This is a genomic window from Pseudomonas urmiensis (assembly GCF_014268815.2).
GTDB lineage: Bacteria > Pseudomonadota > Gammaproteobacteria > Pseudomonadales > Pseudomonadaceae > Aquipseudomonas > Aquipseudomonas urmiensis.
This window is the reverse complement of sequence record NZ_JABWRE020000001.1, coordinates 4,439,560-4,496,266: the sequence shown is the minus strand read 5'-3', so window position 1 is coordinate 4,496,266 and position 56,707 is coordinate 4,439,560. Positions and strand designations below refer to the sequence as shown.

The window sequence follows — 56,707 nt, the reverse complement described above, 5'->3', positions numbered from 1 at the left end:
CAGTGCCTGCGCCTGGACTTGAGCTTCGCCTGGGATAACCGCCCAGCCGCGGCCGGTGACGACCTGAGCCTGGCGCTGGACTACGCCAGTGTGTCGGCGCGGGTTCAGGCGTTTGCCGAGCAGGCGCGCTTCGAGTTGGTCGAGACCTTCGCCGAGCGGCTGGTCGCGGTGCTGATGGACGAGTTCCACATTCCCTGGGTGCGACTGAAGCTGACCAAGCCGGGCGCCGTCCCGGCAGCCCGTGGCGGTGTTGGCGTGGAGATCGAGCGCGGATGTCTGTGAGCACGGTTTACCTAGGGCTGGGCAGTAACATCGAGCGTGAGAAGCACCTGTGCGCTGGGCTCGATGCCTTGGCGGGCTTTCTGCGTGACATGCGCTGCTCGCCGGTATTCGAAAGCCAGGCAGTCGGGATCAAGAGCGGCCCGTTCTTCAACCTGGTGGTGACTGGCCAAACTGACCTGCCGCTGCTGGAGCTGGATCGCCGGCTCAAGTTCATCGAGGCGGAAAATGGCCGCTATGCGCCGGATCGCAAGGGCTTGCCGTTGGATATCGATGTGCTGATGTATGACGATCTGCATGGCACATTCGATGGCCTGGTATTGCCGCGGGCGGAGATTCTGAAGAATGCGTTCGTGCTGTGGCCGTTGTCGCTGATCGCGCCGACATTGCTGCATCCGGGGGCGGGCAAGCGCATGGCGCAGCTGTGGCAGGAGGCGAGCATCGACCAGGTATTGGCGCCAGTGCCGTTTGAATGGCGTGGGTTGCAGCTGACCCGTCCGTGAGCTGAGCTGGAGTTGTTCTGGGCTTGTACTGGCGCTATCGCGGGGCAAGCCCGCTCCCACGTAGTTGCTCCTGCGCAGCCGCTTCCTGCTTATGCTTCAGCGATGACACTAGCGCGGGCGCTTCCTGCGTATGCTTCAGCGATAAGTTGGCGTTGGAGGGGGCGGCGTGGGATCGGGCTTGCCCCGCGATTGCATTCTCAAGCCTGGGTCAAGCGCTCTAGCGCCGCCAGCCGCTCAGCCTTGAGCGCCTCGCCTAACGCCTGCCCGGTCAGGCCTCGTTCCACCAAACTTTTCACATCCACCGCCTTGGCTTCTTGCGCTGCTGCACGTAGGTAGGCGCCCTGTGGATAACCTTGTTCCTGCAGCTGTTGCCGCCCACGAGCAATCATCTCGCACGCCGCGATATAGTCTTCGAAGCGCTGCGGCCTTCGATACACATCAAACTTCTGCAGCAACTCCAGTAGCTTCGATGCGCTGAGCGTGTAGTCCTGTTGGCAATAGCCGTGGCATTCACCCACGAGCAAGGCCAGCTCCTGGCATTCTCGCGGCGCTTTGAAGCGTTGGTTGATGGCTTTGATCGCTCCACCCAGGTCATGCGTCAAACACGCCCAGCGCACATGCAGGGGCTGCTGATGCAGGGCGGCCTGTTCGAGCACAGCCAAGGTTCGCTGGTCGCTATCCAACAGGGTATCTAGCTCGGGCATCAGCTGTTTTAGCGCAGCACAATCACGCAGCACCTGAATGAATACCTGCGGCTGATCTTCCATCAAGGCGCGCTCGATCTCTTTCCAGCTGCGCTCGGCAGTCAAAGCCTGCAATTCACCCGAATCGCTGATCTGTCGCATCAACTCAAGGGTTTCTTCAGCCACCCTGAAACCCAGCGGGGCATAGCGAGCGGCGAAGCGGGCGACGCGCAGAACCCTGAGGGGATCTTCTGCAAACGCGGGGGAAACGTGGCGCAGTACGCGCTTATCCAGATCGGTCTTGCCGTGGTAGGGATCGCACAGGCTGCCGTGCTCATCCTCGGCCATGGCATTGATGGTCAGGTCGCGGCGGATCAGGTCTTGTTCCAGGGTGACCTCAGGGCTGGCATGGAAGGTAAAACCGCCATAGCCACGCCCGCTCTTGCGCTCGGTGCGCGCCAGCGCATATTCCTCGCCAGTCTTGGGATGAATGAAGACCGGGAAGTCGGCCCCGACCGGGCGATAGCCCAAGGCTTGCATCTGTTCAACAGTGGCACCCACCACCAGCCAGTCGACATCGCTGACAGGACGCCCGAGCAGGCGGTCACGCACCGCGCCGCCAACTTTATAAATCTGCATGTTAAATCTCCCTTGCTGCCCACAGGATAACCTGTCGACAGCAAGGGAGGGGCTTGGCTAGAGGTGATGAACCACGGCCAGGTCCATGCGTCCGTAGTCGCCGGCCTCGCCATGCTCGCCGCGTGGCGGCATGTGATGGGTCTTCATGATCTGGTCGCCCTGTACGGTTTCCAGGTGGATGTCGAAGCCCCACAAACGGTGCAGGTGCTTGAGCACCTCGTCGGTGGAGTCGCCCAGCGGTTTGCGGTTGTGCTGCTGGTGGCGCAGGGTCAGCGAGCGGTCGCCTCGGCGGTCGATGCTCCAGATCTGCACGTTAGGTTCGCGGTTGCCCAAATTGTATTGCGCAGCCAGCTGTTCGCGGATGACCCGATAACCGGATTCGTCGTGAATCGCAGGCACCAGCAAGTCGTCGCGCTGATCGTCATCGAGGATGCTGAACAGCTTCAGATCGCGGATCACCTTGGGTGACAGGTACTGCAGGATGAAGCTCTCGTCCTTGAAGCTGCTCATGGCGAACTTGATGGTAGAAAGCCAATCACTGCCGGCAATGTCGGGGAACCAGCGGCGATCTTCCTCGGTTGGATGTTCGCAGATGCGGCGAATGTCAGTGTACATGGCAAAGCCCAGGGCATAGGGGTTGATGCCGCTGTAGTACGGGCTGTCGAAGCCGGGTTGGAACACCACGCTGGTATGCGACTGGAGGAACTCCATCATGAAGCCTTCGGTTACCAGGCCCTCGTCGTAGAGGTCGTTCATCAGCGTGTAGTGCCAGAAGGTGGCCCAGCCTTCGTTCATCACCTGGGTCTGGCGCTGTGGATAGAAGTATTGGGCGATCTTGCGCACGATGCGCACTACCTCGCGCTGCCAGGGCTCGAGCAGCGGAGCGTGTTTTTCAATGAAGTAGAGGATGTTCTCCTGTGGTTCGGCGGGGAAGCGCGCATCGTCGCGGTCGCTGCCCTTCTCCGCCCCTTTGGGGATGGTTCGCCACAGGTCGTTGATCTGTTTCTGCAGGTGTTCTTCACGCTCTTTCTGCCGGCGCCGTTCCTCTTCGGCGGAAATCGGGTAAGGCCGCTTGTAGCGGTCTACGCCGTAATTCATCAGGGCATGGCAAGAGTCGATCAGGTCTTCCACGGCATCGATACCGTGGCGCTCTTCGCACTGGGCAATGTACTGCTTGGCGAACACCAGGTAGTCGATGATCGAACTGGCGTCAGTCCAGGTGCGGAACAGGTAGTTGCCCTTGAAGAAACTGTTGTGGCCATAGCAGGCATGGGCAATCACCAGTGCCTGCATGCACATGGTGTTCTCTTCCATCAGGTAGGCGATGCACGGATCGGAGTTGATCACGATCTCGTAGGCCAGGCCCATCTGGCCGCGGCTATAGGACTTTTCGGTACTGAGGAACTGCTTGCCGTAGGACCAGTGGTGATAACCCAATGGCATGCCGACGGAGGCGTAGGCATCCATCATCTGCTCGGCGGTAATCACTTCGATCTGGTTGGGGTAGGTGTCCAGCGCGTAACGCTCGGCCAGCCGGCTGATTTCCCGATCGTAGGTCTGGATCAGGTCGAACGTCCACTCGGACCCGGTGGATATGGGTTGGCGTCTCTGTGCTCTGGCGGTCATGTGGCTAACCTGCGCTGGAAGAGTTCACGGAAGACCGGATAGATATCGCCGGCCGAAACCAACTGCTGCTGGGCGAAGGTGTCAGGGAAAGACTCGCCGATGCGCTCGTACTCGTACCACAGCGCTTGGTGTTCGCGTGGGGTAATCTCCACGTAAGTGTAGTACTGCACATGCGGCATGATCTGTTTGGAGAGGATCTCGCGGCAGATCGGTGAGTCGTCGTTCCAGTTATCACCGTCCGATGCTTGCGCCGCGTAGATGTTCCAATCGTTGGTCGGGTAGCGCTCGGCCATGATCTCCTGCATCAATTTCAGCGCGCTGGAGACGATGGTGCCGCCGGTCTCGCGGGAATAGAAGAATTCCTCCTCGTCGACCTCGCGGGCGCTGGTGTGGTGGCGAATGAACACCACTTCGATGCGGTCGTAATTGCGCTTGAGGAACAGGTACAAGAGGATGAAGAAGCGCTTGGCAATGTCCTTGGTGGCTTGGGTCATCGAGCCGGACACGTCCATCAGGCAGAACATCACCGCCTTGGAGCTGGGATTGGGTTGTTTGACCAACAGGTTGTACTTGAGGTCGAAGGTGTCGAGGAACGGCAGGCGGTTGATGCGGGCGCTGAGGCGCTCGATCTCGGCCTCTACGGCTTGAATGTCGGTGAAATTATCAGGCTCTTCGACCTTCAGCCGTGCCAGCTCGGCCTTGGCCTCGCGCAGCAGTGCGCGGCTACTGCCGGTCAGCGCGATGCGCCGGGCATGGGCCGAGCGCAGGGTGCGGATGATATTGATGCGCGAAGGGTTGCCTTCGTTGGCAATCCCGGCGCGCACGGTCTTGAAGGTGTCGGTGCCGGCCAGGTGACGCTTGACCAGGTTGGGCAGCTCCAGGTCTTCGAACATGAATTCGAGGAATTCTTCCTGGGTGATCTGGAAAACGAAGTCGTCCATGCCCTCGCCGGAATTACCGGCCTTGCCACGGCCACCTCCGCCGCCCGCGCCACCTTGAGGGCGGGCGATGTGTTCGCCGGCGGTGAATTCCTTGTTGCCTGGGTGAACGATGGTCTGCTTACCGCCGCGACCATGGTGCAACACCGGCTCGTCTATATCGCGGCCGGGAATGCTGATCTGTTCGCCGTGTTCCATGTCCATGATGGAGCGGCGACTTACGGCCTCTTCGACGGCCTTTTTGATGTGGTCACGGTACCGGCGCAAAAAGCGCTGGCGGTTGACCGTGCTCTTGTTCTTGCCGTTCAGGCGTCGGTCGATAACGTAGCTCATGGTCTCTCCGCTAAAAACAGCTGCAAGCGTCAAGCATCAAGCTGCAAGAAACAGCAGCCCCCACGGCCGCAAGCTGTGGCGCATCGTCTTAACGTTGCGCTGGACAGCCCGCGGCTTGCGGCGTGCAGCTTGCCGCTTTATTGCGATTTCCTGACTCGCAGGTACCATTCCGACAGCAAGCGCACCTGCTTGTCGGTATAGCCACGTTCCACCATCCGGGTAACGAAGTCGTTGTGCTTCTGTTGATCCTCCTTGCTGGCCTTGGCGTTGAAGCTGATGACCGGCAGCAGGTCTTCGGTGTTGGAGAACATTTTCTTCTCGATCACCACCCGCAGCTTCTCGTAGCTCAGCCAGGTCGGGTTCTTGCCATTGTTATTGGCGCGGGCACGCAGGACGAAGTTGACGATCTCGTTGCGGAAATCTTTCGGGTTGCTGATGCCGGCAGGCTTCTCGATCTTCTCCAGCTCCTCGTTGAGGGCGATGCGGTTGAGGATCTCGCCGGTTTCCGGGTCGCGGTATTCCTGGTCCTGGATCCAGAAGTCGGCGTACAGCACGTAGCGGTCGAAGATGTTCTGGCCGTATTCGCTGTAGGACTCCAGGTAAGCGGTCTGGATCTCCTTGCCGATGAACTCGATGTAGCGCGGTGCCAGGTATTCCTTGAGGAAGCGCAGGTAGCGTTCGCGCACCTCGGCCGGGAATTGCTCCTGCTCGATCTGCTGTTCCAGCACATACAGCAGGTGCACCGGGTTGGCGGCCACTTCATGGGGGTCGAAGTTGAACACCTTGGAGAGGATCTTGAAGGCGAAGCGAGTCGACAGGCCGGTCATGCCCTCATCGACGCCGGCTGAGTCGCGGTATTCCTGGATCGACTTGGCCTTGGGATCGGTGTCCTTGAGGTTTTCCCCGTCATACACGCGCATTTTCGAATAGATATTCGAGTTTTCCGGCTCCTTGAGGCGCGACAGCACAGTGAACTGGGCAAGCATCTTCAAGGTGTCAGGCGCGCAATGGGCCTTGGCCAGGGAGCTATTGAACAGCAGCTTGTCGTAGATCTTGATCTCGTCACTGACGCGCAGGCAGTACGGCACCTTGACGATGTAGATCCGGTCGATGAACGCCTCGTTGTTCTTGTTGTTGCGGAAGGTGTGCCACTCCGATTCGTTGGAGTGGGCCAGCAGGATCCCGGAGTAGGGGATCGCACCGAGGCCTTCGGTACTGTTGTAGTTGCCTTCCTGGGTGGCGGTCAGCAGTGGGTGGAGCACCTTGATCGGCGCCTTGAACATCTCGACGAATTCCATCAGGCCCTGGTTGGCCCGGCACAGCGCGCCCGAATAGCTGTAGGCGTCGGCGTCGTTCTGCGGGAATTCCTCAAGCTTGCGAATATCCACCTTGCCCACCAGCGCGGAGATATCCTGGTTGTTCTCATCGCCCGGCTCGGTCTTGGCCACGGCAATCTGGTTGAGGATCGAAGGGTACAGCTTGACCACTTTGAACTGGCTGATATCGCCCCCGAATTCGGCCAGTCGTTTGGTCGCCCAAGGCGACATGATGGTATTGAGGTAGCGCCGCGGGATGCCGAAATCTTCTTCGAGAATGGCCCCATCTTCGGTGGCGTTGAACAGCCCCAATGGCGACTCGAAGACCGGCGAGCCCTTGATCGCGTAGAAAGGCACTTTCTCCATCAGTTGCTTGAGTTTTTCCGCCAGCGACGATTTACCGCCACCCACCGGGCCCAGCAAATAGAGGATCTGTTTCTTCTCTTCCAGGCCCTGCGCGGCATGCCGGAAGTACGAGACGATCTGGTCGATGCATTCTTCCATGCCATGGAAGTCTTCGAACGCGGGATAGCGGCGGATCACTTTGTTGGAGAAGATTCGCGACAGTCGGGAGTTGCTCGAGGTGTCGATCAGTTCCGGCTCACCGATGGCCATCAACAGCCGTTCGGCCGCCGAAGCGTAGGCGCTGCGATCCTGTTTGCACAGCTCGAGGTACTCCTGCAGCGAGAGTTCTTCCTGGCGGGTTGACTCGAAACGTTGTTGGAAGTGGCTAAAGATACTCATGACGTCACCTCGCTCGATACGTGGAGCCGACGCCGGATCAGTCAGCTGATGCTGGCATGCAACCGGGTTCGCCGATTGCTGTATACCCCCCAGAACACCCTTGAAACGCTACCGATGACCCGCACGCCGGTGTACCGGCTCTCCCCTTTTTGGATGGCCTGGGCTTAAGGATAGTTGGTTCTACGAGAGGTCAAGGGCGCAAGGCCCAGAAGTTTGCCACGACCGTTCGTCAGGTCTGGCGCGAGCCCGCACGGGACGCGGGCTGCGAGGGAAATGAAAAAATTATTCGGTGCTGCCTTGGGCGATCTCGGCCGGATAAGTACCACGCCACAGCTCAAAGCCGCCATCGAGGCTATAGACCTCGGAGAAGCCCTGGCCGACCAGGTAGGCGGCTGCGCTCTGGCTGGAATTGCCGTGATAGCAGACCACCACGGTGGGTTTGTCGAGGTCGGCATTGCGGATGAAATCGGCGACCGAGTGGTTGTCCAGATGCGTGGCACCACTGATATGGCCAGCGGCAAAGGCTTGCGGGTCGCGAATGTCGACGACCACCGCACCTTGCTCACGCAGGGTCTGGGCCTGCTCGGGAGGGATGCGCTTGAATTCGCTCATGGGGGCGGTTTCCTTCAGGACTGATCGTTCATTCTAGTGGGTTGTGCTGGCTGACGTGGAGTGCCGTCGTCGGCGCAGTCACAGCGGTGCAGTTCGCCGCTGTCGACGTTGTACAAGGTCAAGGCACCGCCCCATACGCAGCCGGTGTCCAGGGCTACCACGCCGGGCGCATGAACGCGCCCTTCGAGGGCCGCCCAGTGACCGAAGATGATCTTCACGTGGCGCGAACGGCGGTCTTTGTGGGCGAACCAGGGCTTGTAACCTTTGGGCGCGGTGTCCAGGCCTTCCTTGCTCTTGAGGTCGAGCTTGCCTTCGGCGGTACAGAAGCGCATGCGGGTGAAGTAATTGGTGATTACCCGCAGGCGCTCGACGCCGGTCAGCTTGTTGCTCCACTTGTTCGGCTCGTTGCCGTACATGCCATCCAGGTAGAGCTTCAGGCGGGCATCGTCACGCAGCACCTCTTCAACTTCTGCGGCCAGCTCCAAGGCTTTACCCAGGGTCCATTGCGGCGGAATGCCAGCATGCACCAGGGCAACGCCGCGCGGCTCGTCGTAATGCAACAGCTTCTGCTGGCGCAACCAGTCGAGCAGTTGGTCGGCGTCGGGCGCTTCGATGATTTCGCGCAGGGTATCGCTTTTCTTCAGGCGTTCGATGTTGTGCCAGGCGGCCAGCAGATGCAGGTCGTGATTACCCAGCACGCATACCAGCGATTGGCGGATCGAATACAAAAAGCGCAGGGTTTCCAGCGACTCAGGGCCGCGATTGACCAGGTCGCCGACCAGCCACAGGCGGTCGACGGCAGGGTTGAAGTGCACACGTTCGAGCAGGCATTTAAGCGGTTGCAGGCAGCCTTGCAGGTCACCGACAGCGTACACAGCCATCAGTGCAGGGCCCCGGGTACGGCCAGGCGGAACGGCGCGATGGCGGCGTCGAAGCGTTTGCCGTCTTCGGCGAACATCTGGTAGCTGCCCTGCATGGCACCGACGCGGGTGCTGATCACAGCGCCACTGCTGTAGGTATGGCTCTGGCCCGGCTCGATCAGCGGCTGCTGGCCAACTACGCCTGCGCCGCGAACCTCTTCGACTTCACCATCACCATTGGTAATCAGCCAGTGCCGGGACATCAGCTTGGCGGATACCGTGCCGTTGTTCTGTACGGTAATGGTGTAGGCGAAGGCGAAACGCTCGTTGTCGGGATCGGATTGTTCTTTGAGATAGCGGGTGACGACGCTGACGTCGATCTGATAGCGGGGGTCGGACATGCAAGGGCCTTGAGCAAACACGCAATTGCGGCAATGGATGCAGTCTAGGCCATTGGAGGGGCTGGAAGCCAGTTGTGGAACTATTGCCCTTGGGCAGTCGATCGCGGGGCAGGGGCTGCCCCGCGATCAGTCGCGGTCAGTTGCTCGGCTGTTGCTCAGCCAGCTTGTCGGCCAGGCGCACGAACGCGGCCAGGTCGAGCTGCTCGGGACGCAGGCTGCCGTCTACGCCAGCGGCTTCGATGGCCTGGCTGTCGAGCAGGCCCTTGAGGGTGTTGCGCAGGGTCTTGCGGCGCTGGTTGAAGGCTTCGCGCACCACCCGCTCAAGCAGCAGCGGATCCTTGGCGGGGAACGGCAGCACTTCATGCGGGACCAGGCGCACGATGGCCGAGTCGACTTTCGGCGGCGGGTTGAACGCCCCTGGGCCGACGTTGAACAGGTGTTCGACCCGGCAGTGGTACTGCACCATGATCGACAGGCGGCCCCAATCACCGCCGCCTGGGCCTGCGGCCATGCGCTCGACCACTTCCTTTTGCAGCATGAAGTGCATGTCGCGAATCAGCCCAGCGTGGCTGAGCAGGTGGAAGATCAATGGCGTGGAGATGTTGTAGGGCAGGTTGCCGACGACTTTCAAGCTGCGCTGCGGCACGCCCAGTTGGTTGAAGTCGAACTTCAGCGCGTCACCCTGGTGCAGGCGGAAGTTGTCGCGACCGGCGAACTTGTGCTGAAGAATCGGCACCAGGTCTTTGTCCAGCTCGACCACGTCCAGCTGCGCACCGCTGCCTAGCAGGCCTTCAGTGAGTGCGCCCTGGCCCGGGCCGATTTCCAGCAGGTGCTCACCGGGCTTGGCGTGAATGGCGCGCAGGATGCGGTCGATGATGCCGGCGTCGTGCAGGAAGTTCTGGCCGAAGCGCTTGCGCGCCCGGTGTTGGTAGTGCTCGTTCATGGTCGGTTCTCGGCCATCTGGTAGGCGGTGTGCAACGCGACGCGCAGGCTGCCGGTGTCGACCTTGCCAGTGCCGGCAAGGTCCAGAGCCGTGCCGTGGTCAACCGAGGTACGGATGATCGGCAGGCCCAGGGTGACGTTGACGGCCGCGCCGAAACCTTTGTACTTGAGTACCGGCAGGCCTTGGTCGTGGTACATCGCCAGCACCGCGTCGCAGTGCTCCAGATATTTGGGGGTAAACAGGGTATCGGCTGGCAGTGGGCCGCGCAGGTCCATTCCTTCATTGCGCAGGCGTTGCAGTGCAGGCTCGATGATGTCGATTTCTTCGCGGCCCAGATGGCCGCCTTCACCGGCGTGCGGATTGAGCCCGCACACCAGGATGCGTGGCGTGGCAATACCGAATTTGTCGCGCAGATCAGCGTGCAGAATGCGCGTGACCCGCTCCAGGCGCTCGCCAGTGATGGCATCGGCGATATCGCGCAGGGGCAGGTGAGTGGTCACCAGCGCCACGCGCAGGCCGTGGGTGGCAAGCATCATCACCACTTGGCTGGTGTGGGTCAGTTCGGCGAGAAACTCGGTATGCCCGGAGAAGGCAATCCCGCTTTCATTGATCACGCCCTTGTGTACTGGGGCGGTGATCATACCCGCGAAGTGTCCGTCCAGGCAGCCTTGGCCAGCCCGGGTCAGGGTCTGCAGTACGAACGCCGCGTTGGCTTTGTCCAGCTGCCCTGGCACCACGCTTGCGGCCAGTGGCGTATCCCAGACGTACAGGCTCCCGGCAGGCGCTGCCTGGTCGGGCCATGTGTCGGGGGTAACCGGCAGCAGACTGACCGCCAGCCCCAGCTGCGCGGCCCGCTCGGCGAGCAGGTCACGGCTGGTGATGGCAATCAGGGGATGAGGCTGGGCCTCGGTGGCGAGCAGCAGGCACAGGTCAGGACCTATGCCAGCAGGCTCGCCGGGCGTGACGGCGAAGCGCAGGGGCTTCACTGGGCGGCCTGGTCAGCGCCAGGCAGCTTGATCTCAACGTAGGCTTCGTCGCGGATCTGGCGCAGCCAGGTCTGCAGCTCTTCGTCGTATTTGCGGTTACGCAGGACGGTCAGGGCTTGTTGCTCGCGAGCCTGTTCAGTGCTGTCGGTGGCGCGACGGCCCAGCACTTCCAGCACATGCCAGCCGTACTGGGTACGGAATGGCTTGGTGACTTGGCCTTGCTGGGCATTGGCCATTTGCTCGCGGAACTCTGGCACCAGGCTGTTCGGATCGACCCAGTTGAGGTCGCCGCCGTTGAGCGCCGAACCTGGATCTTCCGAGAAGCTTTTCGCCAGGGTGGCGAAGTCTTCACCGTTCTGGATGCGGTCGTAGAGTTTCTCGGCCAGTTGTTCGGTGGCCGCTTCGCTACGGATTTCGCTCGGCTTGATCAGGATGTGGCGCACGTGCACTTCGTCACGCAGCACGCTTTCGCTGCCGCCGCGCTTCTCCTCGAGCTTGATGATGAGGAAGCCGCTAGGTATGCGCAGAGGCTGGGAGATGTCGCCAACGGCCATGCTGCTGAGCAGCTTGGCAAACTCTGGCGGCAGCTGGGCGGCTTTACGCCAGCCCATTTCGCCGCCTTCCAGGGCGTTCTCGCTGGCCGAATGCTCGATGGCCATCTGGCCAAAGTCCTTGCCTTGCTTGAGCTGCTGGTAAATATCGCCAACCCGGCCAGCGGCCGCCTGGATGGCTTGCGAGTTGGCGCCGTCCGGGGTTGGGATAAGGATATTGGCCAGGCGGTACTCTTCCGACATCTGCATCTTGCCCAGGTCCGAGGCGAGGAAGTTCTTTACTTCCTGCTCGGAAACCTGAATGCGCTCAGCTACCCGACGCTGGCGCACACGGCTGATGATCATCTCGCGCTTGACCTGCTCGCGAGCGTCTTCGAACGACAAGCCGTCACGGGCCAGGGCGGCGCGGAACTGATCCAGCGACATGCCGTTGCGCTGGGCAATGGTGGCGATGGCCTGGTTCAGTTCTTCATCGGTGATGCGGATGCCCGAGCGTTCGCCAATCTGCAGTTGCAGGTTTTCGACGATCAGGCGTTCCAGGACCTGTTGATCCAGTGCGCCCGGAGGTGGAGTGCCGCCGCCGCGCTTGGCGATGGTTTGCTCGACCTCACGGACCCGCTGGTCCAGCTGGCTCTTCATGACCACGTCGTTATCGACGATGGCCACGACACTGTCCAAAGGTTGTACCGCGGCATGCACCGCGCCACTCAGCATTACAGCGCCCAGCATCAGCGGGCGCAGGCGATCAATAAGCTTGGTCTTCACGTGTACGGTAACCTTGAATGCCTTTGTCGAGGAAGGTCTCGACCTTGTTGCCCACCACGCCACCGAGGCCTTTCAGCACGATCTGCAGGAAGACACCGTGGTCGCCTTTTTCGTTCTGTGGAACGGCCTGGCTGAAGTCGTCGTAGTCGATCCAGTAACGGTTGATCAGGCGCAGTTTCCAGCAGCAGTTGTCGTACTCGAAACCGCCCATGGCTTCCAGGGTGCGGTTGCGGTTGTAGTCATGCTGCCAACGTGCGATGACGCTCCACTGCGGCACGATCGGCCAGATGACCGAGAAGTCGTGCTGCTGGATCTTGTAGTAGTCCTTGATGTAGTTCGGGTCGCCAGGCGTACCGTAGTCGCTGGCGCCCACCTGCCAGCGGCCAGTCGCCGAATCGTAGCGCACCAAGTCGTTGCGGTAGCGATAGCCGAGGTTGACGATCTTGTTCGGCTCGTCTTCTGGCTGGTAGTGGAACATCGCGCTACCCGAACGTGGGCTGCGGCTGTCCGGATCCCAGTTGTAGTCGGAGTTGAAGCGCCAGTCGCGGTTGAAGGCGAATTGGTACTCGAGCGCGATAGGCGATACGTCGGACTGAGCATCCTCGCGGCCGCGCCAGTCAATACCTGGCAGCTGGACCTTGCGGTCTTTGAAGTACAGCGCCTGGCCGATGCTGAAGCGTTGACGCTCGAAGCCGTTTTCCTCGATCCAGCGGTTGGTTACACCCAGCGACAGCTTGTTCTCGTCACCGATCCGGTCAGAGCCGCTGAAGCGGTTGTCGCGGAACAGCGAGGTATAGTTGAAGTAGGTTTCACCGGTATCGAAGACTGGAATGTCCTTCTGATCTTCGTATGGAACGTAGAGATAGTACAGGCGCGGCTCAAGGGTCTGGCGGTAGTTCTTGCCGAACCATTGGGTGCTGCGGTCGAAGTACAGGCCGCTGTCGACGCTGAGGACCGGCACGCTGCGGCTTTGCGAACTCGAGAAGTTGCCCTGCAGATCACGTACGGCATCGGAAGCGTTGGCGAGATCATTTTTGCCTTTGCCATCGAGGTCGAGGTCGTAATGGGTGTAGACGTACTTCAGCGTTGGCTTGATGTAGCCGTAACTGGCCTCAAGTGGCAGGCTGATCGCTGGCGCAGCATTCAGGCGGGTACCGTTGGCGCGGGCCAGGCCGAAGACGTTCTGGTCGATGCGACCACCATCTCGACGAACGCTGGTATCGAGCTCGCCATCTTCATTGAAGACGCTACCGCTCTTGAGATCACGTTCGAAGCGCACGGCTTCAGTCTTGTAGCTGAAGTCCAGACCGCCCGGGTGGTACGGCAGCATGCCGTTCAGGGTGATCTGAGGCAGCTTGTCGTATGGCGTGATACGAGAAATGGTGGCCATTTCGTAGGCGTGTGCATTCAAGCGTGCGGTGTAACCTTCGCCACGATAGGTCAGGGCGCCTTGCTGGTTGACCACCTCACGGCTTTCCACGCCGATCTGATCTGTCTCCAGATCCTGGAAGTAGAACGGATCACTGATGTCGGTGTAGTCGACTTCAGTCATCAGGCGCTCATCGAGGCCGCCTTTGTGCTGCCAGTTGATCATCCAGCGCCGATCTTTGTAGTCGGTCTGGTCTTTACGATCGTCGTTCTTGTCGTTCAGGTAGCCGCCACCGAACTGACCTTCGCTCGATTTGGTCAGGTAGCGGAACTCGCCTTCCATCAGCAAGCCGCGCTTGGTCATGTAGCGCGGGTACAACGTAGCGTCGTAGTTCGGCGCCAGGTTGAAGTAGTACGGCGTGACCAGCATGAAGCCGGTGTCGCTGCTGGTGCTGAACGAAGGTGGCAGGAAGCCGGACTGGCGACGGTCGTCGATCGGGAAGTAGATGTACGGTGTGTAGAACACCGGGAAATCCTTGACCCGCAGGGTGACGTTGGTCGCGGTACCGAAGCCGGTAGCCGGGTTCAGGGTGATGTTGTTGCCCTTGAGCTGCCAGGCGTTGCTGCCAGGCTCACAGGTGGTGTAGGTACCATCCTTGAGGCGGATGATGGCGTTCTCGCCACGCTTGGCGTACAGCGCGTTACCGCGGATGCGCGACTTGTGCATCACGTATTCGGCGTTGTCGACCTGGGCTTCACCGGTGTCGAGCTGGATCTGCGCCTCGTCGCCAACTACCAGCGAGCCGTTGTCACGGATCTTGACGTTGCCCTTGAGCTCGCCACGGTTCTCGGTCTGGTAGAGGTTGGCCTCGTCGGCTTCGACCTGCATGCTGCCCTGGCGCATGACCACGTCACCGGCCAGAGTAGCGATCTGCTGCTCTTGCTGGTACTTGGAGACCTTGGCATTGATGTAGGTCGGCGACTCGTCCTTGGGCGTGGTGTCGTCCATGCCAGGGCGGATCGGCTCGACATAGGCGCCAGCGCAGTACGGGCCAGTCTCGGCCAGCTGGGCAGCGGTGAGCTTCTCGCGCGGGACCCAGTCCAGATGGCTGTAGTCTTCGCTGCGGGTTTTCAGGCCACGGCCTTTGGCCTCGGTGACCAGCATCGGCTTGGGCTCGCCATCGGCGCCGACTTCAGTGGTCTCGGCTTCGGTGCCGGAACTGAGCGCAGCGCCATCGTGCACAGGGCGCGGCGGCAAGTTGCTGACAGAGGTTTTGGGCTTGCAGTCCCAACCACCGGAGGCGGACACTTGGCAGTCAAACTGCTCGGCAGCCACCACGTACGAGGTGGCCAGTGGTTGCAGTACCAGCAAACCGCCAGTGACCAACAACGGAAACTTTCTACGAAACGCGGGGGATTTCAATGCCATCTTATTAGTCCGGGCTTCCTGCGTGCCATCTGCCCGCGTGTGGGGCCGCACGCCTCTCGATGGTCTGAAAAAGATGCTGGATAATAAAGCATGACCCGCTTGACGGCTAGGGCCGTCGGAGACCCTTGTAATGCCCGATCATGATCTACGCCTTGAACTACTCAAAGACTGGCTCAAACAGCAACTGCTCGCCCTGTTCCAGATAAACGGCTGGGGCGAGCTGCCCGAAGGTACTCTAACCGCCGCCAGCAGTGACGCGAGCTTCCGTCGTTATTTCCGCTGGCAGGGCGCCAATCGCAGCTTTGTGGTCATGGATGCACCGCCACCGCAGGAAAACTGCCGTCCCTTCGTCGAGATCGATCACTTGTTGGCCAGCGCCGATGTGCATGTGCCGCTGATTCATGCCCAGGACCTGGAGCGCGGCTTCCTGTTGCTCGGCGATCTCGGCCACCAGACATACCTGGACATTATTAACTCTGAGAATGCCGATGGCCTGTTCGCCGATGCCATCGACGCCCTGTTGGCCTTGCAGCGCCTGCCCATGACCGCGCCGCTGCCCAGCTATGACGATGCCTTGCTGCGCCGTGAGCTGGAGCTGTTCCCAGAGTGGTACGTCGGCCGCGAGCTCGGTGTCGCCCTGACTGCAACGCAGCTAGCTACCTGGCAGCGCGTCAGCCAGTTGTTGATCGACAGCGCGTTGGCCCAGCCCAAGGTGCTGGTGCACCGCGACTACATGCCGCGCAACCTGATGCACAGCGAGCCCAATCCTGGCGTGCTGGACTTCCAGGATGCGGTCTACGGCCCAGTCACCTACGACATTACCTGCCTGTTCAAGGATGCTTTCCTCAGCTGGCCGCAGGCGCGGGTAGAGGGTTGGTTGGGTGATTACTGGGAGAAGGCGCGGGTCGCTGGCATTCCAGTGCAATCCGATTTCGAGGCATTTCACCGCGCCAGCGACCTGATGGGCGTGCAGCGTCACCTCAAGGTGATCGGTATCTTCGCGCGCATCTGCCACCGCGACGGCAAGCCGCGTTACCTCGGCGACGTTCCGCGTTTCTTCGCCTATATAGATGAAGTGATCGGCCGCCGGCCGGAATTGGCTGAGCTGGGTGCACTGATCGCTGAACTGAAGGCAGCTCGTCCATGAAGGCAATGATCCTGGCGGCGGGCAAGGGTGAGCGCATGCGCCCGCTGACCCTGCACACTCCAAAACCACTGGTGCCGGTGGCTGGACAGCCGCTGATCGAGTATCACCTGCGCGCCCTGGCTGCAGCCGGTGTCAGCGAAGTGGTGATCAACCACGCCTGGCTGGGGCAGCAGATCGAAGATCACCTGGGCGATGGCAGCCGCTTTGGCTTGACCATCCGCTATTCGGCCGAAGGCGAGCCGCTGGAGACCGGTGGCGGAATCTTCAAGGCGCTGCCAATGCTGGGCGAGGCGCCGTTTCTGTTGGTCAACGGCGATGTCTGGAGCGACTACGATTTTCGCCAGTTGAATAAACCGCTCGAGGGTTTGGCTCATCTGGTGCTGGTCGACAACCCAGGGCACCACGGCCGGGGCGACTTCCGTTTGCAGGGCGCGCAGGTGGTCGATGGCGACGATGCCCCGGGGACGCTGACCTTCAGCGGCATCTCGGTGCTGGATCCGGCGTTGTTCGCAGGTTGCCAGCCTGGTGCTTTCAAACTGGCGCCGTTGCTTCGTCAAGCGATGGCCCAGGGCAAGGTAACCGGTGAACGTCATGGCGGCCTCTGGGTCGACGTTGGCACCCTGGAGCGCTTGGCCGAGGTTGAGCGCTTGATTGGCGAGCGCGCCTGACATGTGGTGGCCGAGCACAGTGATTGGTGCTGGAGCGGGCTTTGCAGTGGCCAGTATCCCTGGCGCATTGCTGGGCGCCTTGCTAGGTCAGGCCATGGACCGACGCCTGCGGCTGCGCGGTTGGGAGGATGTGCGCGAGCGCCTGGGCGGGCGCCCGGCGCTGCGCGATGAAGAGCTGTTGTTCGTGCTGCTCGGGCGGCTGGCCAAGAGCGATGGCCGGGTAGCGGACGGGCATATCCAGCAGGCGCGTCAGGAGATGGCGCGGCTGGACATGGCCGAGCCAGCCCGATTGCGGGCGATTGCCGCATTCAATCGTGGCAAGTCCGGCAAGGACCGGCTAGGCCGCTATCTGCACCGCATCAAGCAGCAGCCACATGCCGCAGAAGGTACGCTGCGTGCGTGCTGGCGGATGGTGTGGGCCGATGGCAAGGCCGGGCGCCAGGAGCGTGATCTGGTCTTGACTTGGGGGCAACAGCTGGGGCTGAGTCGGCGCCAGGCGCAAGCGCTGTCGCTGGAGTACGAACCGCGCAAGACCACCGCCGAGGGCGCGACCTTGACCTATGCGGCGGCGTTGCGCCTGCTCGGGGTTGAGGCGGATACCGCGGGGGACAAGGTCAAACAGGCTTATCGGCGCCTGCTGAGCCGGCACCATCCTGACAAGTTGGTGGGCAATGGCGCCAGTGAGGCGCAGGTGCGTGAGGCGACCGAGAAAACCCGGGAGCTGCATCAGGCCTATGCGTTGATTCGCAAGCGTCGAGGGTTGTAGGGCCTGGGTGTGAGGTGGTCGCTGCTGGCCTTATCGCGGGGCAAGCTCGCTCCCACGCCCCCCCGTATAGAAAATTCGGCGTGGGAGCGGGCTTGCCCCGCGATGAGGCCATTGAATCCGCCAGGTTACTCCTGCGGCGACAGCCATCCTCGAACCCGCCGGAACAGCTGCTCTTGCTCTGCGGTCTTGTTGCCTGGCATGGCAATCAGCGACAACTGCCGATATTGACTGTCCTTCTGCCGCTTGCTGGCTTGCAAGCGCAATTGGGCTGCGTGCCGATCGCCAGTACGGGTGGCGTAATAGAGATCGGCGGCTGGCACCTTGAGCGTCGGCGTCAGGCTCTCCAGGTCATGCTCCACCCGGGCCGGGGTCTGCGCCGCGACCATCACCAGCTTCTGCACCTGCGGCGGTTGCTTTTCGCTCAGGTAGCGCGCCGCCCAATAGGCGCCGCTGCCATTACCTAACAGCACGATGCTGCGGGCTTTCTGCTCCTGGGCATAGGCCACGGCCGCGTCCAGCCGGGCAAAGATCCGCTCGGCGTCGGCCTGATCGTTGTGTTCGCTGGCCTCGACGGCATCGGTGCTCTGCGCGGTATCGGCCTCGGGCGCGGTGGCCTGGGCGACATTGGCATTGGCATCTGCAGGGGTGTCCTTGGCTGGAGCGCTTTCGCCAGTGCCTTTCTCAGGCTGCGGCGCAGGCGTGCTCTCGACGCGCGCCTGGGGGCTGTCAGCGAGCAAGTCCGGCAGACTCACGCTCAGGGTGTGCCAGCCCGCATCAGGGAATTTGCTTCGCAGAGGGCCGACCGTGGTTGGCCAATCGGCATTTTCTCCAGCGCCCGGCACGATGATCAGCGCACCTTTAGGGTCGCTGTCGTTGGCCGGTTTCCACAATGCCAGGAAGCTCTCGTTACCGGCCTGCAACGTTTGTTGCTCAGCTTTGGCCACCCGGCGTTCGAGCGCCTGGGCATCTTCCTGGCTACGTTCGAGCAGCGCAGCGCGCGGGCTGGGGGCGGCAGCTTCAGCGGCCGGTGCGGCCTTCTCGGCGTCTTCGGCCTGTGCGCCCAGCGGTAGGATCGAGGCCAGGCAGAACATTGCCAGCGTCGTGCGATAAAGTGTCAACATGAATCAACCCAAGGCCAGAATGATACCGGCAGCCTAATAGTATTTGTCCGCGACGGCCACGAGTGATGGCCGCGCTTGCCAAGACGAGCGTAGAGATGAAGCGAATGCGTCGCCTGTTGGTTATCGGCTGCTTGTGCCTGCCCTTGATCGCTTTGGCCAGGCCCACGCCTGCGCCGACGGTGGCGCTGGAACCGGACCAGCAGCAATGGCTGGAAGAGCATCGCAGCCTACGTGTTGGCCTGGTGCTGCAAGCGCCGTACGCGCAGTTCGACCGGCGCCTGCAGCAGCTATATGGGGCCAATGTCGAGTTGGTCAACTGGCTGGCCCAGGCGCTGCGCCTGGATCTGACCTGGCGCAACTTCGCCGACCAAGCGGCGCTGGAGCATGCGCTGCAGGCCGGTGAGATCGATTTCGCCCCAGGCCTTACGCAAACCCCAGCCAGTCTGCGCTTGTGGTTGTTCAGCGATCCCTACATGCGCGTCCCGCAATTGATGGTCGGCCCGCGTACCGGCGCGGTGGCGGTCGAGCTTGAAAAACTTGGCGCGGGTGAGCGGGTTGCGGTGCGCATGCCCAGCGCCCTGGCCGATTACCTGCGGGGCAACTACGCCAACCTCAACCTGCAGGGTGTACCTAACGAACGCCAGGCCCTGCAGTTGCTGCTGGGCGGGCAGGCGAGCTATGCCGTGTTGGACGAGGCCCAGCTCAGCCGGTTGTCGCGCGAGAGTGAGTTCAGTGATCTGGCGGTGGTCGGCGATATCGGCCTGCCACAGTTGCTGCGGGTTGGCTCCAGGCGTGATTGGCCGTTACTGGCCGATGTGCTGGAGCGCGGTCTACAGGCCATGCCAGCCAAAGAGCTGGAGCAGTTGCACCAGCGCTGGCTGCAACCGAAGTATCCGCGCCTGAGTGACAGCACAGGCTTCTGGCAGAATTTGGCGCTGCTGTTCGGCATGCTGCTGCTGTGCGCCATCGCCACGCTGGTCTGGCAGCGTCGCCAGCAGCGGCAGTTGGAGCGCAGCCTGCTGGCGGCCAGGGATAACCTGCATGAACGCCAGGCGCGGGAAGAAGCGCTGCGTTTGAGCCAGTTCTCCATCGACCAGAGCACCGTGGGCATTCTCTGGGTCAATTGGGACAGTCATGTGCGCTACGCCAACCATGCCGCAGAACGCATGCTGGGGTATGGCGAAGGCGAACTGCTCGAGCGGCCGTTGATCGATTTCGAGCCGAATCTGCAAATGGATCGCTGGCTTGAACTGTGGAAGCGTGCCCGCACCGGTGATGGCGGCGCCCAGCAGTTCGAAAGCCAGTGCCTGCGCGCCGACGGCAGCCTGCTGCCGGTCGACCTGTCGCTGAGCTTTCTGCGTTTTCGCGATGCCGAGTACCTGGTGGTGTTCCTCACCGATGTTACCGAGCGCCGCCGTGCCCTGGCCGCCCTGCGCGAAAGCGAGGCGCGGCTCAAGGGCATCGCTGGCAACGTGCCGGGGCTGGTGTTCCGCCTGGAGCGTGATCCGGCCGAGGGCGATTTGGAGTTTCCCTACATCAGTGAAGGCAGCGAGGCGTTGGTGGGCTACGCGCCGGCGGCGATCCAGCACCCTGAGATGGGCCTGCGCAACTTGGTCCATCCGCAGGACCGCGCCGACTATCACCGCGTCCAGGACCTGGCCCTGGCCAATAATCAGGACTGGTCCTGGCAGGGGCGCATCCTCACCCGCCAGGGCGAGCAGCGCTGGGCCGATATCAAGGCCAGTACCCGGCGCCTGGCCGATGGCCGGGTGGTGTGGGACGGCGTGGTCTGGGACATCACCCAGAGCAAGCGGGCCGAGCTGGCCCTGGCGCAATCTCAAGGGCAGCTGCGCGAGTTGTCGGCGCACCTGGAAAGCGTGCGCGAGGAAGAGAAAGCGCGTATCGCCCGAGAGGTACACGATGAGCTGGGGCAGATGCTCACCGTGCTAAAGCTTGAGGTGTCGATGTGCGAGCTGGCCTATGCCGAACTCGACCCTGGGCTCAACGAACGCCTGACCAGCATGAAGCGCCTGATCGCCCAGCTGTTCCAACTGGTGCGTGACGTGGCCACCGCGCTGCGTCCGCCGATCCTGGATGCGGGCATCGCTTCGGCCATTGAATGGCAGGCGCGGCGTTTCGAGGCGCGCACGCAGATTCCTTGCCTGGTGCAAGTGCCGGAGCATCTGCCTGCATTGAGTGACGCCAAGGCCACGGGGTTATTTCGCATCCTTCAGGAGGCATTGACCAACGTGATGCGCCACGCTCAGGCTCATACCGTGCAGATCGAACTGGTGCACGAGCATGACGTACTGCGCATGAGCGTCATCGATGATGGGGTGGGTTTTTGCACCGATCAGGCCAGGCCGACGTCCTTTGGCCTGGTGGGGATGCGCGAGCGGGTCCTGATGCTTGGCGGCAGCATGACTCTGGACAGTGAGCCGGGTGAAGGCAGTAGCCTGAGTGTGAGCATTCCTCTGGATTAGGAGAGTAAGCGTGATTCGAGTGCTGGTGGCCGAAGACCACACCATAGTTCGTGAAGGCATCAAGCAGCTGATCGGCCTGGCCAAGGACATGCAGGTGGCGGGGGAGGCCGGCAATGGCGAGCAACTGCTCGAGACCCTGCGCCACACCCCTTGTGAAGTGGTATTGCTGGATATCTCCATGCCTGGGGTTAATGGCTTGGAGGCGATCCCGCGGATTCGCGCGTTGAACAACCCGCCAGCGATCCTGATGTTGTCGATGCATGATGAAGCGCAGATGGCCGCCCGCGCCTTGAAAGCGGGCGCCGCTGGCTATGCCACCAAGGACAGCGATCCGGCGCTGTTGCTCACCGCTATTCGCCGGGTAGCCGGAGGCGCGCGCTATATCGACCCATCGCTGGCCGACCGGATGGTCTTCGAGGTTGGCCTGACCGAGACCCGGCCGCTGCATACCTTGCTTTCGGAACGTGAGTTCTCGGTCTTCGAGCGCCTCGCCCAAGGCGCCAACGTCAACGACATCGCCCAGCAACTGGCGCTGTCGAGCAAGACCATCAGCACCCACAAGGCGCGACTGATGCAGAAGCTCAAGGTCAACTCGCTGGCCGAGCTGGTCAAGTACGCCATGGAGCACAAGTTGGTGTGAGTGTTCTGCTTGCGACATGGCCAGGTTCCCGGCTCGCCCCATACCCGTAGGAGCGGGCTTGCCCCGTGATGGCGCAAAGCCAGGCAATAGAGGAGGCTGCGCCGGCGTTATCGCAGGGCAAGCCCGCTCCCACTTAGCGATTGATTTATCTGTGGGCGTCAGCCTTGTAGGGCAATCCCTACACGCAATCTTCCAACTGGATGATGGCATTCTCTCAGCACCCCCGATTTGCGGGCACTTGCGCCTTCTCTAACCTTCACTCACGCAGTCATCCAACAAGAAGGTGCAGGCATGAGCGAGGCGAATTCGAACGCTGCCACCAGCGAGACGCTGGTCAGTTTCCGTGGTGTGCAGAAGAGCTACGACGGCGAATCGCTGATCGTCAAAGACCTCAACCTGGACATCCGCAAGGGCGAGTTCCTCACCTTGCTGGGCCCTTCCGGTTCGGGCAAGACCACCAGCCTGATGATGCTGGCCGGCTTCGAAACGCCCACCGCTGGCGAGATCCAGCTGGCGGGTCGCTCGATCAACAACGTGCCGCCGCACAAGCGCGACATTGGCATGGTGTTCCAGAACTACGCGCTGTTCCCGCATATGACCGTGGCCGAGAACCTGGCCTTCCCCTTGAGCGTGCGCAACCTGAGCAAGACCGACATCAGCGAGCGGGTCAAGCGCGTGCTCGGCATGGTCCAGCTCGATGCCTTCGCCAAGCGCTACCCAGGCCAGCTCTCCGGTGGCCAGCAACAGCGGGTGGCCCTGGCCCGTGCGCTGGTGTTCGAGCCGCAGCTGGTGCTGATGGACGAGCCACTCGGCGCCCTCGACAAGCAGCTGCGCGAACACATGCAGATGGAGATCAAGCACATCCACCAGCGCCTTGGCGTAACCGTGGTGTACGTGACCCACGACCAGGGCGAAGCGTTGACCATGTCCGACCGTGTGGCGGTGTTCCATCAAGGTGAAATCCAGCAGATCGCCGACCCGCGCACCCTCTATGAAGAGCCGCGCAACACCTTCGTCGCCAACTTCATCGGCGAGAACAACCGCCTCAACGGCACCCTGCTGGCGCGCAATGGCGAGCGTTGCCAGGTGCAGCTGGCGCGTGGCGAGCGGGTCGAGGCGCTGGCGGTCAACGTTGGCGAGGCGGGCGATCCGGTGACCTTGTCGATCCGCCCCGAGCGCGTACGGCTCAATGGCCACAGTGAAAGCTGCGTCAACCGTTTCTCCGGGCGGGTGGCCGAGTTCATCTACCTGGGCGACCACGTACGGGTGCGCCTGGAAGTCTGCGGCAAAGGCGACTTCTTCGTGAAGCAGCCGATTGCCGAACTCGACCCGGCCCTGGCCGTGGGCGATGTGGTACCGCTTGGCTGGGAGGTCGAGCACGCTCGCGCGCTCGACCCGATTGCCGAAGCCCACTGATGGTTCGCTTAACCAACCCTGTACTGTGGAGAGAATAATAATGCGCAAGCAGTTGAAACTGACCGCCCTGGCCCTCGGCCTGTTCGCCGCAGGCCATGCCCTGGCCGCGGACTTGACCGTGGTGTCGTTCGGCGGGGCCAACAAGGCCGCCCAGGTCAAGGCGTTCTACGAGCCGTGGGAGAAGGCTGGCAAGGGCAAGATCGTCGCTGGCGAGTACAACGGCGAGATGGCCAAGGTCAAAGCCATGGTCGACACCAAGAGCGTGTCGTGGAACCTGGTCGAGGTCGAGTCGCCGGAGCTGGCCCGTGGTTGCGACGAGGGCATGTTCGAAGAGCTCGACCCGGCGCTGTTCGGTGACGAGGCCGACTACGTGCCAGGCGCCATCCAGCCATGCGGCGTGGGCTTCTTCGTCTGGTCCACGGTCCTGGCGTACAACGCCGACAAGCTCAAGACCGCACCTACCAGCTGGGCCGATTTCTGGGACACCAAGCAGTTCCCGGGCAAGCGTGGCCTGCGCAAGGGCGCCAAATACACCCTGGAATTCGCCCTGATGGCTGACGGCGTCGCGCCCAAGGACGTGTACAAGGTGCTCGCGACCAAAGAGGGTGTAGACCGCGCCTTCAAGAAACTCGACGAGCTCAAGCCGAGCATTCAGTGGTGGGAAGCCGGCGCCCAGCCGCCACAGTACCTGGCCTCGGGTGACGTGGTCATGAGCTCGGCCTACAACGGCCGGATCGCCGCGGTACAGAAAGAGAGCAACCTCAAAGTGGTGTGGAACGGCGGCATCTACGACTTCGACGCCTGGGCCATCCCCAAAGGCGCCAAGGACGTGGAAGAGGCGAAGAAGTTCATCGCCTACACCGTGCAGCCCGAGCAGCAGAAGACCTATTCGGAAAACATCGCCTACGGCCCGGCCAACTCCAAGGCCGTACCGCTGCTGGCCGATGCCGTGAAGAAAGACATGCCGACCACGCCTGAGAACATCGCCAACCAGGTGCAGATCGACGTGGCCTTCTGGGCCGACAACAGCGAGCAACTGGAGCAACGCTTCAACGCTTGGGCTGCGAAGAAGTAACTGCGCCATCGGAGCGCCGGGCATCTCCGGCGCTCCCTGTTTCCCAGATTTTCGGAGTTCGCCATGGCCATTGCAGTGCCCCTTAAAGAAGGCGCAGGTCCAAACCTGAAACAGCGCCTCAAGCATGCCGAGCGGGTCAACCGCTGGAAGGCCCAGGCGTTGATCGCGCCGCTGGCGCTGTTCCTGCTGCTGGTGTTCCTGGTGCCGATCGCGGCGCTGTTGTACAAAAGCGTCGGCAACCCCGAGGTGGTCGCCGGCCTGCCGCGGACCGTCGAGGCGATCGAGCAGTGGGATGGCAAAAGCCTACCGGGCGAAGAGGTCTACAAGGCGCTGAGCCTGGACCTGCCCGAGGCGCGCAAGAACCAGACCCTGGGCGATCTGTCCAAACGCTTGAACATGGAGCTGGCCGGTTATCGCAGCCTGCTGTCGAAGACTGCGCGGGCGCTGCCGTTGAAGACTGAACCTGGCTCTTATAAAGAAGCACTGCAAACCCTCGATGAGCGTTGGGGCGATCCGGCCTATTGGCAGGCGATCCGCCGCAATACCAGCACCGTCACCCCGTATTACTTGCTGGCCTCGGTCGACCATCGTATCGATGACCTGGGTGAGCTGGCCAAGGCCACGCCAGACCAGGCGATCTACCTGGATATTTTCGCCCGCACCCTGTGGATGGGTGTGGTGATCACTGTTATCTGCTTGTTGTTGGCCTACCCGTTGGCTTATCTGCTAGCCAACCTGCCAACCCGGCAGAGCAACTTGTTGATGATCCTGGTGCTGTTGCCGTTCTGGACCTCGATCCTGGTGCGGGTCGCGGCCTGGATCGTGCTGTTGCAGTCGGGTGGATTGATCAACAGTGCGCTGATGGCCATGGGCATCATCGATGAGCCGCTGGAGTTGGTGTTCAACCGCACAGGTGTGTACATCTCGATGGTGCACATCCTGCTGCCGTTCATGATCCTGCCGCTGTACAGCGTGATGAAGGGCATCTCGCCGAGCTATATGCGCGCCGCAATCTCGCTGGGTTGCCATCCGTTCGCCAGTTTCTGGCGGGTGTACTTCCCGCAGACCTACGCTGGCGTGGGCGCTGGCTGCTTGTTGGTGTTCATCCTGGCCATCGGCTACTACATCACCCCGGCGTTGCTGGGCAGCCCGAACGACCAGATGGTCAGCTATTTCGTCGCCTTCTATACCAACACCAGCATCAACTGGGGCATGGCCACTGCGTTGGGCGGGCTGTTGCTGCTGGCGACCGTGCTGTTGTACCTGATCTATAGCTGGCTGGTGGGCGCTAGCCGCCTGCGCTTGAGCTGAGGAGCCTTGTCATGCTGAGTCCATACATGTCGCCCGTGGAGCGGGTCTGGTTCTACAGCCTGCGGATTCTCTGCGGCTTGATCCTGTTGTTCCTGGTGCTGCCGGTGTTGGTGATCATCCCGCTGTCATTCAACAGCGGCAGTTTCCTGGTCTATCCCTTGCAGGGCTTCTCGCTGCAGTGGTACCACGACTTCTTCGCCTCGGCCGAGTGGATGCGGGCGTTGAAGAACAGCATCATCGTCGCCCCGGCGGCGACCGTGCTGGCCATGGTGTTCGGCACCCTGGCGGCGATTGGCCTGACTCGCGGCGACTTCCCCGGCAAATCGTTGGTGATGGCGCTGGTGATCTCGCCGATGGTGGTGCCGGTGGTGATCATTGGCGTGGCCAGCTACTTGTTCTTCGCCCCGCTGGGGATGGGCAACAGCTTCATCTCGCTGATTCTGGTGCATGCGGTGCTGGGTGTGCCCTTCGTCATCATCACCGTGTCGGCGACCTTGCAAGGCTTTAACTACAACCTGGTGCGGGCCGCAGCCAGCCTGGGGGCGTCGCCACTGACGGCGTTTCGGCGGGTGACCTTGCCTCTGATTGCCCCGGGGGTGATCTCCGGCGCGTTGTTCGCCTTTGCCACCTCGTTCGATGAAGTGGTAGTGACGCTGTTCCTGGCCGGGCCCGAGCAGGCGACCTTGCCGCGGCAGATGTTCAGCGGCATTCGCGAAAACCTCAGCCCGACCATTGCCGCAGCGGCGACGTTGCTGATCGCGTTCTCGGTGATTTTGCTGCTGACCCTGGAATGGTTGCGTGGGCGTAGTGAGAAGCTGCGTACTCAACAGCCCAGCTAAACCTCCGTGGGAGCGGGCTTGCCCCGCGATAGCGATCGAGTATTCGCAATCGCTATCGCGGGGCAAGCCCGCTCCCACGTATCCCCTAGTGATGCCCCCGCTGTCGGATCTTGCGCCAACTCGTCGACACGGATTGATACCAATCAGCCCGTATCGATTTCCCTGAGTTACAATGCGCGCCACCGTGATTCTGCCAACAGGTGCGCCATGCAGCCCTACGCTATTGCCCCCTCCATTCTTTCCGCCGATTTCGCCCGTCTGGGTGAGGACGTCGACAAGGTGCTGGCCGCCGGGGCCGACATCGTTCACTTCGATGTCATGGACAACCATTACGTCCCCAACCTGACCATCGGCCCGATGGTCTGCAGCGCCTTGCGCAAGTACGGCGTGACCGCGCCAATCGACGTGCACCTGATGGTCAGCCCAGTCGACCGGATCATCGGCGACTTCATCGAAGCCGGCGCGACCTACATCACCTTCCACCCAGAGGCCACCACGCACATCGACCGCTCGCTGCAGTTGATCCGCGATGGCGGTTGCAAGGCTGGCCTGGTGTTCAACCCGGCCACTGGCCTGGATGCATTGAAGTACGTGATGGACAAGATCGACATGGTCCTGCTGATGAGCGTCAACCCAGGCTTCGGCGGCCAGAAGTTCATCCCCGGCACCCTCGACAAGCTGCGTGAAGCGCGTGCGCTGATCGACGCCAGTGGCCGCGATATCCGCCTGGAGATCGATGGCGGCGTCAACGTCAACAACATCCGCGAGATCACCGCCGCTGGCGCTGATACCTTCGTTGCCGGCTCGGCGATCTTCAATGCCCCGGACTACCAGGAAGTGATCGCCAAGATGCGCGCCGAAATGGCCTTGGCCCGCCCATGAGTGGCTTCGAGCAGCTGTTCCCGGGGACGCTGCCCAGGCTGGTGATGTTCGATCTGGATGGCACGTTGATCGATTCAGTCCCCGACCTGGCCGCAGCCGTCGACCGCATGCTGCTCGAACTGGGTCGCCCGCCCGCTGGCCTTGAGGCGGTACGCCACTGGGTCGGCAATGGTGCTCAGGTTCTGGTCCGCCGTGCCCTGGCCGGCGGTCTTGAACATGAACAGGTAGACGATCAGCTGGCTGAACAGGGCCTGGCCTTGTTCATGGAGGCTTACGCCCAAAGCCATGAACTGACCGTGGTTTATCCTGGTGTGCGCGACACCCTGCGCTGGCTGCGCAAGCAGGGGGTGGAGATGGCGCTGATCACCAACAAGCCGGAGCGCTTCGTCGCGCCGTTGCTCGATCAGATGAAGATCGGCCGCTATTTTCGCTGGATCATCGGTGGCGACACCCTGCCACAGAAAAAGCCTGATCCGGCCGCCTTGCTGTTCGTGATGAAAATGGCCGGGGTCGAGCCTGGGCAAGCGCTGTTCGTCGGTGACTCGCGCAGCGATGTCCTGGCGGCCAAGGCTGCCGGGGTGAAGTGTGTCGGGCTGAGCTACGGCTACAACCATGGCCGACCGATCCATGAAGAAACCCCGAGCCTGGTGATCGATGATCTGCGTGCCCTGTTGCCTGGTTGCGTAGTCACCGACACTGGGATAACGTTGGCGGACCTTCAAGCCTCACAAGACAGAGAGTCCACCGTGGCGGTTACTGGCAAATTCTGGATGAAAGTCATCAAGGCCCTGGCCCGTTGGCGTTGGCGCGTCTGACTTCTGCCCGCCGGCCCCTGCCGGCACGTCCGTTTGCCCGACCCCATTGCTGCTTGCTCCGAGGCTACTCATGACCCGCGAAGAATTCCTGCGCCTGGCTGCTGCCGGCTACAACCGCATTCCCCTGGCCTGCGAAACCCTGGCCGACTTCGACACCCCGCTGTCGATCTACCTGAAACTGGCTGACCAGGCCAACTCCTACCTGCTCGAGTCGGTTCAGGGCGGCGAGAAGTGGGGCCGTTATTCGATGATTGGCCTGCCATCGCGCACCGTGATGCGCGTGCATGGCTACCACGTGAGCATCCTGCAGGATGGCGAGCAGGTGGAAAGCCATGAGGTGGAAGACCCGCTGGCCTTCGTCGAAACCTTCAAGGACCGCTACAAAGTCGCTGACATCCCGGGCCTGCCACGCTTCAACGGCGGCCTGGTTGGCTACTTTGGCTATGACTGCGTGCGTTATGTGGAAAAGCGCCTGGGCGCCTGCCCCAACCCGGATCCGCTGGGTGTGCCAGACATTCTCCTGATGGTCTCGGATGCGGTGGTGGTGTTCGACAATTTGGCTGGCAAGATGCACGCCATCGTCTTGGTCGACCCCTCCGAAGAGCAGGCCTTCGAGCAAGGCCAAGCGCGCCTGCAAGGCCTCTTGGCCAAACTGCGTGAGCCGATCACTCCACGTCGCGGCCTGGACCTGAGCGGGCCAATGGCGGCCGAGCCTGCGTTCCGCTCAAGCTTTACCCAGGCTGACTACGAGCGTGCGGTCGACACCGTCAAGGAATACATCCTGGCCGGTGACTGCATGCAGGTAGTGCCGTCGCAGCGTATGTCGATCGACTTCAAGGCCGCGCCAATCGATCTGTACCGCGCGCTGCGCTGCTTCAACCCGACGCCTTACATGTACTTCTTCAACTTTGGCGACTTCCATGTGGTGGGCAGCTCGCCGGAGGTGCTGGTGCGGGTCGAAGATAACCTGGTCACGGTACGGCCGATCGCAGGGACCCGCCCGCGTGGTGCTACCGAAGAAGCGGACCGGGCGCTCGAGGAGGACCTGCTCAGTGATGATAAAGAGATCGCCGAACACCTGATGCTGATCGACCTGGGCCGCAACGATGTCGGTCGGGTGTCTTCGACAGGCAGCGTACGCCTGACCGAGAAGATGGTGATCGAGCGTTATTCCAACGTCATGCACATCGTTTCCAACGTGACCGGCCAGCTGCGTGAAGGCCTGACGGCGATGGATGCGCTGCGGGCCATTCTGCCGGCCGGAACTTTGTCGGGTGCGCCGAAGATTCGTGCGATGGAGATCATCGACGAGCTGGAGCCGGTCAAACGCGGCGTCTATGGTGGGGCGGTCGGCTACTTTGCCTGGAACGGCAACATGGACACCGCGATCGCTATCCGCACCGCGGTGATCAAGGATGGCGAGCTGCACGTGCAGGCCGGCGGCGGTATCGTGGCTGACTCGGTGCCGGCGCTGGAGTGGGAAGAGACCATCAACAAACGCCGCGCCATGTTCCGCGCGGTGGCCTTGGCCGAGCAAACCCCGCAAGGCTGATTATTTTGGGGCTGCACAGCAGCCCTTCGCGTCGGTTCGGCGCCGCCCTTCAGAGCGGCGCTATTCCTGTAGGAGCGGGCTTGCCCGCGAAGGGCTGCACAGCAGCCCCAACATCTCAAAAGTCCAGACTCACAGCCAGGCTCACCCCCTGCTGAGTCAACTCATCACTCTTGCGCCAGTTGTAGTTCCCACGCACATGCACCCCCGCTGTCAGCTCATGCGACAGTCCTAAGCTGGCCCGCGTCAGATTGTTCTGCGGGGTATAGCCGGTCAGGGTGAAGTCGTTCGCCGGCAGACTGGTCAAATGCATCGTCACATCTTGCTGGTCATCCTCGAACTCATGCTCGCGAGCGACTTCGGCAAACACGCGCGTCGAAGGCGCGAACTGGTAGCTGCCTTGCAACCCCGCCCCGAGCCGGCGCGAGGTGCGTTCCTGATCATCGAAGCCCAGCGCAGTCGAGCGACCACTGTTCTCGTCATAACCATCCACCTTGACCCGCGCATAGTCGGCGCTGATGAACGGCGCAAGCTGCCAGGCACTCGCCTCGGCTGCCAGGTTGTAGCCCAGGCGCCCGGTCACCGCCCAGGCCTCGCCATCGGTATCACCCTTTTCACTGCGGTCATTCACCCCCAGGGCAAACGTGCGCTTGAGGTCGCGGTAGTCCAGATGCCCGGCGCTCAGCGCCGCATCCGCCCACCAACGATTGGCCCGGTACTCGGCGAACACCGAGGCCAGGTAACTGTCGAGCTTGTAGTCCGAATCCTGTTCGCCGGCCTCCAGCTTCTGCCGATAGACCCCAGCGGCTACACCCAGGCGCCAAGCCTCGTCGAGCCGGTAGCTGCCGCCCACGGTCAGGTTATAGCCACGGCCATCGCCACTGGCGCTGCTGCGCTGGTCATCGAAGTCCAGATCCTGAGCGCCGGTGGCAACGATCGCCTGCCACTGACCGACCGCTTGCCAGGGCGTCTGCCATTGATTACGCAACTCGTCTTGATGGGCACGCAGGCTGGCGTGGGCCATTTCGGGTAGCAGGGTCAGCTCCCACGGTGCAGAGATGATCGAATAGGCGTAGTCGGCAATCAGTTGCTGACCGGCGATGGTCGGGTGTACGGCGTCGTTGAACAGCAGCTTGGTCGGATCCGGGCTGGCGCCGTTTTCGCCATAGACCGGGTTCTGGCAACTGCTGCCGCTATAGCAGCTGGCTACCAGGTTTTGATCTGTGGCCAAGCCAAATTGCGCTGGGTTGGCCAGCGCCTCGCTGAGCAGTACGGGGATGTTCAGCGGGATGATTTCGGCATCGATCTGGCTCAGCTGATTGACCAGTGCCTGATTGAATACGCCCGACAGCTGCGACAGTGGGCCTTGCTGGGGCGTGCCGCTGAAGTTTGGGGTTTGGCCTAGATCGGGCAACAGCCAGACCATGATGTAGCGAGCCCCTCCCTGTTGCAGGGCCTGGGCACTGGCGGCCAGGCGGGTGCCGGCTACGGCGGCCTCGGAGGGGCTGGTGACCAGCCCTTGGAGGAAGTCATTGCCGCCGCCGGTCAGGTAATACAAGGCATTTGGGTCGGCGCGCAGACCGTTGGCCAGATAGCCATCCCGTTCGCGCAGCACGAGCCCGGCACCCGGGTTGCCCGGCGGGATCACCGTTTTTGAGGTGTCTGTGATCGAGTCGAGGATCTGTTCAGTGGTGTAACCGCCCACCGCCCAGTTATTGCCATCGGGGCGAATGCCCAGCGAAGTCGAAGGGTTCAGGTCGTCGGGTGCGATCCCCAGCCTCCCGCCAAGGATCATCGGCGATACCGGTGCGTAGTTGCCGTTGGCATCGCGGTTGGTGAAGCGCATGCCGTTGGTGCCACCGGTGAGATCTGGGAACTGCCCGGCGTCACTGAGACTGTCGCCAAACACGATCAGCGTGGAGTAGGGCGAAGGCGCGGCGATTGCCTGGCTGCAGGCCAGGGCGAGCGAGCAGAGGGAGTACCGCAACAAGCGAGAAGTGCGCATGGTAGATGTCCTTTTCATTGTTTTTATCGACACAAGTGAATGACCTTAGCAAAACCAAGGGCATGCAGGGCTAGTCCATTCGTTTCCCCATATTTACCGGCATATTGCGCCCATCGCCCCGGTAAGCTACTGTGCCGGAACGTATGAACGAGACCTACCCCGTGTTGATCGTCAGCAAACTCTTGATGCGCGTTATCAAGGCTCACGCCCGTTGGCGTTGGCGCGCCTGACTTTATCTCCTGCCGGCCCGCCCGGCTCGCTCCTGTCTGCCTTCCTATTGCTTGATCCAGCGCCCTGTGCGCGATTGCCCGCGCCTGCGGGCGGCAGTGGAAGGCTCGAATCAAAAGTCAGTATTCAAGAGGTTTGCCCCAGATGTTACTGATGATCGACAACTATGACTCTTTCACCTACAACGTCGTTCAGTACCTCGGCGAGTTGGGTGCCGAGGTCAAGGTCATCCGCAATGACGAGATGACCATCGGCCAAATTGAAGCGCTCAAGCCTGAGCGCATCGTCGTCTCGCCAGGCCCATGCACCCCGAGCCAGGCCGGCGTGTCCATCGAAGCCATCCTGCATTTTGCCGGCAAGCTGCCGATCCTTGGCGTGTGCCTGGGCCATCAGTCGATTGGCCAGGCGTTCGGCGGCGATGTGGTGCGCGCTCGCCAGGTCATGCACGGCAAGACCAGCCCGGTGCATCACCGCGACCTGGGCGTGTTCGCTGGCCTTAACAATCCGCTGACCGTGACCCGCTATCACTCGCTGGTGGTCAAGCGTGAAACCCTGCCTGAGTGCCTGGAAGTCACCGCCTGGACTGCCCTTGAGGATGGTTCGGTGGATGAGATCATGGGCCTGCGCCACAAGACCTTGAACATCGAAGGGGTGCAGTTCCACCCCGAGTCGATTCTGACCGAGCAGGGCCACGAGCTGTTCGCCAACTTCCTCAAGCAGACCGGCGGCCGCCGCTAAGGATCGAACATGGATATCAAAAGCGCGCTGAGCCGCATCGTCGGTCATCTGGACCTTTCCACTGAGGAAATGAGCGACGTCATGCGCCAGATCATGACCGGCCAATGCAGCGAGGCGCAGATCGGTGCGTTCCTGATGGGCATGCGCATGAAGAGCGAGAGCATCGATGAGATCGTCGGTGCAGTGTCGGTAATGCGTGAGCTGGCCGAGAAGGTCGAGCTGCAAAGCCTCGATCAGGTGGTCGATATCGTCGGCACCGGTGGCGATGGCGCCAACATCTTCAACGTATCCACGGCTTCGTCGTTCGTGCTTGCCGCGGCCGGCTGCAAAGTGGCCAAGCACGGTAACCGCGCGGTTTCTGGCAAGAGCGGCAGCGCCGACCTGCTGGAAGCGGCCGGCATCTACCTGAACCTCACCCCGGTGCAGGTCGGCCGTTGCATCGACAGCCTGGGCATCGGCTTCATGTTTGCCCAGAGCCACCACAAGGCAATGAAGTATGCCGCAGGCCCGCGTCGCGAGCTGGGGCTGCGCACCCTGTTTAACATGCTCGGCCCGCTTACGAATCCGGCCGGTGTGAAACACCAGGTGGTCGGCGTGTTCACCCAGGCCCTGTGCCGACCGCTGGCCGAAGTGCTGCAGCGGATGGGCAGCAAGCATGTGCTGGTGGTGCACTCCAAGGATGGCCTGGACGAATTCAGCCTGGCGGCGCCGACCTTCGTTGCCGAACTGAAGAATGACCAGATCAGCGAATACTGGGTCGAGCCCGAAGACCTCGGCATGAAGAGCCAGAGCTTGCATGGCTTGGCCGTCGAAGACCCGCAGGCCTCTTACGAGCTGATCAAAGATGCCTTGGGTCGGCGCAAGACCGAGAATGGCCAGAAAGCCGCTGAGATGATTGTGCTCAATGCTGGCGCTGCGCTGTACGCCGCCGATCACGCGATGACCTTGGCCCAGGGCGTAGAACTGGCCCATGACGTACTGCACACCGGCCTTGCCTGGGAAAAACTTCAGGAGCTGGGCGCCTTCACCGCCGTATTCAAGCAGGAGAACGAAGCATGAGCGTGCCGACCGTGCTGGAAAAGATCCTCGCCCGTAAGGTCGAGGAAGTCGCCGAGCGTAGTGCCCGGGTCAGCCTGGCAGAGCTCGAGCGCCTGGCGAAAGCGGCCGATGCCCCGCGTGGCTTTGCCAATGCGTTGATCGAGCAGGCCAAGCGCAAGCAGCCAGCGGTGATTGCCGAGATCAAGAAAGCGTCGCCGAGCAAGGGTGTGATCCGCGAAAACTTCGTGCCTGCAGAAATCGCCGTCAGCTACGAGAAGGGCGGGGCGACCTGCCTGTCGGTGCTGACTGACGTCGATTACTTCCAGGGAGCCGATGCTTACCTGCAGCAGGCACGTGCTGCTTGCCGCCTGCCGGTGATTCGCAAGGACTTCCTCATCGATCCCTACCAGGTGGTCGAAGCCCGTGCCTTGGGCGCTGACTGTGTATTGCTGATCGTCTCCGCGCTGGATGACGTGCGCATGGCCGAATTGGCCGCAGTGGCCAAGGATGTCGGCCTCGATGTACTGGTCGAAGTGCATGATGGTGACGAACTCGAGCGCGCGCTGAACACCCTCGACACTCCTTTGGTGGGGGTCAACAACCGTAACCTGCACACCTTCGAAGTCAGCCTGGAGACCACGCTCGACCTGCTTCCGCGCATCCCTCGCGATCGTCTGGCGATCACCGAGAGCGGTATCTTCAATCGCGCTGATGTCGAGCTGATGGAAATCAACGAGGTGTATTCGTTCCTGGTCGGTGAAGCGTTCATGCGCGCCGAGCATCCCGGGCATGAGCTGCAGCGGTTGTTCTTCCCACAGCGACCGGTACAGAACACGGTTCAGGCGCTGGACTGATCGCATCGCAAGCCGGCTAACGCCGGCTTGTTTGTTTTGACCGCTATGGCCTCTTCAGCAAAGGTGAATTGATGACCGACCAACCTCTGGCGTTGACCGTCGAACAAGGATTGCACGCCGAGCAGGAGTTGCTGGCAGCGGTGTGCCGTGGTGAGCGCGATGCTGGCGTGCTGTTCTGGCGACCGACCGACCACGCGCTGGTTATGCCGCGGCGCATGAGCCGGTTGGAAAACTTCGAGGCGGCCTGCGCCGAGCTGGCGATTGCCGGTTGGCCGGTGCTATTGCGTGAAACGGGCGGTGAGCCAGTGCCGCAGTCGCATGCGACGGTGAACGTGGCGTTGGTCTACGTAGCGCCGCGCAGCGAAGGCGATCATGGCCGTATCGAAAATGCTTACGAGCGTCTATGCCTGCCATTGTGCGATGTGCTGCGCGAGTGGGGTGGAGTGGCTTCGGTCGGCGAGATCGACGGCGCCTTCTGCGATGGGCGCTACAACGTCAATCTCAATGGTCGCAAGCTGGTCGGCACGGCCCAGCGCTGGCGCCAGGGCTTGGGCGGCAAGCGCCCGGTGGTGCTGGTGCACGGGGCGCTGCTGCTGGACAACGAGTGCGAGTCAATGGTGGCGGCGGTCAACCGCTTCAATGAATGCTGTGATATCGACCAGCGTTGCCGGGCCGATAGCCATATCGCCCTGCACGAAGTGGCGCCCGCCGTGCCATGGTTCGAGCGTCTGTCCCAGGCCTATGCGCAGGTGATCGCGCAACTGCCCAAAGATTAACGGGTGCCGTAGACCACCATGGTCTTGCCCTTGACCTGAACCAGGCTGCGTTCTTCGAGATCCTTGAGGACGCGGCCGACCATCTCCCGCGAACAACCGACAATCCGGCCGATCTCCTGGCGGGTGATCTTGATCTGCATGCCATCAGGGTGGGTCATGGCATCGGGCTGCTTGCACAGGTCGAGCAGGCAGCGGGCAACCCGGCCGGTGACATCGAAGAACGCCAGGTCGCCGACCTTGCGCGTGGTATTGCGCAGGCGCTGGGCCATCTGGCTGCCCAGGGCATAGAGAATATCCGGGTCCTGGCGCGCCACTTCGCGGAACTTGTCGTAGCTGATCTCGGCGACTTCGCATTCGGTCTTGGCCCGAACCCAGGCGCTGCGCTGCTGCTCTTTGCCAGTGGGCTCGAACAGGCCCAGTTCACCGAAGAAATCACCATCGTTGAGGTAGGCGATGATCATCTCGTGGCCGTTGTCGTCTTCGATCAGGATGGTGACCGAGCCCTTGATGATGAACGACAGTGTTTCAGCCCGGTCACCGGCACAGATGATGTTGCTCTTGGCGGTGAAACGGCGGCGCTGGCAGTGCACCAGCAGCTTGTCGATGTTCTTGATCTTGGCGGAAAGGGCGGAGACGACCATCACGAAATCCTGTTCGATGTAACGCAGAGGCTTTTTATAAAGGGTGCCTGGCACTATGCGCCAGTCATTTGGCGCCAGCTTATCAGACACTGCGCCAGTGATTGGTACAAATGCGCCGCGTGTTGAGCTTTTCCGACAGCGCTACAGGGCTTAAGCTGACACCCTTTTCAGAATCTAGGGAGTCCAGCAACATGAAGGCACGCATCCAATGGGCCGGCGAAGCGATGTTCCTCGGCGAGTCGGGCAGCGGCCATGTGGTGGTCATGGACGGTCCGCCCGAGGCCGGTGGCCGCAACCTGGGCGTGCGCCCCATGGAAATGCTCCTGCTGGGCCTAGGTGGCTGCAGCAACTTTGACGTGGTCAGCATCCTGAAGAAGTCGCGCCAGGCCGTGGAAAGCTGCGAAGCCTTCCTGGAGGCTGAGCGTGCCAGTGAAGACCCCAAGGTGTTCACCAAGATCCACCTGAACTTCGTGGTCAAAGGCCGTGCGCTGAAGGAGGCGCAGGTCAAGCGGGCGGTGGAGTTGTCCGCAGAGAAGTACTGCTCGGCTTCGATCATGCTCGGTCGGGCCGGGGTGGAAATCACCCACAGCTATGAGATCGTCGAACTCGGCTGATTCGTTCAAGGCCCCACAACAGGGCCAGTCCGGGCGCCAGTGCCAACAACAGGCTGGGTAAGTTCACGGCCAATAGCCCGAAGATTTCCGCGTTGCTCCAGGTACTGCCGAAGGCTTCGGCAAACAGCTGGCACTGCAGCAGCGCGGTCGTCGTCGCAGCTAGCAGGTAGGCGCCGATGAGTAATCCGGGCCTGCGGAAAAAACAGCCAAGCAGGACGAATAGCAATTGCCCGGGGACGCAGAACAGCAACAGCTCGCGCCCGCTGTTGCTGTCAGGTTCGATGAGGCCGGGCAGTTCGAAGGCGAATGCCGATTGCCTGACACTGGCCGTCATCAGGCAGACGAACAGGTACGCCACCAGCACCAACCCTAGGCTTTGCAGCAAGCGCACGCGGAGCCTGCGCAACGTCAACGGCGTAGCCCTGGAAGCAACTGCAGCAAGCTACTGGGCAGTTGAGCGCGCAGGCGCTTACTCAATGCTTGGCGATGCTGCTGGTAGAGTACGCCCAATCCGATCACGCCCAGGCCAATCAAAGTGAGCACCAGCGGGAACAACAGCGACTCGGCAAACACCTCATACGACAGGTAGCCCAGATACGCTGCCACGCCCATCGCGCCAAATACCATGAATACGGGGCGGCGCAGCAGCAGCGCCACTGCCATCAGGCCAAGGTTGATCAGGCAATACAGCGCTTTGCCCAACTCGCTGCCGCTGTCCATCAGGGTCAAGCCTCCCCAGAATGCCGCCAGCCCCGCCAGGTAACCCCAGAAGGCGTAATCTCTGCGAGTGCGTCCATCGATCACAAGAAAGACCAGCAGCAGGGCCAGGCCGAACCATAGCGAGACAATCCGCCGTTGCTCCCAACTGAATGGCGAGCCATAGAACCACTCGCTCAGGTCCATCGACATGAACCATAGCGCCAGGGCAATCGGCATGACGATGAAAGGGAAGGGGATCAGGCGCAGCATCAGCAGGCCGGCGACAACGGTGGCCGCTTCCATCAGCAGCCAGCCGCCCTGCACGTAGGTGTAATACTGGTGGTAATCGGTTTGCGCATCGTCCAGTGGCCACCAACCGAGCAGGCGCTCGATGGCGAACACCGCAAGTGGCACGATGCTGACCGCAACCGCGCCGAGCACACCGCCGGCGATCGGCTGGTCACGGCGCTGCAGGCCAACCGCGAAGAGGGTCAGCAGGGTGATATAGAGAACAGCGATCATCAGCAGGGCCCAGTCGCCAACCCGCATCCACGCTTCGGTCAGCAGCCAGCCCATCGCGCCCATGATCAGCAGGGCGCCAAAATAGAACGCGACGTGGGCCAGCTGGAAACTGCCACGGCTTTGCGGCTGTTGCTGCAAAAAGCTCAGCAGCGCTTGAGCCTGGCCCGGCTGGAGAATGCCAGCGTGTTCGGCCTTTGCCAGATCCTTGGCATCGAAACGTTCCGTCATGGCCGTGTCCCTAGATGCGGTAAGTGCTCTTGGTCATCACTTTAGCCATCAGGCTCATGCCAAAGCGCACCGGTGCGGGGAAGCGATAACCGCCCGCTTCCAGCGCGGATTCAGCATGGTGCTCTTCATCGACACGCATCTGTTCAAGAATCGCGCGGGATTTTTCGTCCTCGCTCGGCAGTTGCTCGAGGTGTTCGTCCAGATGCTTGCACACCTGATGCTCGGTGGCGGCAACAAAGCCCAGGCTGACTTTGTCACTGACCAGGCCGGCTAGCGCGCCGATGCCGAACGACATGCCATAGAACAGCGGGTTGAGCACACTGGGATGGCTGCCCAATTGGCGAATGCGTTGTTCGCACCAGGCCAAATGGTCGATCTCTTCCTCGGCGGCATGCTCCATGGCCTTGCGCACTTGCGGCAGCTTGGCGGTCAGGGCTTGGCCTTGGTACAGCGCCTGGGCGCACACTTCACCGGTATGGTTGATGCGCATCAGGCCGGCGATGTGCCGGGTTTGGGTTTCGTCCAGCTCGGCGTCCGGTTGGACGATGGCCGGGGAAGGGCGGGAAGGTTGGCCGCTGAAGGGCAGCAAGGTGCGCATGGCGGTATCGGCCTGCAGCAACAAGCGGTCGAGCGGCGAATAGTGACGTTCGGTAGCCATCGGGCACCTCCGCAAGAGTGATGCCCGACAGTTTACCGCAATCCCCTGACCGGGGCTTGCCTTGGATCAGCCCGGTGGCCAGTGCATCTGGCGTTGGCCGAGCACGTGCATGTGAATATGGTAGACCGTCTGGCCGCCCAGTTCGTTGCAGTTCATGACCACCCGGAAACCCTCCGCGCAGCCCAATTCCTTAGCCAGGCGCTGGGCGGTGAAGAGGATGTGGCCGGCCAGGCCTTTGTCTTCTTCGGTCAGGTCGTTGAGGGTACGAATGGGCTTTTTCGGGATGACCAGAAAATGCACCGGCGCCTGTGGGGCGATATCGTGGAAGGCCAGAACCTGGTCGTCCTCGTAGATGATCTTGGCCGGGATTTCCCGGTTGATGATCTTGGTGAAGAGAGTCTCCACAGCACTTGCTCCATGGTGAGGGTCCGGGCCGAGTGTACTCAGCGCGGCGTCGCTCGCCCAGTGCTATTGCGCTTCGAGCGGGCTGTAGCGGCGATTGATGATGCCGGCCAGCTTGCGTGCCAACCAGCGCGGCAGCACCCGTGGCAGCCTGGCCAGCCAGCGATTGCGCCGACCGGGCATGATCAGCGCGCGGTTTTTATCCAGCGCGCGCACCGTGTAGAGCGCGACTTCTTCGGCGCTCAGGCAGCGCTTGCCTGTTTCCAGGCGGGGAATGTGCCGCCTGGATGAGCGGACCGGGCCTGGGCAGAGGACCGAGACTTTGATCCCGGTACGCCCCAGCTCTTCGCGCAGTGCTTCGGAAAAGCTCAGCACATACGCCTTGCTGGCGGCATAGCAAGCCATCCACGGGCCGGGAGCGGCACTGGCCAATGAGGCAACGTTGAGGATCTGCCCGCCGCCCTGTACCGCCATCAGGTTGCCGATGGCATGGCACAGCCGGGTCAGGGCCAGGATGTTGACCTCCAGCAGGTCCTGCTCGTCGGCCCATTCATGGGCGAGGAACGGGCCGTAGGTACGTTGGCCTGCGCAGTTCACCAGCAGGTCGATGCGCCGTTCGCCTTCTTCAAGCTCCAGGACGAAGCCAGACAGACGCAGGGGCTGGCTGAGGTCGCAGGCGCGCAGCAGCACCTCGACGCCAAAGCGCTGGGTCAGCTCGATGGCCAGCGGTTCCAGGGTTTCTCGATGGCGTGCCACCAGGATCAGGTTGCGCCCGCGCCGTGCCAGGGCTTCCGCCAGGGCCAGGCCCAAGCCGCTGGAAGCTCCGGTGATCATGGCGTAACGGGTCATGCAGGGCTCCTGGGGCGGCTGAAGAGGGCGCCTAGTGTACAGCCTGTCCGGGCAAGTTGTTGCCTTTTGCGAGTGGGCTCAAAGCGGCAGTTGGCGGGTGAGTGCAACGGCTTGACGGTACTCGCCATGCAGGCGTTCGATCAGTGCCTGAGTGGTCGGCAGGTCGTGGATTTCACCGACACCCTGGCCGGCGGACCAGACTGTTTTCCAGGCCTTGGCCTCCTCGTCCAGGGGCTTGAGGCGGGCCTGTTCATGGCTGCTCTTCAGGCTCTCCAGGTCGTAGCCGGCCTGCTTCAGACTTTGCCGCAGGAAGCTTGCCGGGACACCGGAGACAGCAGGGGTATGAATGATGTCGGCCGCCTGGGCTTCAATCAGCATGTTTTTGTAGGCACTCGGGGCCTGGCTTTCTTGAGTGGCGATGAAGCGCGTGCCCATGTAGGCCAGGTCTGCGCCCAGTAGTTGTGCGGCGAGCACTTGCTCGCCGTGGTTGATACAGCCGGCCAGCAGCAGGGTCTTGTCGAAGAACTGGCGGATTTCAGCGGCCAGGGCGAATGGGCTCCAGGTGCCTGCATGCCCACCGGCGCCTGCCGCCACCGCAATCAGGCCATCGACCCCGGCTTCGGCGGCCTTCTGCGCGTGGCGGCGAGTGGTGACGTCATGAAACACCAGGCCGCCATAACTGTGCACTGCGTCGACCACTTCCTTCACCGCGCCAAGGCTGGTGATGACAATTGGCACGCGGTGTTCGACGCACAAGGCCAGATCCGCCTGCAGGCGCGGGTTGCTCGGGTGGACGATCAGGTTCACTGCATAGGGCGCTGGCGCCGACAAATTCGCCAGGCCCGACTCGATTTCCTCCAGCCAAGCCTTGAAACCAGCGCTGTCGCGCTGGTTGAGGGCTGGGAAGCTGCCCACCACGCCATTGGCGCAACACGCCAGGACCAACTGTGGGTTGGAGATCAGGAACATCGGCGCGGCGACTACCGGCAGGCGCAGGCGTTGTTCGAGCAGGGCGGGCAATGACATGGCAGGATTCCTATGCGGACGGCTGATTTGCTCAGAACGGTTTGACCACCACCAGAATTACGATACCCAGCAGAATCACCACTGGCACTTCATTGAACCAGCGGTAGAACACGTGACTGCGGGTGTTGGTGCCGGCGGCGAAGCGTTTGCGTTGCGCGCCGCACATGTGATGGTAGCCGGTCAGCAGGATCACCAAGGTGAGCTTGGCATGCAGCCAGCCTTGGCTCAGCCAGCCGGGGGTGAGGTAGAGCATCCAGATGCCGAAGACGAACGTGGCGATCATCGCGGGGTTCATGATGCCGCGGTACAGCTTGCGCTCCATTACGGTGAAGCGTTCCTGGCTGATGCTGTCCTGGCTCTGGGCGTGGTAGACGAACAGGCGCGGCAAGTAGAACAGGCCGGCGAACCAGCAGACCACGCTGACGATATGCAGCGCCTTGATCCATAGATAAAGCATGGAGGGTGTTCCTTCAGGTTTTCACGGTCGTCAGATAGTAGTGGTGAAGCGCCTCCAGGTGCATCCCAAGAGTTGTTACAGGCGGCTAGCGCCCCTATTATCGTGCGCTTTCCAGTCGGATCGTTGATAAGGGGCAAGCGTTATGATCAAGGTCGGTATCGTCGGCGGCACGGGTTACACCGGCGTCGAACTGTTGCGTCTGCTGGCGCAGCACCCTCAGGCCGAGGTTGCGGTCATCACCTCGCGCTCCGAGGCCGGTGTGGCGGTTGCCGACATGTATCCGAACCTGCGCGGTCACTATGACGGCCTGGCCTTCAGCGTGCCGGACAGCAAGACCCTGGCTGCCTGCGACGTGGTGTTTTTCGCCACACCGCACGGTGTGGCCCATGCCCTGGCCGGCGAACTACTGGCCGCTGGCACCAAGGTGATCGACCTGTCCGCGGACTTCCGCCTGCAAGACGCGGTTGAGTGGGGTAAATGGTACGGCCAGCCGCACGGCGCACCGGAGCTACTCAAGGACGCGGTCTACGGGCTGCCTGAAGTGAACCGCGAGAAGATCCGCCAGGCGCGCCTGATCGCCGTGCCGGGTTGCTATCCAACCGCCACCCAGCTGGGTTTCCTGCCATTGCTCGAAGCGGGCCTGGCTGACCCTTCGCGACTGATTGCCGACTGCAAGTCGGGGGTGAGTGGTGCTGGCCGTGGTGCGGCGGTGGGCTCGCTGTTCTGTGAGTCGGGCGAGAGCATGAAGGCCTATGCGGTCAAGGGCCACCGGCACCTGCCGGAAATCAGCCAGGGCCTGCGCCAGGCTGCCGGCCAGGATATCGGCCTGACCTTCGTGCCGCACCTGACGCCGATGATCCGCGGTATCCATGCCACGTTGTACGCGACTGTGGTCGATACCTCGGTCGACCTGCAGGCGTTGTTCGAGAACCGTTATGCCAACGAACCGTTCGTCGACGTAATGCCGGCCGGCAGCCACCCGGAAACCCGTAGCGTGCGTGGCGCCAACGTTTGTCGAATTGCCGTGCATCGCCCGCAAGGTGGCGATCTGGTGGTGGTGCTGTCGGTGATCGACAACCTGGTCAAAGGCGCGTCTGGTCAGGCTGTGCAGAACCTCAATATCCTGTTCGGCCTGGATGAGCGCATGGGCCTGTCCCACGCGGGCCTGTTGCCGTAAAGCATTGCATTGATGAAAAGGCCCGCCGAGAGCGGGTCTTTTCATTGGGGGCGACTAAAGCCGCACAATTGTTGACCGATTTTCTCGGAGAAGCGGATAATGCGCGTCATCGAGTTTTATGGCGGCACTGCGCCGGGAGAGTCAACATGAGCGTCGAATCCTTCACCCCCACGGCTTTGGAATTCACCCAAGGTGCTGCACATAAGGTGAAGACCCTGGTCAGCGAAGAGGGCAATGATCGTCTGAAGTTGCGTGTATTCGTGACAGGTGGCGGTTGCTCGGGCTTCCAGTACGGCTTCACCTTCGATGAAGAGGTGGCTGAAGACGACACCATCGTCGAGCGCGAAGGCGTTTCGCTGGTGGTCGATCCGATGAGCTACCAGTACCTGGCGGGCGCGGAAGTGGATTACCAGGAAGGTCTGGAAGGCTCGCGCTTCGTGATCAAGAACCCTAACGCTGCTACGACCTGCGGCTGCGGATCTTCGTTCTCGATCTAAGCATCGCTAAGCAAAACGCCGCGCAATTGTGCGGCGTTTTGCTTTGTGCTGTGGCTTCAAGCCGGATAGATAGCGCCGAGAACGCGCAAACCCTTGGCCGCCGTCACGCTCGGGCGATTGGCGGGGATGCCTTCCAGACAGCAGTGGGCAAGCCAGGCGAATGCCATGGCCTCGACCCAGTCCGGATCGATGCCATGCGCTGCGGTACTGGCCACCTGTACGCCGGGCAGCAGGGCAGCCAGGCGCCGCATCAGTGTGCCGTTGCGGGCACCGCCACCGCACACCAGCACCGCTTCGGTGCCTGTCTGGGCGTTACGCAGTGAGTCAACGATGCTGCGTGCGGTCAGCTCAAGCAGTGTGGCCTGCACATCTTCGTCGCGATACGTCGTCAGCTCAGCCAGGTGGCTGTCCAGCCAAGGCAAGTTGAACACTTCGCGGCCGGTGCTTTTTGGGCCGCTGCCGGCAAAGAACGGATCGGCCAGTAAACGACTGAGCAGGCTTTCGATCACTGTGCCGCTGGCAGCCCAGGCGCCATCGGCGTCGTAGGGCAGGGCGTGTTTGCGTTCGATCCAGGCGTCCAGCAGAACATTGCCAGGGCCACAGTCAAAGCCATGCACTGGTGTGGCCTGGTCAATCAGGCTGAGGTTGCTGAAACCGCCGATATTGAGCACCGCCAGCCGCTGGCCGATGTGGCTGAACAGCGCCTCGTGGAAGGCTGGTACCAGAGGAGCGCCTTGTCCGCCGGCGGCGACATCGCGGCGGCGGAAGTCACCCACTACACAGATTCCCGTGAGTTCGGCCAGCAGGGCTGGGTTGCCAATCTGTACGGTAAAGCCGCGGGCAGGTTCGTGGCGGATGGTCTGGCCATGGCTGCCGATCGCGCGAATGGCCTCGGGCGCCAAGCCCTGTGCCGCAAGCAGGTGCTTGATGCCTTCTGCTGCGAGGCTCGCCCAGCGGTTTTCTGTCAGGGCAGCGCGGGCTATCTCGTCGGGGCCGCTGGCGCACAGGCCGAGCAGCTCCTGGCGCAAATCGGCAGGCATGGGTAGATAGTGAGTAGCGAGCAGCCGAGGCTGCTCGTGGTGTTCGATCAAGGCGATGTCCAGGCCGTCGAGGCTGGTTCCGGACATCACCCCCAGGTAGTAGGCCATAGGCTCAGCGCTTGTTCGCGGCGAGCAGGGTGGCCTTTTCCTGATCCATGCGAGCGATCAGCGGTTGGCTCTGCTGCATGAAACGTTGGCGCTCGGCTTTGGCGATTGGATCGGCCATAGGCACTTTCTGGCTCAGTGGGTCGACGTGCACGCCATTGACTTGGAACTCGTAGTGCAAGTGCGGGCCGGTGGACAGGCCAGTGGTGCCGATGTAGCCGATGATCTGCCCTTGCTTGACCGAGCTCCCGGTCTTGATGCCTTTAGCGAAGCCTTGCATATGGCCGTAGAGCGTCTTGTAGCGGTTGCCATGGGCGATGATCACGGTATTGCCGTAACCGCCGCGACGGCCAGCCAGTTCGATCCGGCCATCGCCAGCAGCCTTGATTGGCGTGCCGCGAGGGGCTGCATAATCGACACCCTTGTGCGCGCGGATCTTGTTCAGGATCGGGTGCTTACGCCCATTCGAGAAGCGCGAGCTGATTCGGGCAAAGTCCACTGGGGTGCGGATGAACGCCTTGCGCAGGCTGTTGCCATCGGCCGTGTAGTAGTTGGTGTTGCCCTGTTTGTTGGTGTAGCGCACGGCGGTGTAGGTCTTGCCGCGGTTGGTGAAGCGTGCAGAGAGAATGTTGCCGGTGCCGACCACCTTGCCATCCATGACCTTCTGCTCGTAGACCACGTCGAATTCGTCGCCTGGGCGGATGTCTTGGGCGAAGTCGATGTCGTAACCGAGCACTCGCGCCATATCCATGGTCATGCTGTGCGACAGGCCGGCGCGTTGGGCCGAAGCCGACAGCGAGCTCTTGATCACGCCATGGGCGTAGGCGGTGCGCACCACAGGCTTACTGACTTCGCGGGCGAAGGTGTAGCCCTTGTCGGTTTTACTCAGGCGGATGGTTTCAAGGCTGCTGACTTTGCTGTGCAGGTTGGTCAACTGGCCGTCTTTGTCGAGTTCGAATTGCAGCACCTGGCCATGCTTGAGCTGGCTGAACTGCTTGGCTTGCTTGCCGCTGGCCAGCACGTCATGCACGACATTGGCCGGCAGGCCGACCTTGGCGAACAGGGTCGAAAGGGTATCGCCGCGGGCAACCACCACCTCACGGTGGCCTGGCGCCTTGGCCTCGGCTTCGGGCTTGCTTTCAGCACTTGGAGCTTCAGCGGTTTTCGCGGCCGGAGCTTCGGCGTTTTCAATCTGGGCGAAGGGCGAGCCTTGTTCGCCTTGAGTCTGCACCAGCGGTGCAGCGTTGGATTCGTCTTTGAGCTGCTCGGCTGGGGTTTCCAGCTCAAGGCTGAGGGTGGTTTTCTTGGCTTCCACTTCGCTCGAAGGGAACACCAGCAAGGCCAGACTGAGGAGGGCGGCAATGCCGCTCGCGGCCAACAGATGGCTTTTCGGATAAAGCGGAGGCGCTTTAGGCGTTTCGTTGGTCATAGGAAAGGTGACTTTGAAAAAGGTGAAATGGAAAAGATGAATGACATGATGAAGATGAAATAACTGTATAAAATATAACCAAATCCGGTTTCGCGCAAGGGCGCGTAGACGCCGCAAGGCGCTAGGTAGGTCACATTCCATTGCCAAACTTGTATTTGACGGCCGATCTTGTATGGTTGGCTCCCTTTGAATCTGAGCCTTGCGGGTCTTTCTATGAAGTCGGTTGAAGAGCAGCTGGCGCTTATCAAGCGCGGTGCGGAAGAGGTGTTGGTCGAGTCGGAGCTGGTCGAAAAGCTCAAGCGCGGTCAGCCGCTGCGTATCAAAGCGGGCTTTGACCCGACTGCACCCGATCTGCACCTGGGCCATACGGTGTTGATCAACAAGCTGCGCCAGTTCCAGGATCTGGGTCACCAGGTGATCTTCTTGATCGGTGATTTCACGGGCATGATCGGTGATCCGAGCGGCAAGAGCGCCACGCGTCCGCCGCTGACCCGTGAGCAGGTCCTGGACAATGCCGAGACCTATAAACAGCAGGTGTTCAAGATCCTCGACCCGGCCAAGACCGAAGTCGCCTTCAACTCCACCTGGATGGACAAGCTGACCCCGGCCGACTTCATTCGCCTGGCTTCGCAGTACACCGTGGCGCGAATGCTTGAGCGTGACGACTTCGACAAGCGCTACACCACCAATCAGCCGATCGCGATCCATGAGTTCCTCTACCCGCTGGTGCAGGGGTACGATTCGGTCGCGCTGAAGGCGGACGTCGAACTGGGCGGTACCGACCAGAAGTTCAACCTGCTGATGGGGCGCGAGTTGCAGCGCGCCTACGGCCAGGAGGCGCAGAACATCGTCACTATGCCGTTGCTCGAAGGTCTGGACGGTGTGAAGAAGATGTCCAAGTCGCTGGGCAACTACGTCGGCATCCAGGAAGCACCAGGGGTTATGTACAGCAAGCTGGTGTCGATCCCCGATACCTTGATGTGGCGTTACTTCGAGCTGCTGAGCTTCCGTTCCATGGAAGAGATCGAGCAGCTGCGTGCCGATGTTGAGAAGGGGGCTAACCCGCGAGACATCAAGATCAAGCTGGCCGAAGAGATCGTTGCGCGCTTCCATGGTGAAGAGGCGGCGGCCAATGCTCACCGCGCTGCGGGTAATCGCATGAAAGATGGTGAGCTGCCGGAAGACATTCCTGAGATCGAAATCGGCGCCGCTGAAGACATGCCGATTGCTGCCATCCTGAACAAGGCTGGTCTGGTGAAGAACTCGGCTGCAGCCCGTGACCTGCTCAATGCGGGTAGCGTGAAAGTCGATGGTGAGGTGGTTGACCGGAGCTTCGTGTTTGCCATGGGCGCCAGCCATGTCTGCCAGGCGGGCAAGAAGGCCTTCGCGCGGATCTCGCTGAAGGCGGAGTAAGGGCTGCTTCTATATAGAAGGATGTTCGCTGCTATATAGATAGAGAGCGGGGAGGCCGAAAGGTCTCCCCGCTTTGCTTTTAAGAAGTTAACTGTAACACCGCTAAAGGTTGGACGTTGCAGCACCCTGTGGAAGCGGGCCCGCGCCGCGATTCTGACCCTAATTTCAACAATATTGCGGTTTATTGAAATTAAGGGTTGACCCCCTCTCAGATCCCCTTATAATGCGCCGCACTTCCAGCGTAGTTTGAACGGAAAACTCCTTGAGTATCAACGAGTTAGATGTTTCAGGCAGTACTGGAGGTGCTTCGATCTTCTGATCGGCAGCGGTGAAAAAGGTAGTTGACAGCAGCTTGTAACGCTGTAGAATTCGCCTCCCGCTACGAGAGATCGCAAGCGAGTCAAGTGTTTGAAGTTGAACGAGTTTCTCGCAAAATACTTCGAAATAAACGCTTGACAGACGCAGAGGAAAGCGTAGAATGCGCGCCTCGGTTGAGACGAAAAGCTCTTAACCAAACGCTCTTTAACAAATTGAATCAAGCAATTCGTGTGGGTGCTTGTGAGTACGGTTTGATAGTCGCCAAGATTATCAGCATCACAAGTGGCCACATGAGCAATCATAGTAGTCATTTGAGATTGCTGAGCCAAGTTTAGGGTTTCTTAAAAACCCAAGCAGTATTGAACTGAAGAGTTTGATCATGGCTCAGATTGAACGCTGGCGGCAGGCCTAACACATGCAAGTCGAGCGGATGAGAAGAGCTTGCTCTTCGATTCAGCGGCGGACGGGTGAGTAATGCCTAGGAATCTGCCTGGTAGTGGGGGACAACGTTTCGAAAGGAACGCTAATACCGCATACGTCCTACGGGAGAAAGCAGGGGACCTTCGGGCCTTGCGCTATCAGATGAGCCTAGGTCGGATTAGCTAGTTGGTGAGGTAATGGCTCACCAAGGCGACGATCCGTAACTGGTCTGAGAGGATGATCAGTCACACTGGAACTGAGACACGGTCCAGACTCCTACGGGAGGCAGCAGTGGGGAATATTGGACAATGGGCGAAAGCCTGATCCAGCCATGCCGCGTGTGTGAAGAAGGTCTTCGGATTGTAAAGCACTTTAAGTTGGGAGGAAGGGCAGTAAGATAATACCTTGCTGTTTTGACGTTACCGACAGAATAAGCACCGGCTAACTCTGTGCCAGCAGCCGCGGTAATACAGAGGGTGCAAGCGTTAATCGGAATTACTGGGCGTAAAGCGCGCGTAGGTGGTTTGTTAAGTTGGATGTGAAAGCCCCGGGCTCAACCTGGGAACTGCATCCAAAACTGGCAAGCTAGAGTACGGTAGAGGGTGGTGGAATTTCCTGTGTAGCGGTGAAATGCGTAGATATAGGAAGGAACACCAGTGGCGAAGGCGACCACCTGGACTGATACTGACACTGAGGTGCGAAAGCGTGGGGAGCAAACAGGATTAGATACCCTGGTAGTCCACGCCGTAAACGATGTCAACTAGCCGTTGGAATCCTTGAGATTTTAGTGGCGCAGCTAACGCATTAAGTTGACCGCCTGGGGAGTACGGCCGCAAGGTTAAAACTCAAATGAATTGACGGGGGCCCGCACAAGCGGTGGAGCATGTGGTTTAATTCGAAGCAACGCGAAGAACCTTACCAGGCCTTGACATGCAGAGAACTTTCTAGAGATGGATTGGTGCCTTCGGGAACTCTGACACAGGTGCTGCATGGCTGTCGTCAGCTCGTGTCGTGAGATGTTGGGTTAAGTCCCGTAACGAGCGCAACCCTTGTCCTTAGTTACCAGCACGTTATGGTGGGCACTCTAAGGAGACTGCCGGTGACAAACCGGAGGAAGGTGGGGATGACGTCAAGTCATCATGGCCCTTACGGCCTGGGCTACACACGTGCTACAATGGTCGGTACAGAGGGTTGCCAAGCCGCGAGGTGGAGCTAATCTCACAAAACCGATCGTAGTCCGGATCGCAGTCTGCAACTCGACTGCGTGAAGTCGGAATCGCTAGTAATCGCGAATCAGAATGTCGCGGTGAATACGTTCCCGGGCCTTGTACACACCGCCCGTCACACCATGGGAGTGGGTTGCACCAGAAGTAGCTAGTCTAACCTTCGGGAGGACGGTTACCACGGTGTGATTCATGACTGGGGTGAAGTCGTAACAAGGTAGCCGTAGGGGAACCTGCGGCTGGATCACCTCCTTAATCGAAGACATCAGCCTGCTGATGAGCTCCCACACGAATTGCTTGATTCACTTGTATAAAGACGATGCTGTAACGCGACCCTGTTATAGGTCTGTAGCTCAGTTGGTTAGAGCGCACCCCTGATAAGGGTGAGGTCGGCAGTTCAAATCTGCCCAGACCTACCAATTACTTGGTGCAGCCTAGGTAATACGGGGCCATAGCTCAGCTGGGAGAGCGCCTGCCTTGCACGCAGGAGGTCAGCGGTTCGATCCCGCTTGGCTCCACCACTCTTTCAGGTTTCGCAGCACTGCTAGAACTTAGAAATGAGCATTCCAATGTGAATGTTGATTTCTGACTTTTGTCAGATCGTTCTTTAAAAATTCGGATATGTGATAGAAATAGACTGAACGCTGCTTTCACTGGCAGTGGATCAGGCTAAGGTAAAATTTGTGAATGCTCGCAAGAGCGAACGAATTTTCGGCGAATGTCGTCTTCACAGTATAACCAGATTGCTTGGGGTTATATGGTCAAGTGAAGAAGCGCATACGGTGGATGCCTTGGCAGTCAGAGGCGATGAAAGACGTGGTAGCCTGCGATAAGCTTTGGGGAGTCGGCAAACAGACTGTGATCCAGAGATCTCTGAATGGGGGAACCCACTCAGCATAAGCTGAGTATCTTGTACTGAATACATAGGTGCAAGAGGCGAACCAGGGGAACTGAAACATCTAAGTACCCTGAGGAAAAGAAATCAACCGAGATTCCCTTAGTAGTGGCGAGCGAACGGGGACCAGCCCTTAAGTTGGTTTGAGATTAGTGGAACGCTCTGGAAAGTGCGGCCATAGTGGGTGATAGCCCCGTACACGAAAATCTCTTATCAATGAAATCGAGTAGGACGGAGCACGAGAAACTTTGTCTGAACATGGGGGGACCATCCTCCAAGGCTAAATACTACTGACTGACCGATAGTGAACCAGTACCGTGAGGGAAAGGCGAAAAGAACCCCGGAGAGGGGAGTGAAATAGAACCTGAAACCGTATGCGTACAAGCAGTGGGAGCCTACTTTGTTAGGTGACTGCGTACCTTTTGTATAATGGGTCAGCGACTTATATTCAGTGGCGAGCTTAACCGAATAGGGGAGGCGTAGCGAAAGCGAGTCTTAATAGGGCGTTTAGTCGCTGGGTATAGACCCGAAACCGGGCGATCTATCCATGGGCAGGTTGAAGGTTAGGTAACACTGACTGGAGGACCGAACCGACTACCGTTGAAAAGTTAGCGGATGACCTGTGGATCGGAGTGAAAGGCTAATCAAGCTCGGAGATAGCTGGTTCTCCTCGAAAGCTATTTAGGTAGCGCCTCATGTATCACTGTAGGGGGTAGAGCACTGTTTCGGCTAGGGGGTCATCCCGACTTACCAAACCGATGCAAACTCCGAATACCTACAAGTGCCGAGCATGGGAGACACACGGCGGGTGCTAACGTCCGTCGTGAAAAGGGAAACAACCCAGACCGTCAGCTAAGGTCCCAAAGTCATGGTTAAGTGGGAAACGATGTGGGAAGGCTTAGACAGCTAGGAGGTTGGCTTAGAAGCAGCCACCCTTTAAAGAAAGCGTAATAGCTCACTAGTCGAGTCGGCCTGCGCGGAAGATGTAACGGGGCTCAAACCATGCACCGAAGCTACGGGTATCACCTTTTGGTGATGCGGTAGAGGAGCGTTCTGTAAGCCTGTGAAGGTGAGTTGAGAAGCTTGCTGGAGGTATCAGAAGTGCGAATGCTGACATGAGTAACGACAATGCGAGTGAAAAACTCGCACGCCGAAAGACCAAGGTTTCCTGCGCAACGTTAATCGACGCAGGGTTAGTCGGTCCCTAAGGCGAGGCTGAAAAGCGTAGTCGATGGAAAACAGGTTAATATTCCTGTACTTCCGATTGTTGCGATGGAGGGACGGAGAAGGCTAGGCCAGCTTGGCGTTGGTTGTCCAAGTTTAAGGTGGTAGGCTGAGATCTTAGGCAAATCCGGGATCTCAAGGCCGAGAGCTGATGACGAGTTGCCTTTAGGCGACGAAGTGGTTGATGCCATGCTTCCAAGAAAAGCTCCTAAGCTTCAGACAATCGGGAACCGTACCCCAAACCGACACAGGTGGTTAGGTAGAGAATACCAAGGCGCTTGAGAGAACTCGGGTGAAGGAACTAGGCAAAATGGCACCGTAACTTCGGGAGAAGGTGCGCCGGCGAAGGTGAAGGGCTTGCCCCGTAAGCTTTTGCTGGTCGAAGATACCAGGCCGCTGCGACTGTTTATTAAAAACACAGCACTCTGCAAACACGAAAGTGGACGTATAGGGTGTGACGCCTGCCCGGTGCCGGAAGGTTAATTGATGGGGTTAGCGCAAGCGAAGCTCTTGATCGAAGCCCCGGTAAACGGCGGCCGTAACTATAACGGTCCTAAGGTAGCGAAATTCCTTGTCGGGTAAGTTCCGACCTGCACGAATGGCGTAACGATGGCGGCGCTGTCTCCACCCGAGACTCAGTGAAATTGAAATCGCTGTGAAGATGCAGTGTATCCGCGGCTAGACGGAAAGACCCCGTGAACCTTTACTATAGCTTTGCACTGGACTTTGAATTTGCTTGTGTAGGATAGGTGGGAGGCTTTGAAGTGGGGACGCCAGTTCTCATGGAGCCATCCTTGAAATACCACCCTGGCAACTTTGAGGTTCTAACTCAGGTCCGTTATCCGGATCGAGGACAGTGTATGGTGGGTAGTTTGACTGGGGCGGTCTCCTCCCAAAGAGTAACGGAGGAGTACGAAGGTGCGCTCAGACCGGTCGGAAATCGGTCGTAGAGTATAAAGGCAAAAGCGCGCTTGACTGCGAGACCCACACGTCGAGCAGGTACGAAAGTAGGTCTTAGTGATCCGGTGGTTCTGTATGGAAGGGCCATCGCTCAACGGATAAAAGGTACTCCGGGGATAACAGGCTGATACCGCCCAAGAGTTCATATCGACGGCGGTGTTTGGCACCTCGATGTCGGCTCATCACATCCTGGGGCTGAAGCCGGTCCCAAGGGTATGGCTGTTCGCCATTTAAAGTGGTACGCGAGCTGGGTTTAGAACGTCGTGAGACAGTTCGGTCCCTATCTGCCGTGGACGTTTGAGATTTGAGAGGGGCTGCTCCTAGTACGAGAGGACCGGAGTGGACGAACCTCTGGTGTTCCGGTTGTCACGCCAGTGGCATTGCCGGGTAGCTATGTTCGGAAGAGATAACCGCTGAAAGCATCTAAGCGGGAAACTTGCCTCAAGATGAGATCTCACTGGGATCTTGAATCCCCTAAAGGGCCGTCGAAGACTACGACGTTGATAGGTTGGGTGTGTAAGCGCTGTGAGGCGTTGAGCTAACCAATACTAATTGCCCGTGAGGCTTGACCATATAACACCCAAGCAATTTGCTAGCGCGAATTGCGGTGGTGAAGACGAAAGACCCGAAAGTTCGTACTCACAACTATCGCATATCCGAATTCGCTGGGCTGTCCATCTGGACATTCTGGCTACAGAATTTCTTGACGACCATAGAGCATTGGAACCACCTGATCCCATCCCGAACTCAGTAGTGAAACGATGCATCGCCGATGGTAGTGTGGGGTTTCCCCATGTGAGAGTAGGTCATCGTCAAGATTCATTTCGCAAAACCCCTATCTGCGTGAGCAGGTAGGGGTTTTGTCTTTCCAGACCTGCTATACCCCGCGCCCGATACCTGGCCTTGCCGCACCCCTTGTGGGAGCGGGCTTGCCCGCGAAAAGGCCGCAACTGACACCCCGCTCCACCCCTCCCGCCTTTATCCCTCAAGCATCGCAGTTGGGCATGACCAAGTCCGGAGTGCGCCCTTTTCCTATGCAAGGCTTCAGGCCATGGCTATCATTCCAGCCTTATTCCAAGTCGAGACTGGCATGCTGAAGTTGTTGAATCTCCTCAAGGATGGCCGGTTTCATTCCGGGCAGGCGCTCGGGGAAGCTCTCGGGGTGAGCCGCAGCGCCGTTTGGAAGCAGCTGCAGCACCTGGAAGCCGAATTGAACCTGACCATTCATAAGGTCCGAGGTCGTGGCTATCAATTGGCCGCACCGTTGGCATTGCTTGATTCGCAAGCGATTAGCGATCTCTGCGAAGGCGAGCAGTGGCCGTTGTTTATTCACGATGCGATCGATTCGACCAATGCCGAAGCTTTGCGTGGTATTGCGCAGGGGAGGGTGGCGCCATTTCTAGTATTGGCCGAACGCCAAAGTGCTGGGCGCGGTCGTCGCGGTCGACAATGGGTCAGCCCCTTCGCTGAGAACCTCTACTACAGCTTGGTGCTGCGTGTTGAGGGCGGCATGCGCCAGCTCGAGGGTTTAAGCCTGGTGGTTGGGCTGGCTGTCATGCGTACCCTGCAGGCATTTGGCGTGAAGCAGGCGGGCCTTAAATGGCCAAATGATGTTCTGGTCGGTGATCAGAAGATCGCCGGGATCTTGCTGGAGCTTGTCGGTGATCCGGCTGACGTCTGTCATGTGGTGCTGGGGATTGGCATCAACGTGAACATGCAGCTCAACGACCAGGTCGACCAGCAATGGACCTCGATGAGGCTGGAGGCGGGCGCCTCTATTGATCGTAACCTGCTGGTCGCCAGGCTCAATCAGCAACTGCAGCATGAGCTGGCCCGGCACCGTCGTTATGGCTTCGCCGCCTTCCAGGAAGAATGGGAGCAAGCGCATCTGTGGCAGGGTCGTAAGGTATCGCTGATCGCCGGCAGTAGCCATACCGATGGCGTAGTGCTTGGCGTGGATGGACAAGGCGGACTGCGTCTTGAGGTGGAAGGTGTGGAAAAGAGCTTCAGTGGTGGTGAGCTCAGTTTGAGGTTGCGTGATGATTCTTGAGCTCGACTGCGGTAATAGCTTCATCAAGTGGCGGGTGATTCATGCTGCCGACGCGACGATTGTCGGTGGCGGCATCGTTGACTCGGATCAGGCGCTATTGGCGGCGGTCTCGGCCTTGCCCTCAGTACGCTTGAAGGGCTGTCGGATAGTCAGTGTCCGTAGCGAAGAGGAAACTGACGCGCTGCGTGGGCTGTTGCAGGCAGGGTTCGCTGTCCAGGCGCAAGTCGCTCTGCCTGTGCAGGAAATGGCTGGAGTGCGTAATGGATATGATGACTATCAGCGGCTGGGCATGGATCGCTGGCTAGCTGCCTTGGGTGCCTACCACCTGGCAAAAGGTGCGTGCCTGGTGATCGACTTGGGTACTGCGGCCAAGGCTGACTTCGTCGCCGCCGATGGTGAGCACCTGGGTGGTTATATTTGTCCCGGTATGCCGCTGATGCGCAGTCAATTGCGTACCCATACCCGTCGAATTCGCTACGACGATGCATCGGCTGAGCGCGCTGTGAGCACGCTTGCGCCTGGTCGCTCGACAGTCGAGGCGGTGGAGCGCGGTTGTGTGCTGATGCTGCAAGGGTTTGCCCGTACACAGATCGAGCAGGCTCGAGCTTTGTGGGGTGAAAGTTTCACTGTGTTCCTGACTGGTGGCGATGCGCCGCTGGTGCGCGAAGCTGCGCCTCAGGCCCGCGTTGTGCCTGACCTGGTCTTCGTTGGCCTGGCGATGGCTTGTCCATTGGATTGAGGTGCCTATGCGTTGGTTGTTTCTGTTGTTGCTGGTGCTCAATGTCGTCTACTACGTCTGGCACCAGCAAGAGGCGCCGTTGAGGGTCAAAGAGGTCGCGCCGCTTTCTCTCTATAAAGGTAACCAGCAGGAGATCCGCCTGCTGCGTGAGACGGGGGCTGCAGCGCCGGCGCGACGTCGTGATGAATGCCTGGTTATTGGTGGTCTACCAGCTCGGAATCAGCTCGATGCGCTACGCCAGCGCCTACTTAGCCTGGATATCACCACGCTGGTAGTGTCCGGTCAGCTGCCTGGCGCAGACGGTATGTGGCTGAAGGTAGCCCCGGAAAGCGAGCGTTTACTGGACCAAACCGTGCTCGCCACTCTTTCCAAGGATTTCAAAGACTTAAAACACAAAATTATTTTCTGCGGGGGTATTGCAACTGGCGAATAGCTTGATAGAATGGCGCCCGCTTCGCAGGGAACACCACTGAGGTGGTAGGACCGGAAGCTGTTGTCAAAGTAGCTAACTTCAAGATTTAATTGAAAAAAAAGCTTGACAACAGGTCGGCAAGAGTTGAAAATGCCGCCCACGCTCAGGAGGGGTTCCCGAGCGGCCAAAGGGAGCAGACTGTAAATCTGCCGTCTTCGACTTCGAAGGTTCGAATCCTTCCCCCTCCACCATTTTAGCGAGAGCTGCAAGCCTCGCGGGTATAGTTTAGTGGTAGAACCTCAGCCTTCCAAGCTGATGATGCGGGTTCGATTCCCGCTACCCGCTCCAAGTTTGCTGTTTTTGCACAATGTGTTTCGCTCTTGTAGCTCAGTTGGTAGAGCACACCCTTGGTAAGGGTGAGGTCAGCGGTTCAAATCCGCTCAAGAGCTCCATATAACAAGGCAGATATGAAAATATCTGCCTTTGTTTTATCGGTAGTAGTGACTATTTTCTTCTGCGGAGGACTGTATCGATGGCTAAGGAAAAGTTTGATCGTTCCCTACCTCACGTTAACGTTGGCACTATCGGCCACGTTGACCATGGTAAAACCACTCTGACCGCAGCTCTGACTCGCGTCTGCTCCGAGGTTTTCGGTTCGGCAGTCGTTGAGTTCGACAAGATCGACTCGGCTCCAGAAGAGAAAGCGCGCGGTATCACCATCAACACCGCGCACGTCGAGTACAACTCGAACATTCGTCACTACGCTCACGTCGACTGCCCAGGTCACGCTGACTACGTGAAGAACATGATCACCGGTGCTGCCCAGATGGACGGCGCGATCCTGGTTTGCTCGGCCGCCGATGGTCCGATGCCACAAACCCGTGAGCACATCCTGCTGTCCCGTCAGGTTGGCGTTCCGTACATCGTGGTCTTCCTGAACAAGGCTGACCTGGTAGACGACGCTGAGCTGCTGGAACTGGTCGAGATGGAAGTTCGCGACCTGCTGTCCACCTACGACTTCCCAGGCGACGACACCCCGATCATCATCGGTTCGGCTCGTATGGCGCTGGAAGGCAAAGACGACAACGAAATGGGCACTACCGCTGTCAAGCGTCTGGTTGAAACTCTGGACAGCTACATCCCAGAGCCAGAGCGTGCTATCGACAAGCCGTTCCTGATGCCAATCGAAGACGTATTCTCGATCTCGGGTCGTGGTACCGTTGTTACCGGTCGTATCGAGCGTGGTATCGTCCGCGTTCAAGACGCCCTGGAAATCGTTGGTCTGCGTGATACCACCACCACCACCTGCACCGGTGTTGAGATGTTCCGCAAGCTGCTGGACGAAGGCCGTGCTGGCGAGAACTGCGGCGTTCTGCTGCGTG

The 56,707-nt window shown here is 60.4% G+C and carries 49 protein-coding genes, 5 tRNA genes and 3 rRNA genes (2 of these 57 running past the window's edge); 34 read left to right on the top strand and 23 right to left on the bottom strand.

The annotated features are described in order from the left end of the window. Positions 1-282: the 3' portion of a dihydroneopterin aldolase gene (gene folB, locus HU737_RS20405; protein WP_186552690.1), read on the top strand. Its footprint begins 75 nt before the window's first position; 282 of the gene's 357 nt are visible here — the last part of the coding sequence; its start codon lies off the left edge, out of view; the stop codon is at positions 280-282. Beyond that, positions 273-782 (top strand): 2-amino-4-hydroxy-6-hydroxymethyldihydropteridine diphosphokinase, encoded by a 510-nt coding sequence (folK, locus tag HU737_RS20400; protein WP_186552689.1) that lies wholly within the window; start codon positions 273-275, stop codon positions 780-782. The genes folB and folK overlap by 10 nt, the downstream gene beginning before the upstream one ends. A 197-nt stretch (positions 783-979) precedes the next feature. Here folK and HU737_RS20395 read toward each other — a convergent pair whose 3' ends face one another. The 11 genes from HU737_RS20395 to HU737_RS20345 all read right to left on the bottom strand — a co-directional run bounded on the left by HU737_RS20395 (position 980) and on the right by HU737_RS20345 (position 14,976). Further along, entirely contained in the window at positions 980-2,104 is a 1,125-nt protein-coding gene (locus HU737_RS20395; protein WP_186552688.1) for a multifunctional CCA addition/repair protein, read from the bottom strand. Positions 2,105-2,161: 57 nt separating this feature from the next. Beyond that, positions 2,162-3,730, bottom strand: coding sequence for a SpoVR family protein (locus HU737_RS20390; protein ID WP_186552687.1), 1,569 nt, complete (start codon positions 3,728-3,730; stop codon positions 2,162-2,164). Beyond that, positions 3,727-5,001, bottom strand: coding sequence for a YeaH/YhbH family protein (locus HU737_RS20385; protein WP_186552686.1), 1,275 nt, complete (start codon positions 4,999-5,001; stop codon positions 3,727-3,729). The genes HU737_RS20390 and HU737_RS20385 overlap by 4 nt, the downstream gene beginning before the upstream one ends. 137 nt (positions 5,002-5,138) lie before the next feature. Continuing rightward, a complete protein-coding gene (locus HU737_RS20380) occupies positions 5,139-7,061 on the bottom strand; it encodes a PrkA family serine protein kinase (protein WP_186552685.1) in 1,923 nt (640 codons plus the stop codon). A 282-nt stretch (positions 7,062-7,343) separates the two neighbouring features. Continuing rightward, positions 7,344-7,673, bottom strand: a complete 330-nt coding sequence (glpE, locus tag HU737_RS20375) for a thiosulfate sulfurtransferase GlpE (RefSeq protein WP_186552684.1) — start codon at positions 7,671-7,673, stop codon at positions 7,344-7,346. A 14-nt stretch (positions 7,674-7,687) separates the two neighbouring features. After that, entirely contained in the window at positions 7,688-8,554 is an 867-nt protein-coding gene (locus HU737_RS20370; protein WP_186552683.1) for a symmetrical bis(5'-nucleosyl)-tetraphosphatase, read from the bottom strand. Beyond that, positions 8,554-8,934 (bottom strand): Co2+/Mg2+ efflux facilitator ApaG/CorD, encoded by a 381-nt coding sequence (gene apaG / locus HU737_RS20365; protein WP_186552682.1) that lies wholly within the window; start codon positions 8,932-8,934, stop codon positions 8,554-8,556. Before apaG ends, HU737_RS20370 begins: the two co-directional genes overlap by 1 nt. Before the next feature lie 136 nt (positions 8,935-9,070). Continuing rightward, entirely contained in the window at positions 9,071-9,877 is an 807-nt protein-coding gene (rsmA, locus tag HU737_RS20360) for a 16S rRNA (adenine(1518)-N(6)/adenine(1519)-N(6))-dimethyltransferase RsmA (protein ID WP_186552681.1), read from the bottom strand. Continuing rightward, on the bottom strand, positions 9,874-10,863 hold the full coding sequence (gene pdxA, locus HU737_RS20355) for a 4-hydroxythreonine-4-phosphate dehydrogenase PdxA (RefSeq protein ID WP_186552680.1): 990 nt from the start codon (positions 10,861-10,863) through the stop codon (positions 9,874-9,876). The genes rsmA and pdxA overlap by 4 nt, the downstream gene beginning before the upstream one ends. Next, positions 10,860-12,179 carry a peptidylprolyl isomerase gene (locus HU737_RS20350; RefSeq protein WP_186552679.1) on the bottom strand — a complete coding sequence of 440 codons (1,320 nt, stop codon included), beginning with the start codon at positions 12,177-12,179 and terminating at the stop codon, positions 10,860-10,862. Before HU737_RS20350 ends, pdxA begins: the two co-directional genes overlap by 4 nt. Next, positions 12,160-14,976, bottom strand: coding sequence for an LPS-assembly protein LptD (locus HU737_RS20345; RefSeq protein ID WP_186552678.1), 2,817 nt, complete (start codon positions 14,974-14,976; stop codon positions 12,160-12,162). Before HU737_RS20345 ends, HU737_RS20350 begins: the two co-directional genes overlap by 20 nt. Positions 14,977-15,106: 130 nt before the next feature. Here HU737_RS20345 and HU737_RS20340 point away from each other — a divergent pair, with 130 nt between their 5' ends. The 3 genes from HU737_RS20340 to HU737_RS20330 are packed head-to-tail and all read left to right on the top strand — an operon-like array spanning position 15,107 to position 17,557. Further along, the gene (locus HU737_RS20340) at positions 15,107-16,123 is read left to right on the top strand and encodes an aminoglycoside phosphotransferase family protein (RefSeq protein WP_186552677.1); all 1,017 of its coding nucleotides are present in this window, start codon (positions 15,107-15,109) and stop codon (positions 16,121-16,123) included. After that, on the top strand, positions 16,120-16,791 hold the full coding sequence (gene murU / locus HU737_RS20335; RefSeq protein ID WP_186552676.1) for an N-acetylmuramate alpha-1-phosphate uridylyltransferase MurU: 672 nt from the start codon (positions 16,120-16,122) through the stop codon (positions 16,789-16,791). The genes HU737_RS20340 and murU overlap by 4 nt, the downstream gene beginning before the upstream one ends. Before the next feature lies 1 nt (position 16,792). Then, positions 16,793-17,557 (top strand): TerB family tellurite resistance protein, encoded by a 765-nt coding sequence (locus HU737_RS20330; RefSeq protein ID WP_186552675.1) that lies wholly within the window; start codon positions 16,793-16,795, stop codon positions 17,555-17,557. Positions 17,558-17,682: 125 nt separating this feature from the next. Here the strand turns inward: HU737_RS20330 and HU737_RS20325 are convergent, their stop codons facing one another. Continuing rightward, a complete protein-coding gene (locus HU737_RS20325; RefSeq protein WP_186552674.1) occupies positions 17,683-18,678 on the bottom strand; it encodes an alpha/beta hydrolase family protein in 996 nt (331 codons plus the stop codon). Positions 18,679-18,773: 95 nt separating this feature from the next. On the opposite strand from HU737_RS20325, the gene HU737_RS20320 reads away from it, so the two are divergent. The 9 genes from HU737_RS20320 to trpE all read left to right on the top strand — a co-directional run bounded on the left by HU737_RS20320 (position 18,774) and on the right by trpE (position 29,691). Then, positions 18,774-21,161, top strand: coding sequence for a PAS domain-containing sensor histidine kinase (locus tag HU737_RS20320; protein ID WP_186552673.1), 2,388 nt, complete (start codon positions 18,774-18,776; stop codon positions 21,159-21,161). Between the two features lie 10 nt (positions 21,162-21,171). Next, a complete protein-coding gene (locus HU737_RS20315) occupies positions 21,172-21,801 on the top strand; it encodes a response regulator (RefSeq protein ID WP_186552672.1) in 630 nt (209 codons plus the stop codon). Between the two features lie 291 nt (positions 21,802-22,092). After that, positions 22,093-23,217, top strand: a complete 1,125-nt coding sequence (locus HU737_RS20310) for an ABC transporter ATP-binding protein (RefSeq protein WP_186552671.1) — start codon at positions 22,093-22,095, stop codon at positions 23,215-23,217. 40 nt (positions 23,218-23,257) lie between these two features. Continuing rightward, a complete protein-coding gene (locus HU737_RS20305; RefSeq protein WP_186552670.1) occupies positions 23,258-24,292 on the top strand; it encodes an ABC transporter substrate-binding protein in 1,035 nt (344 codons plus the stop codon). A gap of 63 nt (positions 24,293-24,355) precedes the next feature. Continuing rightward, the gene (locus HU737_RS20300; protein WP_186552669.1) at positions 24,356-25,603 is read left to right on the top strand and encodes an ABC transporter permease; all 1,248 of its coding nucleotides are present in this window, start codon (positions 24,356-24,358) and stop codon (positions 25,601-25,603) included. A gap of 11 nt (positions 25,604-25,614) precedes the next feature. Next, positions 25,615-26,442 carry an ABC transporter permease gene (locus tag HU737_RS20295; protein WP_186552668.1) on the top strand — a complete coding sequence of 276 codons (828 nt, stop codon included), beginning with the start codon at positions 25,615-25,617 and terminating at the stop codon, positions 26,440-26,442. A 207-nt stretch (positions 26,443-26,649) separates the two neighbouring features. After that, positions 26,650-27,324 (top strand): ribulose-phosphate 3-epimerase, encoded by a 675-nt coding sequence (gene rpe, locus HU737_RS20290; RefSeq protein WP_186552667.1) that lies wholly within the window; start codon positions 26,650-26,652, stop codon positions 27,322-27,324. Next, positions 27,321-28,139 (top strand): phosphoglycolate phosphatase, encoded by an 819-nt coding sequence (locus tag HU737_RS20285; RefSeq protein ID WP_186552666.1) that lies wholly within the window; start codon positions 27,321-27,323, stop codon positions 28,137-28,139. The genes rpe and HU737_RS20285 overlap by 4 nt, the downstream gene beginning before the upstream one ends. A 70-nt stretch (positions 28,140-28,209) precedes the next feature. Next, positions 28,210-29,691 (top strand): anthranilate synthase component I, encoded by a 1,482-nt coding sequence (trpE, locus tag HU737_RS20280; RefSeq protein WP_186552665.1) that lies wholly within the window; start codon positions 28,210-28,212, stop codon positions 29,689-29,691. Positions 29,692-29,806: 115 nt separating this feature from the next. On the opposite strand, the gene estP is transcribed toward trpE, so the two are convergent. After that, on the bottom strand, positions 29,807-31,693 hold the full coding sequence (gene estP, locus HU737_RS20275) for an esterase EstP (RefSeq protein ID WP_186552664.1): 1,887 nt from the start codon (positions 31,691-31,693) through the stop codon (positions 29,807-29,809). Between the two features lie 372 nt (positions 31,694-32,065). On the opposite strand from estP, the gene HU737_RS20270 reads away from it, so the two are divergent. The 4 genes from HU737_RS20270 (at position 32,066) to HU737_RS20255 (ending at position 35,327) form a co-directional block, all read left to right on the top strand. Then, positions 32,066-32,659: an aminodeoxychorismate/anthranilate synthase component II gene (locus tag HU737_RS20270; RefSeq protein WP_186552663.1), complete on the top strand. Its 594-nt coding sequence runs from the start codon at positions 32,066-32,068 to the stop codon at positions 32,657-32,659. 9 nt (positions 32,660-32,668) lie between these two features. Further along, a complete protein-coding gene (gene trpD / locus HU737_RS20265; RefSeq protein ID WP_186552662.1) occupies positions 32,669-33,718 on the top strand; it encodes an anthranilate phosphoribosyltransferase in 1,050 nt (349 codons plus the stop codon). Beyond that, positions 33,715-34,551, top strand: coding sequence for an indole-3-glycerol phosphate synthase TrpC (gene trpC, locus HU737_RS20260; RefSeq protein ID WP_186552661.1), 837 nt, complete (start codon positions 33,715-33,717; stop codon positions 34,549-34,551). The genes trpD and trpC overlap by 4 nt, the downstream gene beginning before the upstream one ends. Before the next feature lie 71 nt (positions 34,552-34,622). Beyond that, positions 34,623-35,327, top strand: coding sequence for a lipoate--protein ligase family protein (locus HU737_RS20255; protein WP_186552660.1), 705 nt, complete (start codon positions 34,623-34,625; stop codon positions 35,325-35,327). Here the strand turns inward: HU737_RS20255 and crp are convergent. Further along, positions 35,324-35,968 (bottom strand): cAMP-activated global transcriptional regulator CRP, encoded by a 645-nt coding sequence (gene crp, locus HU737_RS20250; protein ID WP_186552659.1) that lies wholly within the window; start codon positions 35,966-35,968, stop codon positions 35,324-35,326. The genes HU737_RS20255 and crp overlap by 4 nt on opposite strands. A 191-nt stretch (positions 35,969-36,159) precedes the next feature. On the opposite strand from crp, the gene HU737_RS20245 reads away from it, so the two are divergent. Then, positions 36,160-36,582, top strand: coding sequence for an OsmC family protein (locus tag HU737_RS20245; RefSeq protein WP_186552658.1), 423 nt, complete (start codon positions 36,160-36,162; stop codon positions 36,580-36,582). On the opposite strand, the gene HU737_RS20240 is transcribed toward HU737_RS20245, so the two are convergent. From HU737_RS20240 to hemJ, 7 genes are all read right to left on the bottom strand, one after another. Next, on the bottom strand, positions 36,548-36,973 hold the full coding sequence (locus tag HU737_RS20240; protein WP_312151590.1) for a hypothetical protein: 426 nt from the start codon (positions 36,971-36,973) through the stop codon (positions 36,548-36,550). The two genes, HU737_RS20245 and HU737_RS20240, sit on opposite strands and share 35 nt — an antisense overlap. 17 nt (positions 36,974-36,990) lie before the next feature. Next, positions 36,991-38,031, bottom strand: a complete 1,041-nt coding sequence (locus tag HU737_RS20235) for a DUF2157 domain-containing protein (RefSeq protein WP_186552657.1) — start codon at positions 38,029-38,031, stop codon at positions 36,991-36,993. Positions 38,032-38,041: 10 nt separating this feature from the next. Then, the gene (coq7, locus tag HU737_RS20230) at positions 38,042-38,689 is read right to left on the bottom strand and encodes a 2-polyprenyl-3-methyl-6-methoxy-1,4-benzoquinone monooxygenase (protein WP_186552656.1); all 648 of its coding nucleotides are present in this window, start codon (positions 38,687-38,689) and stop codon (positions 38,042-38,044) included. 66 nt (positions 38,690-38,755) lie between these two features. Next, complete coding sequence (locus HU737_RS20225; RefSeq protein ID WP_186552655.1) at positions 38,756-39,094, bottom strand: histidine triad nucleotide-binding protein; 339 nt, start codon at positions 39,092-39,094, stop codon at positions 38,756-38,758. 63 nt (positions 39,095-39,157) lie between these two features. Then, positions 39,158-39,940, bottom strand: a complete 783-nt coding sequence (locus tag HU737_RS20220; protein WP_186552654.1) for an SDR family NAD(P)-dependent oxidoreductase — start codon at positions 39,938-39,940, stop codon at positions 39,158-39,160. Positions 39,941-40,018: 78 nt separating this feature from the next. Further along, positions 40,019-40,966, bottom strand: a complete 948-nt coding sequence (locus HU737_RS20215; protein WP_186552653.1) for an NAD(P)H-dependent flavin oxidoreductase — start codon at positions 40,964-40,966, stop codon at positions 40,019-40,021. 31 nt (positions 40,967-40,997) lie between these two features. Next, positions 40,998-41,423, bottom strand: a complete 426-nt coding sequence (hemJ, locus tag HU737_RS20210) for a protoporphyrinogen oxidase HemJ (RefSeq protein WP_186552652.1) — start codon at positions 41,421-41,423, stop codon at positions 40,998-41,000. Positions 41,424-41,565: 142 nt separating this feature from the next. Between hemJ and argC the strand changes: the two genes are divergently transcribed. Together argC and erpA are read left to right on the top strand one after the other, a co-directional pair. Beyond that, positions 41,566-42,600 (top strand): N-acetyl-gamma-glutamyl-phosphate reductase, encoded by a 1,035-nt coding sequence (gene argC / locus HU737_RS20205; protein WP_186552651.1) that lies wholly within the window; start codon positions 41,566-41,568, stop codon positions 42,598-42,600. A gap of 146 nt (positions 42,601-42,746) precedes the next feature. Next, the gene (gene erpA / locus HU737_RS20200; RefSeq protein WP_186552650.1) at positions 42,747-43,097 is read left to right on the top strand and encodes an iron-sulfur cluster insertion protein ErpA; all 351 of its coding nucleotides are present in this window, start codon (positions 42,747-42,749) and stop codon (positions 43,095-43,097) included. 56 nt (positions 43,098-43,153) lie between these two features. Here erpA and HU737_RS20195 read toward each other — a convergent pair whose 3' ends face one another. Continuing rightward, positions 43,154-44,245, bottom strand: coding sequence for an anhydro-N-acetylmuramic acid kinase (locus tag HU737_RS20195; protein WP_186552649.1), 1,092 nt, complete (start codon positions 44,243-44,245; stop codon positions 43,154-43,156). Positions 44,246-44,249: 4 nt separating this feature from the next. Then, entirely contained in the window at positions 44,250-45,671 is a 1,422-nt protein-coding gene (locus tag HU737_RS20190) for a peptidoglycan DD-metalloendopeptidase family protein (protein WP_186552648.1), read from the bottom strand. Positions 45,672-45,884: 213 nt separating this feature from the next. On the opposite strand from HU737_RS20190, the gene tyrS reads away from it, so the two are divergent. The 13 genes from tyrS to tuf form a co-directional block, all read left to right on the top strand. Then, a complete protein-coding gene (tyrS, locus tag HU737_RS20185) occupies positions 45,885-47,084 on the top strand; it encodes a tyrosine--tRNA ligase (RefSeq protein WP_186552647.1) in 1,200 nt (399 codons plus the stop codon). 679 nt (positions 47,085-47,763) lie between these two features. Continuing rightward, positions 47,764-49,300: ribosomal RNA gene (locus tag HU737_RS20180) — 16S ribosomal RNA — on the top strand. Positions 49,301-49,387: 87 nt separating this feature from the next. Further along, a tRNA-Ile gene (locus HU737_RS20175) sits at positions 49,388-49,464 on the top strand. A 26-nt stretch (positions 49,465-49,490) separates the two neighbouring features. Then, a tRNA-Ala gene (locus HU737_RS20170) sits at positions 49,491-49,566 on the top strand. Positions 49,567-49,804: 238 nt separating this feature from the next. Beyond that, positions 49,805-52,697, top strand: a 23S ribosomal RNA gene (locus HU737_RS20165). Between the two features lie 129 nt (positions 52,698-52,826). Then, positions 52,827-52,942 (top strand): 5S ribosomal RNA (gene rrf, locus HU737_RS20160). The 16S, 23S and 5S rRNA genes sit together here with 2 tRNA genes alongside, the layout of an rRNA operon. A gap of 272 nt (positions 52,943-53,214) precedes the next feature. Then, on the top strand, positions 53,215-54,174 hold the full coding sequence (gene birA / locus HU737_RS20155) for a bifunctional biotin--[acetyl-CoA-carboxylase] ligase/biotin operon repressor BirA (protein ID WP_186557302.1): 960 nt from the start codon (positions 53,215-53,217) through the stop codon (positions 54,172-54,174). Then, positions 54,164-54,913, top strand: coding sequence for a pantothenate kinase (locus tag HU737_RS20150; protein ID WP_186557303.1), 750 nt, complete (start codon positions 54,164-54,166; stop codon positions 54,911-54,913). The genes birA and HU737_RS20150 overlap by 11 nt, the downstream gene beginning before the upstream one ends. Positions 54,914-54,920: 7 nt before the next feature. Then, positions 54,921-55,346, top strand: coding sequence for a hypothetical protein (locus tag HU737_RS20145; protein ID WP_186557304.1), 426 nt, complete (start codon positions 54,921-54,923; stop codon positions 55,344-55,346). A 145-nt stretch (positions 55,347-55,491) separates the two neighbouring features. Beyond that, positions 55,492-55,576: transfer RNA gene (locus HU737_RS20140), tRNA-Tyr, on the top strand. A gap of 23 nt (positions 55,577-55,599) precedes the next feature. Continuing rightward, positions 55,600-55,673 (top strand) — tRNA-Gly (locus HU737_RS20135). A 28-nt stretch (positions 55,674-55,701) separates the two neighbouring features. Further along, positions 55,702-55,777: transfer RNA gene (locus tag HU737_RS20130), tRNA-Thr, on the top strand. A gap of 80 nt (positions 55,778-55,857) precedes the next feature. Beyond that, on the top strand, positions 55,858-56,707 hold the 5' portion of the coding sequence (gene tuf, locus HU737_RS20125; protein ID WP_105642145.1) for an elongation factor Tu. Its footprint extends 344 nt past the window's final position; 850 of the gene's 1,194 nt are visible here — the first part of the coding sequence; it begins with the start codon at positions 55,858-55,860; the stop codon falls past the right edge of the window.

Coding starts and splice junctions, on each gene's coding strand:
- HU737_RS20195 (WP_186552649.1), bottom strand. CDS start 44,245: ATGGCCTACTACCTGGGGGTGATGTCCGGAACCAGCCTCGACGGCCTG.
- apaG (WP_186552682.1), bottom strand. CDS start 8,934: ATGTCCGACCCCCGCTATCAGATCGACGTCAGCGTCGTCACCCGCTAT.
- erpA (WP_186552650.1), top strand. CDS start 42,747: ATGAGCGTCGAATCCTTCACCCCCACGGCTTTGGAATTCACCCAAGGT.
- HU737_RS20235 (WP_186552657.1), bottom strand. CDS start 38,031: ATGACGGAACGTTTCGATGCCAAGGATCTGGCAAAGGCCGAACACGCT.
- glpE (WP_186552684.1), bottom strand. CDS start 7,673: ATGAGCGAATTCAAGCGCATCCCTCCCGAGCAGGCCCAGACCCTGCGT.
- HU737_RS20190 (WP_186552648.1), bottom strand. CDS start 45,671: ATGACCAACGAAACGCCTAAAGCGCCTCCGCTTTATCCGAAAAGCCAT.
- HU737_RS20300 (WP_186552669.1), top strand. CDS start 24,356: ATGGCCATTGCAGTGCCCCTTAAAGAAGGCGCAGGTCCAAACCTGAAA.
- murU (WP_186552676.1), top strand. CDS start 16,120: ATGAAGGCAATGATCCTGGCGGCGGGCAAGGGTGAGCGCATGCGCCCG.
- tyrS (WP_186552647.1), top strand. CDS start 45,885: ATGAAGTCGGTTGAAGAGCAGCTGGCGCTTATCAAGCGCGGTGCGGAA.
- HU737_RS20310 (WP_186552671.1), top strand. CDS start 22,093: ATGAGCGAGGCGAATTCGAACGCTGCCACCAGCGAGACGCTGGTCAGT.
- trpD (WP_186552662.1), top strand. CDS start 32,669: ATGGATATCAAAAGCGCGCTGAGCCGCATCGTCGGTCATCTGGACCTT.
- HU737_RS20305 (WP_186552670.1), top strand. CDS start 23,258: ATGCGCAAGCAGTTGAAACTGACCGCCCTGGCCCTCGGCCTGTTCGCC.
- rpe (WP_186552667.1), top strand. CDS start 26,650: ATGCAGCCCTACGCTATTGCCCCCTCCATTCTTTCCGCCGATTTCGCC.
- HU737_RS20215 (WP_186552653.1), bottom strand. CDS start 40,966: ATGTCATTGCCCGCCCTGCTCGAACAACGCCTGCGCCTGCCGGTAGTC.
- birA (WP_186557302.1), top strand. CDS start 53,215: ATGCTGAAGTTGTTGAATCTCCTCAAGGATGGCCGGTTTCATTCCGGG.
- folK (WP_186552689.1), top strand. CDS start 273: ATGTCTGTGAGCACGGTTTACCTAGGGCTGGGCAGTAACATCGAGCGT.
- HU737_RS20390 (WP_186552687.1), bottom strand. CDS start 3,730: ATGACCGCCAGAGCACAGAGACGCCAACCCATATCCACCGGGTCCGAG.
- HU737_RS20385 (WP_186552686.1), bottom strand. CDS start 5,001: ATGAGCTACGTTATCGACCGACGCCTGAACGGCAAGAACAAGAGCACG.
- trpE (WP_186552665.1), top strand. CDS start 28,210: ATGACCCGCGAAGAATTCCTGCGCCTGGCTGCTGCCGGCTACAACCGC.
- HU737_RS20340 (WP_186552677.1), top strand. CDS start 15,107: ATGCCCGATCATGATCTACGCCTTGAACTACTCAAAGACTGGCTCAAA.
- hemJ (WP_186552652.1), bottom strand. CDS start 41,423: ATGCTTTATCTATGGATCAAGGCGCTGCATATCGTCAGCGTGGTCTGC.
- HU737_RS20330 (WP_186552675.1), top strand. CDS start 16,793: ATGTGGTGGCCGAGCACAGTGATTGGTGCTGGAGCGGGCTTTGCAGTG.
- HU737_RS20295 (WP_186552668.1), top strand. CDS start 25,615: ATGCTGAGTCCATACATGTCGCCCGTGGAGCGGGTCTGGTTCTACAGC.
- rsmA (WP_186552681.1), bottom strand. CDS start 9,877: ATGAACGAGCACTACCAACACCGGGCGCGCAAGCGCTTCGGCCAGAAC.
- HU737_RS20345 (WP_186552678.1), bottom strand. CDS start 14,976: ATGGCATTGAAATCCCCCGCGTTTCGTAGAAAGTTTCCGTTGTTGGTC.
- coq7 (WP_186552656.1), bottom strand. CDS start 38,689: ATGGCTACCGAACGTCACTATTCGCCGCTCGACCGCTTGTTGCTGCAG.
- crp (WP_186552659.1), bottom strand. CDS start 35,968: ATGGTCGTCTCCGCCCTTTCCGCCAAGATCAAGAACATCGACAAGCTG.
- HU737_RS20245 (WP_186552658.1), top strand. CDS start 36,160: ATGAAGGCACGCATCCAATGGGCCGGCGAAGCGATGTTCCTCGGCGAG.
- HU737_RS20285 (WP_186552666.1), top strand. CDS start 27,321: ATGAGTGGCTTCGAGCAGCTGTTCCCGGGGACGCTGCCCAGGCTGGTG.
- HU737_RS20380 (WP_186552685.1), bottom strand. CDS start 7,061: ATGAGTATCTTTAGCCACTTCCAACAACGTTTCGAGTCAACCCGCCAG.
- HU737_RS20320 (WP_186552673.1), top strand. CDS start 18,774: ATGAAGCGAATGCGTCGCCTGTTGGTTATCGGCTGCTTGTGCCTGCCC.
- HU737_RS20220 (WP_186552654.1), bottom strand. CDS start 39,940: ATGACCCGTTACGCCATGATCACCGGAGCTTCCAGCGGCTTGGGCCTG.
- trpC (WP_186552661.1), top strand. CDS start 33,715: ATGAGCGTGCCGACCGTGCTGGAAAAGATCCTCGCCCGTAAGGTCGAG.
- HU737_RS20395 (WP_186552688.1), bottom strand. CDS start 2,104: ATGCAGATTTATAAAGTTGGCGGCGCGGTGCGTGACCGCCTGCTCGGG.
- HU737_RS20145 (WP_186557304.1), top strand. CDS start 54,921: ATGCGTTGGTTGTTTCTGTTGTTGCTGGTGCTCAATGTCGTCTACTAC.
- HU737_RS20150 (WP_186557303.1), top strand. CDS start 54,164: ATGATTCTTGAGCTCGACTGCGGTAATAGCTTCATCAAGTGGCGGGTG.
- HU737_RS20370 (WP_186552683.1), bottom strand. CDS start 8,554: ATGGCTGTGTACGCTGTCGGTGACCTGCAAGGCTGCCTGCAACCGCTT.
- HU737_RS20325 (WP_186552674.1), bottom strand. CDS start 18,678: ATGTTGACACTTTATCGCACGACGCTGGCAATGTTCTGCCTGGCCTCG.
- HU737_RS20255 (WP_186552660.1), top strand. CDS start 34,623: ATGACCGACCAACCTCTGGCGTTGACCGTCGAACAAGGATTGCACGCC.
- argC (WP_186552651.1), top strand. CDS start 41,566: ATGATCAAGGTCGGTATCGTCGGCGGCACGGGTTACACCGGCGTCGAA.
- estP (WP_186552664.1), bottom strand. CDS start 31,693: ATGCGCACTTCTCGCTTGTTGCGGTACTCCCTCTGCTCGCTCGCCCTG.
- HU737_RS20270 (WP_186552663.1), top strand. CDS start 32,066: ATGTTACTGATGATCGACAACTATGACTCTTTCACCTACAACGTCGTT.